55 protein-coding genes and 2 tRNA genes (1 of these 57 running past the window's edge) are annotated in these 57,671 nt (G+C 48.9%); 50 read left to right on the forward strand and 7 right to left on the reverse strand.

All coding sequences use genetic code 11. From position 1 onward, the window contains the following. Window positions 1-743 precede the first annotated feature (743 nt). From HF569_RS09390 to HF569_RS09495, 22 genes are all read left to right on the forward strand, one after another. On the forward strand, window positions 744-1,631 hold the full coding sequence (locus HF569_RS09390; protein WP_168902240.1) for a phosphate ABC transporter substrate-binding protein: 888 nt from the start codon (window positions 744-746) through the stop codon (window positions 1,629-1,631). Beyond that, window positions 1,628-2,557, forward strand: a complete 930-nt coding sequence (gene pstC, locus HF569_RS09395; RefSeq protein ID WP_168902241.1) for a phosphate ABC transporter permease subunit PstC — start codon at window positions 1,628-1,630, stop codon at window positions 2,555-2,557. The genes HF569_RS09390 and pstC overlap by 4 nt, the downstream gene beginning before the upstream one ends. A gap of 2 nt (window positions 2,558-2,559) precedes the next feature. Further along, entirely contained in the window at window positions 2,560-3,444 is an 885-nt protein-coding gene (gene pstA, locus HF569_RS09400; protein ID WP_168849245.1) for a phosphate ABC transporter permease PstA, read from the forward strand. A 48-nt stretch (window positions 3,445-3,492) separates the two neighbouring features. After that, window positions 3,493-4,281 (forward strand): phosphate ABC transporter ATP-binding protein PstB, encoded by a 789-nt coding sequence (gene pstB, locus HF569_RS09405; RefSeq protein ID WP_232842606.1) that lies wholly within the window; start codon window positions 3,493-3,495, stop codon window positions 4,279-4,281. Window positions 4,282-4,299: 18 nt separating this feature from the next. Next, a complete protein-coding gene (gene pstB / locus HF569_RS09410; RefSeq protein WP_168849197.1) occupies window positions 4,300-5,058 on the forward strand; it encodes a phosphate ABC transporter ATP-binding protein PstB in 759 nt (252 codons plus the stop codon). 11 nt (window positions 5,059-5,069) lie between these two features. Further along, entirely contained in the window at window positions 5,070-5,747 is a 678-nt protein-coding gene (gene phoU, locus HF569_RS09415; protein WP_168849198.1) for a phosphate signaling complex protein PhoU, read from the forward strand. A gap of 145 nt (window positions 5,748-5,892) precedes the next feature. After that, window positions 5,893-6,231, forward strand: a complete 339-nt coding sequence (locus HF569_RS09420) for a PspC domain-containing protein (protein ID WP_168902242.1) — start codon at window positions 5,893-5,895, stop codon at window positions 6,229-6,231. A 1-nt stretch (window position 6,232) separates the two neighbouring features. Continuing rightward, the gene (locus HF569_RS09425) at window positions 6,233-6,604 is read left to right on the forward strand and encodes a phage holin family protein (protein WP_168902243.1); all 372 of its coding nucleotides are present in this window, start codon (window positions 6,233-6,235) and stop codon (window positions 6,602-6,604) included. Window positions 6,605-6,692: 88 nt separating this feature from the next. Next, entirely contained in the window at window positions 6,693-7,628 is a 936-nt protein-coding gene (gene hprK, locus HF569_RS09430; protein ID WP_168902244.1) for an HPr(Ser) kinase/phosphatase, read from the forward strand. Between the two features lie 4 nt (window positions 7,629-7,632). Then, a complete protein-coding gene (lgt, locus tag HF569_RS09435) occupies window positions 7,633-8,496 on the forward strand; it encodes a prolipoprotein diacylglyceryl transferase (protein ID WP_168902245.1) in 864 nt (287 codons plus the stop codon). A 15-nt stretch (window positions 8,497-8,511) separates the two neighbouring features. Then, complete coding sequence (locus tag HF569_RS09440) at window positions 8,512-9,525, forward strand: NAD(P)H-dependent glycerol-3-phosphate dehydrogenase (RefSeq protein ID WP_168902246.1); 1,014 nt, start codon at window positions 8,512-8,514, stop codon at window positions 9,523-9,525. Window positions 9,526-9,557: 32 nt separating this feature from the next. After that, entirely contained in the window at window positions 9,558-10,463 is a 906-nt protein-coding gene (gene galU, locus HF569_RS09445; RefSeq protein ID WP_168849204.1) for a UTP--glucose-1-phosphate uridylyltransferase GalU, read from the forward strand. A gap of 65 nt (window positions 10,464-10,528) precedes the next feature. Next, window positions 10,529-11,470 (forward strand): thioredoxin-disulfide reductase, encoded by a 942-nt coding sequence (gene trxB / locus HF569_RS09450; RefSeq protein ID WP_168849205.1) that lies wholly within the window; start codon window positions 10,529-10,531, stop codon window positions 11,468-11,470. Window positions 11,471-11,605: 135 nt separating this feature from the next. After that, the gene (locus tag HF569_RS09455) at window positions 11,606-12,244 is read left to right on the forward strand and encodes a YfbR-like 5'-deoxynucleotidase (RefSeq protein ID WP_168849206.1); all 639 of its coding nucleotides are present in this window, start codon (window positions 11,606-11,608) and stop codon (window positions 12,242-12,244) included. A 1-nt stretch (window position 12,245) separates the two neighbouring features. Further along, window positions 12,246-12,767 carry an acetyltransferase gene (locus HF569_RS09460; RefSeq protein WP_168902247.1) on the forward strand — a complete coding sequence of 174 codons (522 nt, stop codon included), beginning with the start codon at window positions 12,246-12,248 and terminating at the stop codon, window positions 12,765-12,767. 180 nt (window positions 12,768-12,947) lie between these two features. Continuing rightward, window positions 12,948-14,954: an excinuclease ABC subunit UvrB gene (gene uvrB / locus HF569_RS09465; RefSeq protein ID WP_168902248.1), complete on the forward strand. Its 2,007-nt coding sequence runs from the start codon at window positions 12,948-12,950 to the stop codon at window positions 14,952-14,954. Window positions 14,955-14,975: 21 nt separating this feature from the next. Then, the gene (gene uvrA, locus HF569_RS09470; RefSeq protein ID WP_168849209.1) at window positions 14,976-17,825 is read left to right on the forward strand and encodes an excinuclease ABC subunit UvrA; all 2,850 of its coding nucleotides are present in this window, start codon (window positions 14,976-14,978) and stop codon (window positions 17,823-17,825) included. A 158-nt stretch (window positions 17,826-17,983) separates the two neighbouring features. Continuing rightward, window positions 17,984-18,526 carry an HdeD family acid-resistance protein gene (locus HF569_RS09475; protein ID WP_168902249.1) on the forward strand — a complete coding sequence of 181 codons (543 nt, stop codon included), beginning with the start codon at window positions 17,984-17,986 and terminating at the stop codon, window positions 18,524-18,526. A 165-nt stretch (window positions 18,527-18,691) separates the two neighbouring features. After that, window positions 18,692-19,576 carry an RNase adapter RapZ gene (gene rapZ, locus HF569_RS09480; RefSeq protein ID WP_168849211.1) on the forward strand — a complete coding sequence of 295 codons (885 nt, stop codon included), beginning with the start codon at window positions 18,692-18,694 and terminating at the stop codon, window positions 19,574-19,576. Next, window positions 19,573-20,586, forward strand: coding sequence for a gluconeogenesis factor YvcK family protein (locus tag HF569_RS09485; protein ID WP_168902250.1), 1,014 nt, complete (start codon window positions 19,573-19,575; stop codon window positions 20,584-20,586). The genes rapZ and HF569_RS09485 overlap by 4 nt, the downstream gene beginning before the upstream one ends. Window positions 20,587-20,589: 3 nt before the next feature. After that, complete coding sequence (gene whiA / locus HF569_RS09490; RefSeq protein ID WP_168849213.1) at window positions 20,590-21,528, forward strand: DNA-binding protein WhiA; 939 nt, start codon at window positions 20,590-20,592, stop codon at window positions 21,526-21,528. Between the two features lie 224 nt (window positions 21,529-21,752). Then, window positions 21,753-22,316, forward strand: a complete 564-nt coding sequence (locus HF569_RS09495) for a GNAT family N-acetyltransferase (protein ID WP_168902251.1) — start codon at window positions 21,753-21,755, stop codon at window positions 22,314-22,316. Window positions 22,317-22,556: 240 nt separating this feature from the next. Here HF569_RS09495 and clpP read toward each other — a convergent pair whose 3' ends face one another. Beyond that, the gene (gene clpP / locus HF569_RS09500) at window positions 22,557-23,153 is read right to left on the reverse strand and encodes an ATP-dependent Clp endopeptidase proteolytic subunit ClpP (RefSeq protein ID WP_168849215.1); all 597 of its coding nucleotides are present in this window, start codon (window positions 23,151-23,153) and stop codon (window positions 22,557-22,559) included. A gap of 355 nt (window positions 23,154-23,508) precedes the next feature. Between clpP and HF569_RS09505 the strand changes: the two genes are divergently transcribed. Next, complete coding sequence (locus tag HF569_RS09505; protein ID WP_168902252.1) at window positions 23,509-23,958, forward strand: LytTR family DNA-binding domain-containing protein; 450 nt, start codon at window positions 23,509-23,511, stop codon at window positions 23,956-23,958. A 4-nt stretch (window positions 23,959-23,962) separates the two neighbouring features. Next, a complete protein-coding gene (locus HF569_RS09510) occupies window positions 23,963-24,691 on the forward strand; it encodes a LiaF transmembrane domain-containing protein (protein WP_168902253.1) in 729 nt (242 codons plus the stop codon). 250 nt (window positions 24,692-24,941) lie between these two features. Here the strand turns inward: HF569_RS09510 and HF569_RS09515 are convergent. Continuing rightward, window positions 24,942-25,013, reverse strand: a tRNA-Arg gene (locus HF569_RS09515). A gap of 201 nt (window positions 25,014-25,214) precedes the next feature. Here HF569_RS09515 and HF569_RS09520 point away from each other — a divergent pair. Then, complete coding sequence (locus HF569_RS09520) at window positions 25,215-25,823, forward strand: ECF transporter S component (protein WP_168902254.1); 609 nt, start codon at window positions 25,215-25,217, stop codon at window positions 25,821-25,823. 110 nt (window positions 25,824-25,933) lie between these two features. On the opposite strand, the gene HF569_RS09525 is transcribed toward HF569_RS09520, so the two are convergent. Next, window positions 25,934-26,005, reverse strand: a tRNA-Arg gene (locus tag HF569_RS09525). Between the two features lie 255 nt (window positions 26,006-26,260). On the opposite strand from HF569_RS09525, the gene HF569_RS09530 reads away from it, so the two are divergent. The 13 genes from HF569_RS09530 (at window position 26,261) to HF569_RS09585 (ending at window position 41,236) form a co-directional block, all read left to right on the forward strand. Continuing rightward, entirely contained in the window at window positions 26,261-27,289 is a 1,029-nt protein-coding gene (locus HF569_RS09530; RefSeq protein WP_168902255.1) for a sugar-binding transcriptional regulator, read from the forward strand. A 69-nt stretch (window positions 27,290-27,358) separates the two neighbouring features. Then, a complete protein-coding gene (gap, locus tag HF569_RS09535; protein ID WP_168902256.1) occupies window positions 27,359-28,369 on the forward strand; it encodes a type I glyceraldehyde-3-phosphate dehydrogenase in 1,011 nt (336 codons plus the stop codon). A gap of 189 nt (window positions 28,370-28,558) precedes the next feature. Further along, window positions 28,559-29,761, forward strand: coding sequence for a phosphoglycerate kinase (locus HF569_RS09540; RefSeq protein ID WP_168849221.1), 1,203 nt, complete (start codon window positions 28,559-28,561; stop codon window positions 29,759-29,761). Between the two features lie 143 nt (window positions 29,762-29,904). After that, window positions 29,905-30,663 carry a triose-phosphate isomerase gene (gene tpiA / locus HF569_RS09545; RefSeq protein WP_168849222.1) on the forward strand — a complete coding sequence of 253 codons (759 nt, stop codon included), beginning with the start codon at window positions 29,905-29,907 and terminating at the stop codon, window positions 30,661-30,663. A gap of 109 nt (window positions 30,664-30,772) precedes the next feature. Beyond that, window positions 30,773-32,092 (forward strand): phosphopyruvate hydratase, encoded by a 1,320-nt coding sequence (eno, locus tag HF569_RS09550; protein WP_168849223.1) that lies wholly within the window; start codon window positions 30,773-30,775, stop codon window positions 32,090-32,092. Window positions 32,093-32,211: 119 nt separating this feature from the next. Beyond that, window positions 32,212-32,346, forward strand: coding sequence for a hypothetical protein (locus HF569_RS12530; RefSeq protein WP_269801561.1), 135 nt, complete (start codon window positions 32,212-32,214; stop codon window positions 32,344-32,346). A 117-nt stretch (window positions 32,347-32,463) separates the two neighbouring features. Continuing rightward, entirely contained in the window at window positions 32,464-33,294 is an 831-nt protein-coding gene (locus HF569_RS12605; protein ID WP_168902257.1) for an LPXTG cell wall anchor domain-containing protein, read from the forward strand. 59 nt (window positions 33,295-33,353) lie between these two features. After that, window positions 33,354-34,910 carry a ClC family H(+)/Cl(-) exchange transporter gene (locus HF569_RS09560; protein WP_168902258.1) on the forward strand — a complete coding sequence of 519 codons (1,557 nt, stop codon included), beginning with the start codon at window positions 33,354-33,356 and terminating at the stop codon, window positions 34,908-34,910. A gap of 96 nt (window positions 34,911-35,006) precedes the next feature. Next, window positions 35,007-35,243, forward strand: coding sequence for a preprotein translocase subunit SecG (gene secG, locus HF569_RS09565; RefSeq protein WP_168849226.1), 237 nt, complete (start codon window positions 35,007-35,009; stop codon window positions 35,241-35,243). 151 nt (window positions 35,244-35,394) lie between these two features. Then, window positions 35,395-36,138 carry an alpha/beta hydrolase gene (locus tag HF569_RS09570; RefSeq protein ID WP_168849227.1) on the forward strand — a complete coding sequence of 248 codons (744 nt, stop codon included), beginning with the start codon at window positions 35,395-35,397 and terminating at the stop codon, window positions 36,136-36,138. 19 nt (window positions 36,139-36,157) lie between these two features. Further along, the gene (rnr, locus tag HF569_RS09575) at window positions 36,158-38,554 is read left to right on the forward strand and encodes a ribonuclease R (protein ID WP_168849228.1); all 2,397 of its coding nucleotides are present in this window, start codon (window positions 36,158-36,160) and stop codon (window positions 38,552-38,554) included. A 15-nt stretch (window positions 38,555-38,569) separates the two neighbouring features. Then, a complete protein-coding gene (gene smpB / locus HF569_RS09580) occupies window positions 38,570-39,043 on the forward strand; it encodes an SsrA-binding protein SmpB (RefSeq protein WP_168849229.1) in 474 nt (157 codons plus the stop codon). Window positions 39,044-39,469: 426 nt separating this feature from the next. Next, the gene (locus HF569_RS09585) at window positions 39,470-41,236 is read left to right on the forward strand and encodes a DUF5776 domain-containing protein (RefSeq protein WP_168902259.1); all 1,767 of its coding nucleotides are present in this window, start codon (window positions 39,470-39,472) and stop codon (window positions 41,234-41,236) included. Between the two features lie 44 nt (window positions 41,237-41,280). Here HF569_RS09585 and HF569_RS09590 read toward each other — a convergent pair whose 3' ends face one another. Beyond that, on the reverse strand, window positions 41,281-41,835 hold the full coding sequence (locus tag HF569_RS09590) for an LURP-one-related/scramblase family protein (protein WP_168902260.1): 555 nt from the start codon (window positions 41,833-41,835) through the stop codon (window positions 41,281-41,283). A 219-nt stretch (window positions 41,836-42,054) separates the two neighbouring features. On the opposite strand from HF569_RS09590, the gene HF569_RS09595 reads away from it, so the two are divergent. From HF569_RS09595 to HF569_RS09610, 4 genes are all read left to right on the forward strand, one after another. After that, window positions 42,055-42,777, forward strand: coding sequence for a uracil-DNA glycosylase (locus tag HF569_RS09595; RefSeq protein WP_168849232.1), 723 nt, complete (start codon window positions 42,055-42,057; stop codon window positions 42,775-42,777). A gap of 43 nt (window positions 42,778-42,820) precedes the next feature. Beyond that, complete coding sequence (pta, locus tag HF569_RS09600) at window positions 42,821-43,798, forward strand: phosphate acetyltransferase (protein WP_168902261.1); 978 nt, start codon at window positions 42,821-42,823, stop codon at window positions 43,796-43,798. A gap of 154 nt (window positions 43,799-43,952) precedes the next feature. Further along, the gene (tsaE, locus tag HF569_RS09605) at window positions 43,953-44,429 is read left to right on the forward strand and encodes a tRNA (adenosine(37)-N6)-threonylcarbamoyltransferase complex ATPase subunit type 1 TsaE (RefSeq protein ID WP_168902262.1); all 477 of its coding nucleotides are present in this window, start codon (window positions 43,953-43,955) and stop codon (window positions 44,427-44,429) included. After that, window positions 44,422-44,931, forward strand: coding sequence for a GNAT family N-acetyltransferase (locus tag HF569_RS09610; protein WP_168902263.1), 510 nt, complete (start codon window positions 44,422-44,424; stop codon window positions 44,929-44,931). Before tsaE ends, HF569_RS09610 begins: the two co-directional genes overlap by 8 nt. A gap of 95 nt (window positions 44,932-45,026) precedes the next feature. On the opposite strand, the gene HF569_RS09615 is transcribed toward HF569_RS09610, so the two are convergent. Continuing rightward, window positions 45,027-45,563 carry a 3'-5' exonuclease gene (locus HF569_RS09615; RefSeq protein WP_168902264.1) on the reverse strand — a complete coding sequence of 179 codons (537 nt, stop codon included), beginning with the start codon at window positions 45,561-45,563 and terminating at the stop codon, window positions 45,027-45,029. Between the two features lie 24 nt (window positions 45,564-45,587). Next, window positions 45,588-46,352 carry an exodeoxyribonuclease III gene (locus HF569_RS09620; protein WP_168902265.1) on the reverse strand — a complete coding sequence of 255 codons (765 nt, stop codon included), beginning with the start codon at window positions 46,350-46,352 and terminating at the stop codon, window positions 45,588-45,590. A gap of 248 nt (window positions 46,353-46,600) precedes the next feature. On the opposite strand from HF569_RS09620, the gene murB reads away from it, so the two are divergent. Together murB and HF569_RS09630 are read left to right on the forward strand one after the other, a co-directional pair. Then, a complete protein-coding gene (gene murB / locus HF569_RS09625; protein WP_168902266.1) occupies window positions 46,601-47,512 on the forward strand; it encodes a UDP-N-acetylmuramate dehydrogenase in 912 nt (303 codons plus the stop codon). 21 nt (window positions 47,513-47,533) lie between these two features. After that, the gene (locus HF569_RS09630) at window positions 47,534-49,669 is read left to right on the forward strand and encodes a cation:proton antiporter (protein ID WP_168849239.1); all 2,136 of its coding nucleotides are present in this window, start codon (window positions 47,534-47,536) and stop codon (window positions 49,667-49,669) included. Window positions 49,670-50,393: 724 nt separating this feature from the next. Here the strand turns inward: HF569_RS09630 and HF569_RS09635 are convergent. Further along, a complete protein-coding gene (locus HF569_RS09635) occupies window positions 50,394-51,059 on the reverse strand; it encodes a DUF1361 domain-containing protein (RefSeq protein WP_168902267.1) in 666 nt (221 codons plus the stop codon). A 248-nt stretch (window positions 51,060-51,307) separates the two neighbouring features. On the opposite strand from HF569_RS09635, the gene cdaA reads away from it, so the two are divergent. From cdaA to HF569_RS09660, 6 genes are all read left to right on the forward strand, one after another. Continuing rightward, window positions 51,308-52,156 (forward strand): diadenylate cyclase CdaA, encoded by an 849-nt coding sequence (cdaA, locus tag HF569_RS09640; protein WP_168850290.1) that lies wholly within the window; start codon window positions 51,308-51,310, stop codon window positions 52,154-52,156. Next, on the forward strand, window positions 52,156-53,124 hold the full coding sequence (locus tag HF569_RS09645) for a CdaR family protein (RefSeq protein WP_168902268.1): 969 nt from the start codon (window positions 52,156-52,158) through the stop codon (window positions 53,122-53,124). The genes cdaA and HF569_RS09645 overlap by 1 nt, the downstream gene beginning before the upstream one ends. A gap of 32 nt (window positions 53,125-53,156) precedes the next feature. After that, the gene (gene glmM / locus HF569_RS09650) at window positions 53,157-54,512 is read left to right on the forward strand and encodes a phosphoglucosamine mutase (protein ID WP_168902269.1); all 1,356 of its coding nucleotides are present in this window, start codon (window positions 53,157-53,159) and stop codon (window positions 54,510-54,512) included. Between the two features lie 272 nt (window positions 54,513-54,784). Continuing rightward, window positions 54,785-56,602, forward strand: coding sequence for a glutamine--fructose-6-phosphate transaminase (isomerizing) (gene glmS, locus HF569_RS09655; protein WP_168902270.1), 1,818 nt, complete (start codon window positions 54,785-54,787; stop codon window positions 56,600-56,602). Between the two features lie 360 nt (window positions 56,603-56,962). Further along, a complete protein-coding gene (locus tag HF569_RS12535) occupies window positions 56,963-57,085 on the forward strand; it encodes a hypothetical protein (protein ID WP_255457891.1) in 123 nt (40 codons plus the stop codon). Between the two features lie 208 nt (window positions 57,086-57,293). Then, window positions 57,294-57,671, forward strand: partial view of a glucosamine-6-phosphate deaminase gene (locus HF569_RS09660; RefSeq protein WP_168902272.1) — the 5' portion only. 327 nt of this gene lie beyond the right edge of the window; only the first 378 of its 705 coding nucleotides appear in the window; it begins with the start codon at window positions 57,294-57,296; the stop codon falls past the right edge of the window.

The raw sequence follows: 57,671 nt of genomic DNA on the forward strand, positions 1-57,671 counted from the left end.
ACGATTCACCACGATCACTAAGATAGTCTTCGACAGCTTTAATCTTATTTTCAACTGAAACAACCATGATTTATACCCCTCTAGTTTGTTCCAACTTTTGGGGTACGGGTCAAAGCCGTGTCTTCAAAGTCGCCCGTGGTGTAAGCTGGCAAAATCGCCAGCTTACACCACTTTCACGGCCGGCTCCATCCCTGGCCTTCTATGGCTTTGGTTGTGGTTTTTACCACGAAAGCAGTTAAAAATCGTGGCTATTCAGTGTTTTCAGCTCGATAGATAACGACTATGACAATTATTATCCCGGTCGACTGCGAAAGCCACGTTAGCCGTGAGGTTGGCAGATATGGGCTCAGGCGCGTCGTTCTACTTAGTCAGTAAGTGACTTGCTTACTGGCTTAGTAGAAAACCAAGCTTGTAGACTCGGCACTTTCGAGGCTTCAAGTTGTGTTCGCACCGTTCCAGCCCATATCTGTCGACCGGTAAGGCGCAAGGGACTACCAGGTTGCCTAGTTTTAGTCCTGTTTTTATTGTCAATAAGGTTACAGTGCATGTTAACCCAATCATTCCGGGGGATAGAGAGGCCCCTGATTCATCAGAGCGTTGAGCGATTTCGTAAAAAATTCGTCAATACTGGGTAACATTTACATAACCTTTACAATACGCCTACAAGACATTTACATTGGTTCGGTATACTTATTTTCGAAAAGGTCGGGCAGTAGCACCCTGGCCATTAGGAGGTTAACGGTATGTCAATGAAACGTTGGTGGCAGGGGCTGGGCTTACTAGTCGTAGTAGGCCTGGGCCTCTTTGCTTATCAAACGCGCGAGACTAGTCATGCGGGTGAATCGATCACAGCGGTCGGCTCAACCGCCCTACAGCCCTTGGTGGAAGCAGCCGGGGAACAGTATACGGGCGAACATCTCGGAACGTTTATTAACGTTCAGGGTGGGGGAACCGGGACTGGACTGAGTCAAATCCAAGAAGGGGCCGTGCAGATTGGAAATTCTGATCTGTTTGCCGGTGAACAGAAGGGCATTAGAGCCAGCGAATTGGTTGATCATCGAGTCGCGGTGGTGGGCATTACGCCGATTGTTAATAAACAAGCTGGTGTGACGCAGTTGACGACCGCTCAACTAATCCAAGTCTTTACGGGGAAGGTTACCAACTGGCATGAAGTAGGCGGGAAGAACCAACCGATTGTGCTCGTCAACCGGGCGCAGGGGAGTGGAACTCGAGCCACGTTTGAACAATTTGGCCTGGCGGGACATCAGTCCAAAACTGCTCAGGAACAGGATTCTTCAGGAATGGTTCGCCAAATTGTGGCGACCACGCCGGGGGCTATTAGCTACGTAGCCTTCTCCTATGTCGATAAAACGGTTCAAGACGTTACACTGGATCACGTTGCGCCTACGGAGGATAACGTGATCACCAACAAGTGGAAGATCTGGTCATACGAGCACCTCTATACCAAGGGCCAGCCCACTGGTTTAACCAAGCGATTTGTACATTACATTCAATCAACCGCTATTCAAAAAACGTTGGTCCGTCAATTGGGCTACCTGTCGCCGAACCAGATGCAGGTTGAACGTGATGCGAATGGTCAAATCACGCAGTTGGGAGGCGCCAAGGAATGAAGTCAACGGAACAATTAGAGCAACAACTCAAGCGTCATTCAAAAGCCGCCAAACTTGAAATTTGGGGAAAGGTCGTCAGCTTCTCTGCACTGTTATTAATCGTGGCAGTCGTGGTCGCCATTATTGGGTTTGTGGCCTCCAAGGGGTTGGCAACCTTCTTCACCAATCACGTCAGTTTGTGGGATTTTCTTTCCGGTAAGAGCTGGAATCCCGGCGTCACGGATGCTCATGGGAAACCAGAAGTTGGCGCATTGCCAATGATTGTGGGATCCTTCCTGATTACGATTTTATCCGCGATCATTGCGACGCCATTTGCGATTGGAACCGCGGTCTTTATGAATGAGATCTCACCCAATAAAGGGGCCAAGATCTTACAACCGGTGACTGAACTCTTAGTGGGGATTCCATCCGTGGTATATGGTTTTATCGGATTATCCGTCGTCGTGCCGGTCACACGGACGCTCTTTGGTGGCAGTGGTTTTGGGATTTTGTCAGGGACCTGTGTCCTGTTCGTGATGATTCTACCCACGGTGACGTCGATGAGTGTGGATGCTTTGCGTTCCGTTCCCCGGTATTATCGGGAGGCGTCACTTGCCTTAGGGGCCACTCAATGGCAGACCATCTATAAGGTGATCCTACGCGCTGCCACACCAGGCTTGATGACCGCGGTCGTCTTTGGTATGGCTCGGGCCTTCGGTGAAGCACTGGCAGTCCAGATGGTGATTGGGAATGCCGCACTGATGCCCGGCAGTCTGGTTGATCCGGCGTCAACTTTGACCTCGGTCCTGACCACCGGAATTGGGAATACGGTCATGGGCTCGCTGCAAAACAATGCGCTGTGGTCATTAGCGCTGGTTCTGCTGCTCATGTCATTAATCTTTAACCTGATCATTCGCTTGATCGGCCGAAAGGGGCGTCTCCAGTAGTGATGAATCCAAAAACACAAAATAAAGTGGCAATTGGGTCGTTGTACGGAATTGCCGGGTTAGTTGTCTTGATTTTAATGGCCCTGCTCGGCTATATTCTGGTCAGCGGCGTTCCCCAACTAAGCTGGCACTTTTTGACGGCGCCAGCTAAGGCCTTCTTAGAGGGCGGTGGGGTTGGCGTTCAGCTATACAACTCGTTTTACCTGCTAATCTTGGCGATGCTGATTTCCTTTCCCATTGCCTTGGGGGCAGCGATTTACCTCTACGAATATGCCAAGGATAATTGGGTGACCACCACGATTCGAACGGCCATTGAAATTCTGAGTTCACTCCCGTCAGTGGTCGTCGGGCTGTTTGGTTTCTTGTTCTTCGTGGTCCGGTTGAACCTAGGGTTTTCGATCCTTTCCGGGGCGTTTGCCTTAACGTTCTTCAATCTGCCGCTGCTAACGCGTAGTATTGAGGATTCACTGCGAACCATTGATACGACGCAGCGAGAAGGGGGCTTGGCACTGGGGCTGTCACGCTGGGAGACCATTACGCGGGTTATCCTGCCAGCCGCGGTGCCTAGTATCCTGACTGGGGTAATCTTGAGTGCCGGGCGAGTCTTCGGTGAAGCCGCCGCATTGATTTATACGGCCGGGCAAAGTGCACCGGCGTTAGACTTCACGGATTGGAATCCGTTCAACATCTCTAGTCCGTTGAATCCAATGCGTCCGGCAGAAACGTTGGCGGTGCACATCTGGAAGATTAACTCTGAGGGGATTATGCCGGATGCTAAGGCCATTTCCTCCGGGTCATCAGCGGTACTGGTTCTGGCTATTCTGTTGTTCAACTTCGCCGCACGTTACCTAGGTAAGCGGCTGTACAAACGCTTAACGTCAGCGTAAAGGAGGTAGGCCATGTTTTTAAATAACGATGTCACGGCCAAGACGGCCATGTTGGAACGTCACATTGTCCAGCCAGCCGATCCGGAACATCCAACGATTTTATCCACGGAAGACCTCCACGTTTACTATGGCAAGAAGGAAGCCATTGCCGAGGGAGACTTGCGGTTTGCGAGCAATCAGATCACGGCCCTCATTGGCCCATCGGGATCGGGTAAATCAACCTTCCTGCGGTCGCTCAACCGAATGAACGACCGGATTGCCACGGTGACCGGTAAGATTATGTACCGGGGAATTGATATCAATCAACCGGACATTGATGTTTACGAGATGCGTCGCCGGGTGGGGATGGTCTTCCAACGGCCCAACCCGTTTGCCAAATCCATCTATGACAACATTGCCTTCGCTTTGCGACTACGGGGAGTAACCGATAAACATGAGTTAGATGAAATCGTGGAGACCTCGCTAAAGCAAGCAGCGCTGTGGAATCAAGTCAAAGATGAGTTGAACAAGAGTGCGCTGGCCTTGTCGGGTGGGCAGGCGCAGCGGCTATGTATTGCCCGGGCCATCGCCGTCAAACCAGATATTTTACTGCTGGATGAGCCGGCGAGTGCCCTAGATCCAGTGTCGACCAGTCAGTTAGAAGATACGTTGTTAGAGCTTAAGCAGCAGTACAGCATCATTATTGTGACGCATAACATGCAACAAGCGGGGCGGATTAGTGAGTATACGGCCTTTTTCAATCAGGGGCGCGTGTTGGAGTATGATACGACGAGCCATATCTTCACCAATCCACAGGTTCAGATCACGAGTGACTATGTTTCGGGGAACTTCGGTTAACGAGGAGGAAAATTGATAATGAGTAAGGAAATTTTAACGACGCAAGACTTGCATCTGTACTATGGCGACAAGGAAGCGTTAAAGGGGATCAACCTGAACTTCGATGCTAAAGGAATTACCGCATTGATTGGACCATCGGGTTGCGGCAAGTCAACTTATTTGCGGACGTTGAACCGGATGAATGATCTGATTCCTAACGTCACGATTACGGGGACCATTAAGTTTAAAGGGGAGAATCTCTACGCGCCCAGTGCGGACACGGTTCAGATTCGCAAAGAAATTGGCATGGTGTTCCAACAGCCGAACCCCTTCCCATTCTCAATTTACGATAATGTGATTTATGGCCTACGAATTGCTGGTGAAAAGGATAAGGAAAAGCTGGACGCAGTGGTTGAGAAATCGCTACGGCAGGCCGCGGTGTGGGATGAAGTCAAGGACCATCTCCATGAAAGTGCCTTGGCCCTGTCCGGGGGGCAACAACAACGGGTCTGTATTGCCCGCGTCTTAGCGGTATCTCCAGAAATTATTTTGTTAGATGAACCGACCAGTGCCCTTGATCCGGTATCAAGTAGCCAAATTGAAACAACGCTCTTGAATTTACGTCACGATTATACGATCATTACAGTAACCCACAATCTCCAACAGGCTTCGCGGATTGCAGACCGAACAGCCTTCTTTATGAACGGCGAGTTGGTAGAGGTGGACCAAACTAAGAATATTTTCATGAATCCCGCTGAAAAGCAGACGGAAGATTATATTAGCGGTCGATTCGGTTAAGGAGGCAAGCTATGCGTAGATTGTTTGATGATGAATTAGCAGAGTTAGACGCAGACTTCACGGAAATGGGGATGCTGGTGAGCGAAGTTGTCCAGCAAGCGGTTGATGCGTTCATGACGCGGGATGCCGTGGCTGCACAGCAGTTGATCGACCACGATCACGAGATCAACCAACGTGAAATTGCATTGGAACAGAAGACGTTTGAAATGATTGCGTTGTACCAACCGGTTACCACCGATTTACGGGAAATCGTGACCATCCTTAAGGCCGTTTCTGAATTGGAACGGGCAGCGGACCATGCTCGTAACATCGCCCACTCAGCGATCAAATTCGGCAGTAAGCAGAAAATTCCGGTATTGGAACAATTAATCGGTGAGATGAGTCAGATTACCACCAAGATGATTCGCGAAGTCCTGACCACATACGTTAATAAAGACGATCAGGCGGCGCGTGCTTTGGCCGAAGTCGATCGGCAGTTGGATCAGTTGAACCATCAGATCAGAGCGGATAGTTATCAACAGATGCGACTAGACCCAGCGTTTGAAACGGGGGCCTCCATCTATCTGAACGTCGCACAGGATCTCAGCCGTATTGGGGATTACGTCACTAACGTTTGTGAGTGGATCGTTTACCTGAAGTCCGGGCAGATTGTTGAATTGAATCCGGCTAACTCTGATAGTCCAAACTAGGGTAGTCAGCGGTCGGAAATTAAGCAAACAAAACTTAACCAAACTTGAAGATTAACGGGAACGGCCACTGGAAACTTGCTTTCAGTGGCCGCTTTCGTTATTCTTGCCATAAAAGGAATCTATTTAGAAAAGGAAGTGTCCGCTGATGGCAGAAAAAAAGCGTTTTGTTCGTTCGCGCACCAACCGATTAGTGGGTGGTGTACTGGGCGGAATTGCTGAATATTTTGGTTGGAACGCCAATCTTTTACGGGTGATCTATGTCTTAATTACCATTGCTACCCCCTTTGTCCACGGTATCTTGGGGTTGGCCGTTTACGTCATCTTATACACCTTCATGCCACTAGAAGAACGTGCTGAGGGTAGTAATCCCAGCTTACGCGATCTTTTTCGTGGGGCTGATTCGACCACTAAAGATCAGGGCCGGAAAGTCATTCATGATGTGACGGAACAGGATGTTAAGGATTCACATAAGGATGGTGACTAGCATGCGGTTTTGGCCACGAATTCTAGTCAACGCAGTCATCTTCTTAGCGTTGGCGGGGTTCTTTCAGAGTTCGTTAGCGGGCGGCTTACAGAACGCCTTCTACGTGTCGGGAGTCGGGATCGCCTTACTGGCTAGCTTTGTTTTAGCCTTGCTAAATGCGGTGGTGAAACCCATCCTGTTTGTCTTATCCCTACCGATTACGGTGTTAACCTTAGGCCTGTTCAGTGTGGTAATCAATGCGGCCATGCTGGAATTGACCTCTTGGTTTGTCGGCAGTAATTTTGCCTTTTCATCGTTTGGGATCACAATGATGGTGGCAATCATCATGTCAATTTTTAATGCAATCATCAGTGATCACTTTGCGAATAATTAAGTTGGCGGATACAGATGAATTTGGTAGGAGTCGCCCCGTTAAAGTGCTAAAATTAGAGTAGTTCACTATGCAATAAGGAGGAACTCCTATGCCAGAGAGTGTTACAGTGGCTGATCTTGTGAAAGTAAACCGGTTAGATGTCTATTCCGGTGAAGATCATCTGAATCGGCAAATTACAACCAGTGATATTTCACGTCCCGGTTTGGAATTGACCGGGTACTTTAACTATTATCCAGCAAAACGAATTCAGCTCTTGGGGATTACGGAAACGTCTTTCGCTAAGGGAATGACCCATGAAAAGATCCTCGATGTCATGCGGAAGATGTGTCAGCCGGAGACGCCGGCGTTTGTCATCTCGACGCAGCTTGATCCGCCCGAGGAACTGAAACAATCCGCTGAGGAAGCTGGAATCCCGATTCTAGGGACCAAGCTGACTACGTCGCGGGTGCTCAGTAACATGACCAACTACCTGGAAGGCAAGTTAGCCGAACGGCAGTCGGTTCACGGTGTGCTCGTTGATATCTACGGGGTTGGGGTCATGATTACCGGTGATTCTGGCGTTGGTAAAAGTGAAACCGCTTTGGAACTGGTTAAACGGGGCCACCGGCTGATCGCTGACGATCGCGTTGAAGTTTATCAGCAAGATGAACAGACCCTAGTTGGGGCGGCGCCGGCTATTTTGAGCCACCTGCTAGAAATCAGAGGGATTGGGATCATTGATGTGATGAACCTATTTGGTGCTGGGGCCGTGCGTTCCGAGACTGATATTGACCTGATTGTTCACTTACAAGCGTGGAAAGATGATAATCATTTCGACCGGTTGGGCAATAACAGTGAATCCCAGAAGTTCTTTGATGTCGTGGTCCCCAAGATCACGATTCCAGTGCGGACGGGGCGTAACTTAGCCATCATTGTTGAAGCGGCCGCCATGAACTTCCGGGCACGCTCCATGGGCTATGATGCGACAAAGGTCTTTGACGATAATTTGAATCGATTAATCAAACAAAACTCACAAAACAATTAGGGAGATGGGCGTTATTTTTTCACCAATCATGGCGGCGCTTAATCCCATCGCCATTCATTTAGGCCCCATTGCCGTGCACTGGTATGGTGTGATCATCGCCACCGGTGTCGTCATTGCCGTGATTTTAGCGGTACGCGAGGGCCGTCGTCGGGGGATTGATCCCGATGACATTTACGACATGATTCTGTGGGCACTGCCGGCGGCTTTAGTTGCTGCGCGGGCCTACTACGTGATCTTTCAATGGTCATACTATGCGAAACATCCGGCAGAGATTATTGCCATCTGGGACGGTGGCATTGCGATTTACGGTTCGCTGATCGGGGCCGGACTTGTGGTCTTTTTCTTCTGTCGGTCCCGATTTATTCCGGTGTGGTTGATGCTAGATGTGGCTGCACCAACGGTTATTCTAGGACAAGCGATTGGTCGCTGGGGTAACTTCATGAATCAAGAGGCCTTTGGGCGAATCACGAGCCTGGCCTTCTTGCAGGGACTACACCTGCCTAACTTTATCGTGAATCAGATGTTGATTAACGGTGCCTACCGTCAACCAACTTTTCTGTATGAGTCGACCTGGGACCTACTGGGTTTTGTGGTCCTCATGAGCTTACGGCATACGCCAGGACTGTTCAAACAGGGAGAAGTCTTCCTGAGTTACGTTCTGTGGTATTCATTCGGTCGCTTCTTTATCGAGGGAATGCGGACGGATAGTCTGATGCTTTTTGGTGGTTTGCGGGTGTCACAACTGCTGTCAGTCGTCCTGTTCTTGGGCGCCTTGATCATCTGGGTCTATCGGCGTCGCCAGCAGGTGCAACCAGCTGCTTATCTTGATGGCAACCCGTTTCGTGAACAATCTAAACTTTCTAAATAAGGAGAATCCATTACTATGTCAGAGAAAATTGCAGTACTTGGTGCCGGATCATGGGGGTCAATTTTAGCGAGTGTTCTGGACGAAAACGGCCATGACGTTCGTTTGTGGTCATACAACCCTAAGCAAGTCGAGGAGTTAAATACAGAGCACACAAATTCGCATTACATTAAGAATTTTAAGTTTTCTCCCTCGTTAGTGGCCTACTCTGATTTGGCGAGTGCGTTAGTGGACGTGCAGACGATTCTGTTTGTTGTGCCCACTAAGGCGGTGCGGTCCGTGGCCGGCCAAGTAGCAACGATCTTACAAAAGACGGGCAACCAACCAGCGTTGATTCATGCCAGCAAGGGGATTGAACAGAAAACCTATAAGCGGATCTCCCAAGTCTTGGCAGAAGAGATTCCAGCAGCTAACCGGCAATCCATTACGGTGCTGTCAGGGCCTAGCCATGCCGAAGATGTCGCGCGTCATGACTTGACGCTGGTTACGGCAGCTAGTGAGAACTTAGACGCCGCTAAGCATACCCAGAAGTTATTTATGACGAACTACTTCCGGGTTTACACCAACCCTGACATCATTGGCGTTGAGATTGGTGCGGCTTTGAAGAACATCATCGCGCTGGGTGCTGGTGCTTTGCACGGCCTAGGGTACGGTGACAACGCCAAGGCTGCCTTGATGACCCGGGGCTTGGCCGAAATTTCACGGTTAGGGACGTCCTTTGGCGCCGATCCGATGACCTTTATCGGGTTGTCTGGTGTGGGTGACATTATTGTGACCGCAACCAGTTCCAATTCGCGGAACTGGCGTGCTGGTGATGAGTTAGGTCGTGGTGAAGCGCTCGACGATGTGATTAACCATATGGGGATGGTGATCGAAGGGGTAGCCACGACTAAGGCCGCCTACGAATTGTCGAAGAAGCGTGGCGTATCAATGCCGATTACCGAGGCCATCTATCAGGTATTGTACGAAGGTAAAGATATTCGGACGGCTATTTCAGATCTGATGCAACGTGAAGGTCGTTCAGAATTCTAGTTGTTTAGTGGGGATACAGGAGGATATAGATTATGAGAAAAGTTAGAAAAGCAGTCATTCCAGCCGCCGGTCTGGGCACACGGTTTTTACCGGCAACGAAAGCCTTAGCTAAGGAAATGCTTCCGATTGTGGATAAGCCAACGATTCAATTTATCGTTGAAGAAGCGCGCAAGTCGGGCATCGAAGACATCGTGATCGTTGATGGTAAGTCCAAGCGGTCAATTGAAGACCACTTTGATTCTAATCCAGAGCTGGAAGCCAATTTAGCGGCTAAGCACAAGGATGAAATGCTCCGCCAAGTTCAAGAGACGACGGGGATGAATCTGTACTTCATTCGGCAACCTTATCCTCGTGGCTTGGGCGACGCCGTGTTGACGGCTAAGGCCTTTATCGGTGACGAACCCTTCGTTGTCATGTTGGGTGATGACATGACCGATAGCAAGGTGCCGTTAACGAAGCAACTGATCGATCGTTATGAGCAAACGGGGGCTTCCACGTTGGCTGTAATGCGGGTTCCCCACAAGGATACGGCTAAGTACGGGGTCATCAATCCTTCTGAAGAAACGGCACCAGGGTTGTACAACGTCACGAACTTTGTTGAAAAGCCTCAACCGGATGAAGCCCCTAGTGACCTGGCAATCATCGGTCGTTACCTCTTCACGCCAGAAATCTTTGAAGCACTTGAAAGCACGCCGGTTGGCTTGGGTAACGAGCTGCAATTGACGGATGCGATTGACAACTTAAACAAGACTCAGCGCGTCTTTGCCCACGAATACACGGGGAAGCGCTACGACGTTGGAAATAAGTTTGGTTGGATTCAAACGAACATTGAATACGGGTTACAACATCCAGAAACGAAGGATGCGTTACGCAAGTACATCGAAGAAATGGGTGCTAAGCTGTCCGCTGAGGATGAGAAAGCAACCAAGTCAAAATAGGTGACAAACTTCCTTTTTGATAGTAAAGTACACTAAAGGCTAAGAGCAGAAGGGAGCGTTTAAATTTGAAAAACTATGATGTTATTGTCATCGGTGCGGGCCCAGGTGGCATGACCGGTGCCTTGTACGCTTCACGGGCCAACCTTTCCGTCTTAATGTTAGACCGCGGAATCTATGGTGGTCAGATGAACAATACGGCGGCTATTGAGAATTATCCTGGATTTAAGTCAGTTCTGGGACCAGATTTGGCCAAGGACATGTACGAGGGATCAACTCAATTCGGCGCAGAATTTGCGTACGGCAACGTTGAAAGCATTGAAGATCATGGCGACCATAAGGTAGTCAAGACTGATGATGGTGATTACAGTGCCGGGGCCGTGCTGATTGCCTCAGGCTCTGAATACAAGAAACTAGGCGTGCCTGGTGAAAATGAATTTGGTGGCCGGGGTGTGTCTTACTGCGCGGTCTGCGACGGGGCGTTCTTCAAGAACCGGGAAGTCGTCGTTGTCGGTGGTGGTGACTCCGCTGTCGAAGAGAGTCTTTACCTAGCAGGCATCACGTCTAAGGTCACCGTAGTGGTTCGGCGTGATCAACTGCGGGCCCAGAAGATCTTACAGGATCGGGCTTTTGCCAACGATAAGATTGAATTTGTCTGGAACACCAACGTTACCGAGGTTGTGGGTGACGAGATGAAAGTCACTGGTGTTACCACGAAGAACAATCAGACGGGTGAGACCGGTGAAATTGCAGCAAGTGGGGTGTTCATCTACGTTGGGAATTTACCAATGACGGATGCCTTCACTGATCTGGGCATTACTGATGACAAGGGCTGGATCAAGACCGATGACCGGATGGCCACGGCAGTTCCCGGCGTCTTTGCTATTGGGGATGTGCGCCAGAAGACTTTACGGCAGATTACCACTGCCGTAGGGGATGGTGGGATTGCTGGCCAAGAAGCTTTCAGTTATCTGGAAACATTGAAGGCCAATGCGGCTTCCGCCAAATAAGGTGATATCTAGCGGAAACAACCTCAGGCGAGGTGGTTTCCGCTTTTTGTAAAGAATTAAGGGGTCAATGACTAGTGCTGGGACGATTGCGCCCGGCGATTACATAAAGATAGAATGATCGAGGAGTGAGCAAGCATGGGGATGAATCAATTTTTACAAAGTTTAAGCGATTTGGAAACGATTGATCGGGCACCAGGATACTTCAAATTTGAACAACATTCGGTGGCCGCGCATTCATTCAAGGTGGCGGAAGTGGCCCAATTCCTAGGTGACGTGGAAGAGGGCGCCGGGAATCAAGTGAACTGGCGGTTGCTCTATGAAAAATCGTTGAATCACGATTATACAGAACGGTTTATTGGCGATATTAAGACGCCCGTTAAGTATGCCACGCCACAGTTGCGGCAAATGTTAGCGGATGTTGAAGATTCGTTGACGGCTAACTTCATCAAAAATGAAATTCCTGAGCAGTTTCAGGCGGCCTATACGCGGCGATTGGGTGAAGGCAAAGATGATACCTTAGAAGGACAGATTCTTTCGGTAGCCGATAAGGTGGACCTACTGTATGAATCCTTCGGTGAAATCCAAAAGGGCAATCCAGAACCGGTCTTCACGGAAATCTATCGGGAGAGTTTGACGACCATTTTGAAGTTTAAGCAAATGGCCTGTGTCCAGTATTTCTTAGCGGAAGTGCTGCCGGAGATGTTAGCTGCCGACTTCAGTGATCGGCAGAAGTTGGCAACGTTAACTGATAATTTATTGAAACAAGGAGATTAGCATGAAATTAGCTGAAGTTTGGAACCAGACCATGGTTGGGGCCACGGTTAGACCCTTAACCCACGCGGATGATGACTTGATTTATAAGTTTCAAGCGGCTCATCCGGCATATTTTAACCATTTTCAGGACCATCCCGTGACCCGCAATGAAGCGATTCAAGACGTGACCGACGTTCCCATGAACGCCATGCCTGATCAAAAGGCCTATTTGGGAATTTTCCACGATGATCAGTTAGTGGTGTTGGTAGACCTGATTATTGACTATCCATTGCCCAGTCTGGTGTGGCTAGGAATGTGGATGACGGATTCGGAGTTACCAGCTGAACAAGCGGCCGATTATTATCATAGTTTGGTCGCCACGCTGCGGGCTGCTGGGGCGGTCCAATTACAACTGAGTGTCTTTATGGGTGACCGGCAGATGAAACAATTCTGGGAACAGCAACAGCTCCAGCCGATTCAGACGACAACGGTGGTGCGCGGTGACCGGACGGCGAATGTGACCATCTATCAGGATAAGTTCTAGTCGTAAGACACCAAACTGGCGAAAGTATGTTCGGTATGGTAAAATATTTGAGCACGATGGGAAGCAGTTTGTTTCCCATTTTTCTGATGAATGAAATGGTAACCAGCACTGGACGCTGGTGGTAAAGCGGTACCCATGAAACCGCAAATAACGAGATGATTTTTGTAGGGAGGTTATGCCATGATTGATCGTCAATCAGACCGTAAATTTGACTTGGTTTCCAATTATCAACCCACGGGGGATCAGCCTGAGGCCATTGCGAAATTGACCCAGGGAATTCAGGACCACGAGAAGGCCCAGATCCTACTGGGTGCTACGGGGACCGGGAAAACGTTCACAATTTCTAATGTGATTAAGAATGTGAATAAGCCCACGCTGGTGTTGTCACATAACAAAACGTTGGCTGGGCAGTTATACGGGGAATTCAAAGAGTTCTTTCCGAATAACGCGGTTGAGTACTTTGTGAGTTACTATGACTATTACCAGCCCGAGGCCTACGTTCCATCAAGTGATACGTACATTGAAAAGGACTCCTCGATTAATGATGAAATTGATAAGCTACGGCACTCAGCGACCAGCTCCCTGCTGGAACGCAATGACGTTATCGTGGTGGCTTCGGTATCCTCGATCTTTGGGTTAGGGGATCCGACTGAGTACAAGAATCACGTCGTCTCGTTACGCGTCGGTCAGGAGATTGAACGGGATGCACTGCTACGTAAATTAGTAAATATTCAATTTGAACGCAACGACTATGACTTTCAACGGGGCCGGTTCCGGGTTCATGGCGACGTTGTCGAAATCTTCCCAGCGTCGAGAGATGACCGGGCCTTGCGAGTTGAGTTCTTTGGCGATGAGATTGACCGGATTCGCGAAGTGGACTCACTGACGGGTGAAATTGTGGGCGATCGGGAGCACGTGGCCATCTTCCCGGCGACGCACTTTATGACCAACGATGATATTATGGCCAAGGCAACCGCTGGTATCGAAGGTGAAATGAAGGATCGCGTGGCTGAATTAGAAAGTCAAAGTAAGTTGCTGGAAGCCCAACGACTCAAGCAACGGACGACTTACGACCTGGAAATGATGCGTGAAATGGGTTATACGAGCGGTATTGAAAACTATTCACGCTGGATGGATGGCCGCCAAGCCGGTGAGCCACCTTACACGTTACTGGACTTCTTCCCGAAGGACTTTTTGCTGGTCGTCGATGAATCCCACGTGACCATGCCGCAAGTGAGGGGAATGTATAACGGTGACCAAGCGCGTAAGCAACAACTGGTTGACTACGGTTTCCGGTTGCCTAGCGCGCTGGATAACCGGCCGCTGAAGCTGTCAGAATTTGAGCAGCACGTCAACCAAGTCATCTATATGTCGGCGACTCCCGGGCCTTACGAACATGAACAAACGGATCGCGTGGTTCAACAGATTATTCGGCCAACGGGGCTCCTTGATCCGACGATTGAGGTACGACCGATCATGGGCCAGATGGATGATCTGGTAGGCGAGATCAATACGCGCGTGGAAGCCAACGAGCGGACCTTTGTGACGACCTTAACTAAAAAGATGGCTGAAGACTTGACGGACTATCTGAAGGACTTAGGCATCAAAGTGGCCTATCTGCATTCAGATATTAAGACCCTAGAACGGACGCAGATTATGCGTGATCTGCGGTTGGGCAAGTACGACGTCCTCGTGGGGATCAACCTGTTGCGGGAAGGAATCGATATTCCAGAAGTGTCACTCGTGGCGATTCTCGATGCCGACAAGGAAGGCTTCTTGCGAAATGAACGCTCGTTGATCCAAACGATTGGTCGGGCGGCCCGAAACTCGCACGGGGCAGTGATTATGTATGCAGATTCCGTGACCGAATCGATGCAAGCCGCCATTGATGAAACGGCACGGCGGCGGAAGGTCCAGATGGCCTACAATAAGGAACATGGGATTACGCCAAAGACCATCATTAAGCCAATCCGTGATCTGATTGCGGTCACGAAGAAGAACGATCATGAGGGTGAAAAGGATGATTTCGTCTCGACTGATTTTGAAGATATGTCGAAGGACGATCAACGGAAATTAATTGCCCGACTGGAAGATGAAATGCGTGCCGCGGCGAAGAAGTTAGACTTTGAACAGGCGGCTTCTTTGCGGGATACCGTTATGGACATGAAGACCGAGATCGGGGATTAGGTCGAGTAAGGAGAATATGAATTGTTAAACGATAAAATCGTGATTCACGGTGCCAGAGCGCACAATTTAAAGGATATTGACGTTACTATTCCTAAGAACAAGCTCGTTGTCATCAGTGGTCTGTCGGGTTCTGGTAAGAGCTCGCTGGCTTTTGACACTCTTTATGCGGAAGGCCAACGACGCTACGTGGAAAGTCTGTCGTCGTACGCCCGGCAATTTCTCGGGCAGATGGATAAGCCCGATGTCGATTCGATTGATGGGTTGAGTCCCGCTATTTCGATCGATCAGAAAACCACGTCAAAGAACCCCCGGTCAACGGTAGGGACGGTCACCGAAATTAATGACTACTTCCGGTTATTGTGGGCCAGAGTCGGTACGCCCATCTGTCCCAATGATGGCACTAAGATTACGAGTCAGAGCGTCGAACAGATGGTTAATCAAGTTCTGGCATTACCAGAGCGGACTAAATTACAAGTTTTGTCGCCCATCGTCCGAGCTAAGAAGGGGCAACATAAGAAGATCTTCGACAAGATTCGACGGGAAGGATTTGTGCGGGTCCGGGTCGACGGTGAAATTATGGATATCGACGATGTGCCGGAACTCGATAAGAATAAAAATCATGATATTGCCATTGTGATTGACCGGATTGTGGTTAAGGATGGCATTCGCTCAAGGTTGTTCGATTCCTTTGAAGCGGCCTTACGCTTGAGCGGTGGTTACGCTATCGCTGACTTGATTGATGGCGAGCCCATGATTTTCTCAGAACACTATGCTTGTCCAGTCTGTGGCTTCACGGTGGGTGAGCTAGAACCACGGTTGTTCTCCTTCAACGCCCCCTTTGGCGCTTGTCCCGACTGTGATGGCTTGGGCGTTAAGCTCGAGGTCGACTTGGATCTGGTCGTTCCGGACAAGTCCAAGACCCTGCGTGAAGGGGCCTTAGCACCTTGGAATCCCATCAGTTCACAGTACTACCCCGCCTTGTTGGAACAAGCAGCGGCGGCTTTTAAGGTCGATATGGATGTGCCATTTAAGGACCTTCCTAAAGCGGCTCAAGATCTCGTGTTGTACGGGTCTAAGGGCAAGGAATTCCACTTCCACTATGAAAATGACTTCGGTGGTGTCCGCGACGTCGATGTTGCCTTTGAAGGTGTAGTACCTAACGTTGAACGGCGTTACAAAGAAACCAACAGTGATTTTACGCGTGACGTGATGCGTAAGTACATGGCCGAATTGACTTGTCAGACCTGTCACGGGTATCGGTTGAATCGGCAAGCCCTCAGTGTTCAGATCAACCATCAACACATTGGGGTCGTCTCTGATATGCCGGTCGATAAGGAATTGGCTTTCTTTCAAGATCTCAGCTTCGGTGAACAGGATCAGGTCATTGCCCAGCCAATCCTGAAAGAGATTCGGGATCGACTCACCTTCTTACGGAACGTGGGCTTGGATTATCTGACGCTGAGTCGTTCCGCACGGACTCTGTCCGGAGGGGAAGCACAACGGATTCGGTTAGCCACGCAAATTGGGTCGAACCTTTCTGGGGTGCTGTACATCTTGGATGAGCCTTCCATTGGTCTACACCAACGCGACAACGATCGGTTGATCAAGTCGTTAAAACAAATGCGGGACTTAGGTAACACGCTAATTGTGGTGGAACATGACGAGGATACGATGCGAGCAGCCGATTACATCGTTGATATTGGTCCGGGGGCCGGTGAAAATGGCGGTCACGTCATGGCCGCTGGGACCCCCAAGCAAGTGATGCGATCACGGAAATCCTTGACGGGGCAGTATCTCTCCGGTAAACGTTATATCCCGGTACCTTTAACACGTCGTTCCGGTAACGGCAAGAGCATTCGGGTGACTGGTGCAGCTGAAAACAACTTGAAGGACATCACGGTTGATTTTCCATTAGGCGAATTCGTGGTGGTCACGGGAGTTTCTGGCTCAGGGAAGTCGACCTTGGTCAACACGATCCTGAAGCGAGCACTGGCCCAAAAGCTGAACCGTAACTCGGAAAAACCAGGGAAATATAAGAGCATCGCTGGGGTCAAGAACATTGAACGGTTGGTGGACATTGACCAGAGTCCAATTGGGCGGACCCCCCGGAGTAACCCGGCAACTTACACGGGCGTTTTCGACGATGTCCGGGCGCTATTTGCCCAGACCAACGATGCCAAGCTCCGTGGTTATCAAAAGGGACGGTTTAGCTTTAATACCAAGGGTGGCCGGTGTGAAGCCTGCCACGGGGATGGTATTTTGAAGATTGAAATGAACTTCTTGCCCGACGTGTATGTTCCCTGTGAGGTTTGTCACGGCACTCGCTACAACTCGGAAACACTAGAAGTAGAATATAAGGGGAAGAATATCGCTGACGTGCTTGATATGACGGTGAGCGAAGCCTTGACTTTCTTCGAAGCCATTCCGAAGATCACCCGGAAATTGCAAACGATTCAGGATGTCGGCTTAGGCTACGTGAAGCTGGGACAACCAGCAACGACCTTATCCGGTGGGGAAGCGCAACGAATGAAGTTAGCTTCAGAATTGCACAAGCAACAAAATGGGAAGAACTTCTACATTTTGGATGAACCGACCACCGGTTTGCACAGCGATGACATTAAACGATTGCTGACGGTGCTGCACCGCCTGGTTGATAAGGGCAATACGGTGCTGGTGATCGAACACAACCTGGATGTCATCAAGACGGCGGATCATCTGATTGACCTGGGGCCAGAAGGTGGCGAGGCCGGTGGTAACATTGTGGCTACCGGAACGCCTGAGGAGCTGGCGCAAGTTAAGAATAGCTATACCGGTCAGTACCTCAAGCCCGTTTTGGAACGGGATAAGGCGCGGACTGAGGAAGATGCCTAGTGTCAGTGTCATAGAAATGTAACGAAGAGCGGTGAGACTGCCAGTTGGCGGGTCACACCGCTCTTTTTAGTTAGGTGAACTTGTTTACCATGCGGAAAACCAGTACAATAGTTGGAAACCGGTCAACACTTGGCCGGAGTTGTGAGGAGATGCAGACAATGTTTAATATGAATCGAACCCGTTGGGGCTTTGATTGGAGCGAATTTATTCTCGGTATTTTATTTTTAGTGGCCGCGTACGGCCTTTTCCGTTCGCCCAAGATTGGTTTGACGGGCTTAGCCATTATTTTTGCGATTATGGCGCTGTTGAGTGGTTTAACGACAATTGCGGGTTACCGCAAGCTGCACGAAGCCACCGGGTTACGGGCCAACTTTGCCTTAGCTTTAGGGATCTTGGATATTCTGATTGCTGTGGTCTTTTTCTTCGATATGAATAGTGCCATTGTTACCTTGGGCTACTTATTTGCCATCTGGTTTATCGTTGATTCCCTGGAACGTTTACTGGTTGCTAGTCACCTGCGGAGTTTCGGTGGCGGCTACTTCTGGCTGTCAATCATCTTTGATGTCTTGGCGCTGGTAATCGGTGTGATGTTGTTCGTTCATCCGGTGGTAGCGGCCTTATCACTGAACGGTCTAGTGGCAATCTTCTTTGCCATCTTTGGCCTCAACGCCATTTTTATTTCGGTGGCGCGCAGTCGTTAATCATCAAATGAAGCTATTTGTGGCCAATTGGCCGCAGATAGCTTTTTTTACTGAGTAAGGCGGAAACTGCTAGTTTTCTAGGAATTTGAGGGAAACATTAGTAAAAGACACGCCCGGTGTGTTATACTGCATAAAGACGTTTTTTAAAGAAGCTGGAGGAGAGCCATGACAAATGAAATCCATTTAGTCATCATAACTGGGATGAGTGGTGCCGGGAAGACCGTCGCCATGCAGAGCTTTGAAGATTTGGGGTATTTCTGTATTGATAATATGCCGCCTTCGTTACTCCCCAAGTTTTGGGATTTGGTCCGCGAATCCGGCAAGTTGTCAAAGATTGCGTTAGTGATTGATTTACGATCACGGGCCTTTTACGATGAAATCGTGCGGATGCTAAATGACGTTGCCGTTCACGGGACCATGAACGCTCAGGTTCTGTTCCTGGACGCTTCGGACGAAGAATTAGTGTCTCGTTATAAGGAAACCCGACGGTCCCATCCACTGGCGCGTAACGGCCGTGTGATGGAAGGCATTCAACGAGAACGGCGCCTACTGGAACCGATTCGGCAAGCGGCACAGTTGGTCATTGATACGACGTCATTGAGTCCACGTAAACTACGAGAAGAGATTTTTCATAACTACGAGACCGAGGCGGCTCAGGTCTTCCACATTGAGGTCATGTCATTTGGCTTCAAATATGGTCTACCAATTGATGCCGACATTGTGATGGACGTGCGTTTCTTGCCGAATCCATACTACATTCCAGCGTTGCGCGATCAGACTGGAAAGGACCAGGACGTTTATGATTACGTCATGGCTCAACCACAGACTGAGGAATTTTATCAACAGTTTATTCAGCTCCTCACGACGATCGTGCCGGGCTATAAGAAAGAGGGTAAGGCGAGCCTTACCATTGCTATAGGTTGTACGGGCGGACAACATCGTTCCGTGGCCTTAGCTACGCGTATCGGTCAGGCACTAGGCAACACTTACCCAGTCCACGTGACCCATCGCGATATTGAGAAGCGAAAGGAGTCCGCTAACCGCTCATGAGAGATCCATTGCGTACCCGCCGGCCCAAGATTGTGGTCATTGGCGGGGGGACTGGCTTGCCGGTCATCTTAAGCAACCTACGTGATCGCGACGTTGATATTACCGCCGTGGTGACGGTTGCTGATGACGGCGGTTCTTCGGGGATTATTCGACACTACGTTAACGTGGTGCCGCCTGGAGATATCCGTAACGTCATGGTGGCCCTGGCTGAAGTGCCGTCCATTTATAAAGATTTATTTCAGTACCGATTTGAAACGACAGATGATTTCTTTGCTGGCCACGCCATTGGGAACTTGATCATTGCCGCCTTGTCGGAGATGAAGGGCGGTATTTTTGATGCTGTCCAAGAACTTTCTCAGTTGATGCGGGTCAATGGACACATTTACCCAGCAGCTAACGAGCCGTTAGAGTTACACGCCCAATTTGCCGACGGGAGTACCCTGAGTGGTGAATCGGAGATTACGGCGGCCCACAAGCTGATTAAACGGGTGTGGGTGGAAACGAGTAACCATCACGACGCGCCGCATGCGGTACACCAGGTGATCGATGCCATTATGGCGGCTGATCAGATTGTACTGGGCCCTGGGAGTTTGTTTACCAGCATCTTGCCCAACTTAATGATTGATAGTGTTGGACAGGCTGTTAAGGAAAGTCCAGCTGAGGTGGTCTACATCTGCAATATCATGACGCAGAAGGGTGAAACTGAAAACTTCACCGATGCGGATCACGTGCGCGTCTTAAATCAACATTTAGGTGAAAACTTTATCGACACGGTGCTGGTGAATTCTCACGCGGTGCCAGATCAATATATTGATTATCAGCGCTGGGACGAGATGTCTCAGCCAGTGCGGCATGATTTCCGGGGGCTCCGTGATCAGGGTTGCCGTGTTATCTCGACAGATTTTCTACAATTACGCGATAATGGGGCTTTCCACAATGGTCAAGAAGTTGTTAATGAACTCTTGAATCTCATTGGCCAGCCACGCTATCGGATGAAACGGAGGCTTTAACGCATGTCATATGCCAGTGAAGTAAAGAAAGAATTGACGACGCTTGAGGTTCATCGGGACAACGCCAAAGCCGAGCTGGTAGCGTTGATCCGGATGAATGGGGCCTTGGGCTTAGCGAATCATCATTTTGTGTTGAACGTACAGACGGAAAATCCGGCGATTGCTCGGCGGATGTATCAATTGCTAAAACAGTTCTATGATTTGGAAAGTGAACTGTTGGTGCGCCGCAAGATGAAATTAAAGAAGAACAACCTCTATATCGTGCGGGTCAAGACGGGTGTAACGGAAGTACTGTCTGACCTGGGAATTTTTGACGGGATGCAACTGCTCGAATCGGTTCCTGCCGAAATTCTCGATTCCGATATGTCGGTGCGGTCATATTTGCGAGGGGCCTTTCTAGCGGGGGGTTCGGTGAACAATCCGGAAACCAGTCGTTATCATTTGGAGATCTATTCACTATACGAAGAACATAATCAGATGATTGCGGAAATGATGAACCGGTACAATCTGAATGCACGAACGATCGTCCGGCGTAGCGGGTACATTACCTACTTGAAGAGTGCCGAAGAAATTGCCGACTTCTTATCTTTGATTGGGGCAACGACGTCGATGCTTAAATTCGAGGATATCCGGATCATGCGGGATATGCGGAATTCAGTGAACCGATTGGTAAACTGTGAGAATGCTAACCTCGACAAAGTCGCGAATGCGTCGACTCGGCAAATTGATAATATTCAATTTATCGATGCCACGGTTGGCTTGGGACAGCTGCCAGTTAAGCTACGGGAAGTTGCCGAGACACGGTTAGCGCATAAGGAAGTGAGTCTAAAGGAATTAGGTGATCTGGTTCCTGGCGGCCCTATTTCTAAATCGGGAATCAACCACCGGTTACGGAAGATTAACGACTATGCAAAGCAATTACGCGAAGAAGCCACGGCTTAGTCAGGTTGTGGTTTGAAGATTAACCAAAAGGGATCGGGATGATTAGTCTCGGTCCCTTTGGTGTCCCTGAATAGTGCTGTTGGGAAACAACTAGAAATTTGACGCTAGTCGGGGCGTCTGCTAAGGTGATTGATAGATTACCTGGTTGACCTGCTAACGGTTTAGACAGTCACCAGTTGTTGCTAATTATCAATAGATGACCACCCTAGGAGGCTGATTAGGACATGCAAATTCGACAAGCTCACCCACAGGATAGCGCGCAGATAGCGCCGCTGATTGCGATGATCTATCGTGATATGGAGATGCCCGTACTGCAGAATGTTTCGGAGTCGGCATTACTGTCGATGTTGACGGAACTATACGCTATGCCAGAAAATCTGAATGGTATAGCTCAGACTTGGGTTGCGGACGACGACGGTCGAGTACTGGGCGTGGCTTTCGGTCATCCAGCTGAAAATGAGATTGCAGTCAATCAAATTTTGAAGCAAGTTTCTGGTGAGCATCCGGGCTTCTCGGCACCGCTAGAATTAGGCGGTGAGAGTCGGCCTGGCGAGTGGTATTTGAGCATGTTGGCAGTGGCACCGCAAGCTCAGGGACAAGGAATTGGTAGCCAGCTGTTAAAGGCCTTGCCGCGACTGGTTGAAAAATTTGGTCAAAGCAAGATCAGTTTGAATGTTGACGATGGGAACCCAGGTGCGGCTAAGCTTTACCGGCGCCAGGGATTTAAGCCTGACGGTCGGTTAATGATTGGCGTTCATCCGTACCAACACATGGGATTAATCGTATAAGAATAGTTAGGCTCAGAGTCTGGGATAAAACATCCAGACTCTTTTTGTGCTCCGAACGTATCTGGCCGAAACGTGGAACTAAAGGCAGTCAACTCCGCTTAACCCCGATAGACAAAAAATCCAAGCCCGGGATTATTTGTCTATCGACGTTAATGCTCATTGACTAACCGCAATGCTTTTGTTCCACTCTCATTTGGGCATAAAAAAAGCATCGACCTGTTGGCCGGTGCTTTTTATAAATTACTTAGTTTGTTCACTACTGTTGGTCATGATGTGGTCGATTAACCCGTAATCAACGGCTTCTTGAGCACTCAAGTAGTTGTCCCGTTCAGTGTCTTGGTTCAGACGTTCAACGGGTTGACCGGAATTGTCAGCCAAAATTTGGTTGATCAATTGCCGCGTCTTCAAGATTTCGCGAGCAGCAATTTCAATTTCAGTTTGTTGCCCTTGGGCACCACCAGATGGTTGGTGAATCATGACTTGGGCGTGAGGTAATGCGAACCGCTTACCCTTGGTTCCGGATGATGCCAAGACGCTGGCCATGGAAGCAGCCATCCCTAACGTAATTGTTTGTACGTCGGATTGGATGAAGTTCATGGTATCGTAAATGGCTAAGCCGGAGGAAACCACACCACCAGGTGAGTTGATGTAAAGTGAGATATCCTTAGTGGAATCTTGGGCGTCCAAGAAGAGTAATTGTGCGATAATGGCGTTGGCCATGTCATCTTCAATTGGGCCGGAAAGCATGATGATCCGGTCTTTTAATAGTCGTGAATAGATATCATAGGCCCGTTCGCCACGGGATGATTGTTCAATAACTGTAGGTACTAAATTCATGACAAGATAGCCTCCCTTATTTATTTAACGTAGAAATGGCTAGCGTTCTGCTAACATGTTGCTAGTGTACCGCTATGGTCAAAGTAGGTCAAACAATATGACTTTATTCTGGCTGATTACGCTGAATTGTTAAGCAACCCTGATGAAGTCAAGGGTTGGGTTACTTTAGTCCAGCAGTATTGCTGACGATTGACAACCATTTGACTAGAACTATCATACCAGAAATTGACTAAACGTCACGTATTCTATCATCGAAACTGACCAGTTACGTTCTGAAATTGACCGCTTACGGGCTGGCTATTTATTTTTAGTTTTTCCTATGGTTAACTTAGTAAAGACGAAAGGGGGTGGCAACTTGAAGATTCACGTTGAAGTCGATCCAGACTTAACTGAACCCGAGGTGACAGTGCACGTGCCCGCCAAGACACCGGAAGTTGATGAATTGGTGGCAGCGATTCAAGCGGCGGATATGACGCAGCAGCGGCTGACCTTTAGCTGGCGTGGTGAAAACTACCAGGTGAGTTTGGCGGATGTCTTATTTTTTGAAGCACGGGACCATCAAGTGACGGTTCACACAGCGACGGCGATGTACACAACTAGCCAACGACTTTACGAATTGGCTGAATGTCTGCCAGCACAGTTCATCCAGGTTTCCAGGTCCGCCATCCTCAATCGGACGCAGGTCTTCTCACTGACGCGGTCGGTGACGGGAAATCTGGTGAAATTTCAAAATTCACACAAGCAACTCTACGTTTCACGCCGGTACTATCAAGCGTTAAAACGAGCATTAGAGGAAAAGGGGTAAGGATATGCGTAAACAAGCGAATTGGTTTTGGGGCGTCTTCTTGGTACTGGGCGCCGTTGTTTTAATTACGAGCCAGCTGGGAATTTTTAGCTATCACATTGGACTTTGGCCGTTGCTATTGGCCGTCTTCCTGGTGGCCGCCTTTGTTGAAAGTCTCATGCACCTTGCTGTCTGGGGGATGGTCTTCTCATTGGCCTTTTTGGCAATCATTTTTGCCAAACCTCTGGGGATTGCGGCTTTAGCACCGTGGACCATTCTGATTGCAGCGGTGTTGCTGTCACTGGGATTATCCCTGATTATTCGGCCCAAGCGTTGGTATCGTTATAAGTGGACGAACGGGGGCCATCACCATCATCGAGACTGGTCCGACTACCATGAAGATGATGTTGCCACCCTTAAAGATCCCGACATTACGGTTAATGTCAATATGGGCAATAGCATTCGCTATCTGCAATCGACCGATTTCCGGCGAGCAGACGTCCAGGTTTCCATGGGCAATGCCAAGTTGTATTTTGATGATGTGACCTTGAGTGAGCAGGGAGCAGTGATCAATATAGATGCGCACTTGGGCGGTGTACAATTATACGTGCCAAGCTCTTGGAACGTGCAAACGGATATGGACGCTGATCTGGGCGTTGTTGAAACGACTGGCGCACCGACTGCGCCAACTGGACCAATGGTTATGGTCACCGGTCGTGTTTCACTCGGAGGATTAGGCATTATTTATGTTTAGAGGATTTGAAGAGAGTGGGACAAAAGGCGGTTAGCTGGCGAACATTAAGGCTGATAACCGAATAATCCTGGGTCTGGATTGTTTGGTTATCAGTTTTAAGCGGAACCAGCTGCCTTTTGGCGCACGTTTCGACAATGTGAATTCGGATATGCAAATGGGTCTGGGGCTTTGGTCCCAGACTCTTTTTCTAATTATCGGAAATAAAAAGGCCACATTCGCGAGGAATGTGACCTAACTGACTTGGTAGTGATGCGCCCGGAGGGAATCGAACCCCCATTTCAAGAACCGGAATCTTACGTGCGATCCATTACACTACGGGCGCATATTGATTAACAACACCTTAACTACTATAACGGATTTTGGATAAAAATACAAGTTAGTTTCTGGTGAGAAAATATTAGCAGTCCTGAGAATCGGGGAGGGCGACATTTGATAGAAAATATCGAGGTAAGGAGCTGAGGGTTTTCCACCTGATGAAAAATCATGCTATAATATCGGCATTAACTGTTCAGTGGAGGAAAAAATGACGCGACATAAAACATTCCGCCTCGTGGTGGATGCGTTATTAATGGCAATTGTATTGCTACAGAATATTTTACCGTTTTTAGGCTACATTCCGTTGGGACCGTTTAGCATGACCCTAATTGGGCTGACGGTCATTGTAGCGGGAACAGCCTTGGGACCGAAGGATGGCATGCTGATCGGTGGCTTCTGGGGGCTGATCACCTTCGTGCGGGCGTTTACTTGGCCCTCAAGTCCAGTGGCACCACTGGTATTTACAAACCCGTTAGTCTCGGTCGTTCCGCGATTACTAATGGGCTTAGGCGCTGGTCTCGTCTATCTGTGGGGCCGGCAACGTCAATGGTCCATGCGCCGATCGATGAGTGTTGCCGCGGGTGTTGCCGCATTAATCAATACGGTTTTGGTGCTAGGGCTGGTCTTTTTCTTCTATCAAACACCAGCCGTGGCGACGGCCTTCGGGGCCAAGGGGAATCAAACGTTAGGGTACGTTCTCATGGTTTCGTTGATCACTAATGCTGTTCCGGAATTGATTTTGGACGTTTTAGTGGCGCCGTTAATTGCCATACCGTTACGCAAACGGTGGGATCGCATCAATTACGTCATGAAGTAAAATTAGGGGGTCAGAGACAAATGTCTCCGGCCCCCTTTGGCATACGTTAAAATGGAACACAAAAAAGGTCCCAATTCACGAGGAATGAGACCTAGTCGCTTTGCCATTCATGCGCCCGGAGGGAATCGAACCCCCATTTCAAGAACCGGAATCTTACGTGCGATCCATTACACTACGGGCGCAATATGCGTTGTGCTTTTTGAGCACCTAACTACTATAACCGAAGCTGAATATAAATTCAAGGGGTCGTTTAAATATTTTTATTTTTAGTGGCAAATGTCTCCCAAATCTACGGGAGTGTTGGCTTGCAAAGTTATAGTTGGGGGCTTATACTTACAAACGTAAGGTTAGCTCTGGTTGACCCGAATTTTTTTGACCAGGGTGGGCGTTTATCAGCCACCGCTGGTCGTTAACCGTCCCACTAGGAGGTAAGTTGAATGCGTGAAGATTGGCAATGGGTTGAAGCAATCATGCCTCAAATGGTGACGAAATTAACCAGCCGGTTTCGCGTTTTACAAGGTATTGCCAGTACGCAACCGGTTGGTCGGCGGACGTTGGCAGCCAATCTCAATTCTTCCGAGCGGACGATTCGGACTACCACGGACGCGTTAGCCGAATTAGGCTTCATTCGGATGTCGGTGAAGGGCATGCAGATTACGGGGGCCGGCCAACAGCTCTTGCGTGGTTTGACCCCGGTGATGAATGATTTATCGGGGTGGCAACAGCGTGAGCAGCTGCTAGCGGATAAACTCCACATTGCCCACTGTACGATTGTTCCTGGTGATAGTACCGCACCGACTGGGTCACTATTGGCCATGGCGCAAGCGGCCCGTCAAGTTTTGGCGGATCAATTGCCGGTGGGAAAGAGTATCGTTGCGGTCATGGGCGGTCATACGATGGCCACCGTTGCCGCGGCGCTGACACCAGCGTTGTCGGTGAACCGGCAGTTGTTGTTTGTTCCTGCCCGTGGTGGCGTTGGTGAGTCACCAGCTATTCAGGCTAACGCGGTCAGTGCACAGATGGCCCAGCAGACGAACGGTCAATTTCGTTCCTTGTTTGTGCCTGAACAGCTGACCACAGCCACTTACAAGCCGCTATTTGCAGAGCCAGCGATTCATGAAGTTCTACAATTGATTGCCCAGAGTAATGTGGTGATTCACGGCATTGGTCAAGCCTTTGTGATGGCACAACGCCGTAACATGGCGCCCCACGTGATAGCCGATTTAACGGCAGCTCACGCGGTGGGTGAAGCCTTTGGCTATTTCTTTGACGCCGAGGGCCACGTGGTTAGTAAGTTCCCCCGAATCGGGGTGGAAATTGCTGACTTAGCCGCTAAAGAATTGGTGGTTGCGGTTGCCGGTGGTGCCGAAAAGGGCGCTGCCATCGCGGCTTACATGCATTTAGCGCCAGCTTCAACTTGGTTAATAACCGATGAAGGAGCTGCTGACTTTGTTTTAAAAAAGTGATACACTTAACACGTACTGCTTTTTAAAAAAATTATTCTTTATTTGCTTCCTGAAGGAGGAAATCACAGTATGACTGTAAAGATTGGTATTAATGGTTTCGGACGTATCGGCCGTTTGGCTTTCAAGCGGATTCACGAACTCCACTCAAGTGACATCGAAGTTGTTGCCATCAACGATTTGACGACACCTTCAATGTTAGCTTACTTGTTGAAGTATGATTCAACTCATGGCCGTTTCCCTGGTGAAGTTTCATCAACGGAAAAGGGTATCGTGGTTGATGGTAAGGAATACCCTGTATATGCTGAACCAAAGGCTCAAGATATTCCTTGGGTTAAGAACGACGGTGTTGACTTCGTCCTTGAATGTACCGGTTTCTACACTTCAAAAGAAAAGTCACAAGCTCACCTTGACGCAGGTGTTAAGCGTGTTCTGATCTCTGCTCCTGCTGGCCCTGTTACGACTGTTGTTCCAGGCGTTAACTTGGACGTATTGAGCAAGGATGACGTTATCGTTTCTGCTGGTTCTTGCACGACCAACTGCTTGGCCCCAATGGCATACTTCTTAAACGAAGAATTTGGCATTAAGGCTGGGACTATGACGACGATCCACGCCTTCACTTCTACGCAAATGATCTTAGACGGCCCTCGTGGCAAGAAGATGCGTAACAACCGTACCGCAAGCATCAACACCATTCCTCACTCTACTGGTGCTGCTAAGGCTATCGGTTTGGTTATCCCTGACTTGAACGGTAAGTTACAAGGCCATGCACAACGTGTTGGTGTTGTTGACGGTTCTTTGACTGAATTAGTTACTGTTCTGGACAAGAAGGTTACTGCTGACGAAATCAACGAAGCAATCAAGAAGCACACTGAAGGTAACGATGCCTTTGGTTACAACGGTGACGAAATTGTTTCTACTGATATCATCGATGACAACCATGGTTCCGTATTTGACCCAACTCAAACGGAAGTTACGACTGCCGGCGACACTCAATTAGTTAAGACTGTTGCTTGGTACGACAACGAATGGGGCTTCACTTGCAACATGGTTCGTACCTTATTGCACTTCGCTACGCTTTAATTAGCTGGCGGCGCAAGTCGGTTTAAAATGAACAGTTAATGAATCAAACGCGGCGGAGGAGGGCATTCTCCGACGCGTTTTTCATTAGTTTTATAAATTAACACAAGTCCTTTGAAATCTCAGGATAAGTGCTGTATATTGTGAAAGTAATCTTTTATTTTGATAAGCAATCAAGGAGGGTTCTCTAAATTGGCTAAATTAACAGTTTCTGATTTAGATTTAAAGGGCAAAAAAGTCCTAATGCGGGTCGATTTTAACGTCCCAATCAAAGACGGCGTGATCGGTAACGATAACCGGATCGTTGCAGCTTTACCAACGATTAAGTACGTCAGTGAACACGGTGGCAAGGCCATCCTCTTATCCCACTTAGGTCGGATCAAGAAGGAAGAAGACAAGCCAGGTCTGTCCATGCGTCCGGTTGCTGAACGGCTCTCAAACTTGTTAAACAAGCCAGTTACTTTCGTCCCAACGACTGAAGGTAAGCAGCTTGAAGATGCCATTGATGGTCTGAGCGACGGTGATGTTTTGGTTATGGAAAACACCCGTTACGAAGATGTTAAGGATGGCGAATACGTTAAGCGTGAATCCGGTAACGACCCTGAATTGGGCAAGTACTGGGCTTCACTTGGTGATGTCTTCGTTAACGATGCCTTTGGGACGGCTCACCGTTCACACGCATCCAACGTGGGTATCGCATCTAACATGGGCCAAACGGCTGCTGGTTTCTTGATGGAAAAGGAAATCAAGTTTATCGGTGGCGCCGTTGATAATCCAGAACACCCATTTGTTGCCATCTTAGGTGGTGCTAAGGTTTCTGATAAGATCGGCGTAATCGACAACTTGTTAGCTAAGGCTGACAAGATCCTCATCGGTGGTGGGATGACTTACACGTTCTACGCCGCTAAGGGCATGAAGATTGGGAACTCTCTGGTTGAAAAGGACAAGATTGACTTAGCTAAGGAAATCTTGGACAAGGCTGGCGACAAGCTGGTTCTGCCTACGGATTCCGTTGTTGCTGAAAAGTTTGACAACGATGCTGCTCACAAGACGGTTGAAGGTGACATTCCTGACGGCTACATGGCCTTAGATATTGGACCTAAGTCTGTTGCTGAATTCGAAGATGTTTTGAAGTCAGCTAAGACGGTGGTTTGGAACGGGCCAATGGGTGTCTTCGAAATGAGTAATTATGCAGAAGGTACCTTGGAAATTGGTAAGTTCTTAGGAACTTTGACCGAAGCCAAGACCATCGTTGGTGGTGGGGACTCCACTGCTGCTGTTCAACAACTCGGTGTTGCTGACAAGTTGTCCCACATTTCTACTGGTGGTGGCGCTTCTCTGGAATACCTTGAAGGTAAGACATTACCAGGAATTGCGGCAATTTCTGACAAGTAAATTTTTAAAAAGCCGTGGTGCCAGTCATCATGGCTTTTTATTGTGACGACCGCTGATTTTGGAGACACTTCACTGGCTAATTAGCAGTGAGTTCGGTAAGATGATGAGCGTAGTCAATTTATTTTAAGAAAGGGTGGATTAGGTTGCGGATACCCCTGATTGCAGGTAACTGGAAAATGAACAAGTCAGTCACAGAAGCGCGCAGTTTCATTGAAGCTGTTCAGGGCAAGCTACCGGCTGCGGATGTCGTGGAAACGGCAATTGCGGCGCCAGCACTGTTCTTACAAACCATGTTAGACGCTAATCGTGACCAAGTGCTACGAGTCGCAGCGGAGACGTGTTATTACGAGGACGAAGGCGCCTATACCGGTGAGACGAGTCCTAAGGCATTGCACGAGATGGGCATTCCTTATACGATCGTGGGTCACTCAGAACGTCGGCGTTACTTTAACGAGACGGATGACGTGATCAACCGTAAAGTTCTGGCCGTCTTACGTAATGGCATGACGCCGATTGTGTGTTGTGACGAAACGATGGGTCGTCGCGAATCTGGCGAAAAGATCCATTGGGTCGTTAACCAGGTTTCTGCCGCGCTTAAGGGCGTGAGTCTCGAAGATGCCGCTAAGATCGTGGTTGCCTATGAGCCTAGCTGGGCCATTGGCAGTGGGACTTCAGCGTCATCCGATCAGGCGGAAGAGGGCTGTTACCTGATTCGCCAAACCCTGGCCGACATCTATTCGGATGAAGTGGCCAACGGGGTTCGGGTTTTATATGGCGGAAGTGTTAAACCTGATAATATTGCAGGTTTAATGAAGCGGGATAACGTAGATGGTGTACTGGCCGGGGGTTCCAGCCTCGATGAGCACTCATTTATCCAACTCGCAAACTACCAAAATTTGTAAAACGGTAAAATTGTGATTGAAAGTTCAAAGTTAAACTTATAGAATAATACATGGGATGGTTGTCTTGTTCCCGTGAAGCCAAACTTTCATAAGGAGAGAATACAAAAAAATGTCTATTATTTCTGATATTTACGCACGCGAAGTCTTAGATTCTCGTGGTAACCCAACTGTTGAAGTTGAACTCTACACTGAAGCCGGTGCTATGGGCCGGGGGATCGTTCCTTCTGGTGCCTCAACTGGTGAACACGAAGCCGTTGAACTTCGTGATGGCGACAAGAGTCGTTTCATGGGTAAGGGTGTTACTAAGGCCGTTGACAACGTTAACAACCTGATTGCCAAGGAAATCGTTGGTTACGATGTCACTGATCAACGTGCCATTGACCAAGCTATGATCGACTTGGATGGTACGCCAAACAAGGGTAAGTTAGGTGCTAACGCCATCTTAGGTGTTTCTTTAGCTGCTGCCCGTGCTGCTGCTGACGAATTAGGCCAACCTCTGTACAACTACTTAGGCGGGTTCAATGGTCACGTATTGCCTACGCCAATGATGAACGTTATCAACGGTGGGAAGCACGCTAACAACAAGGTTGATTTCCAAGAATTCATGATCATGCCTGTTGGTGCCAAGACTGTTAAGGAAGCTATCCGGATGGGTTCCGAAACATTCCACAACTTGAAGAACTTGTTGAACGAAAAGGGCTACTCAACGGCCGTTGGTGACGAAGGTGGTTTTGCACCTGACTTGAAGAACAACGAAGAACCATTCGAAATCTTAGTTGAAGCTATCAAGAACGCCGGCTACGTACCTGGTAAGGACGTTGCTATCGCCTTTGACTGTGCCTCATCAGAATTCTACAATGCTGACACCAAGAAGTACGAACTTAAGGGTGACGGTAAGGAATACACTGCTGAAGAATTCGTTACCTTACTTGAAGGTATCGTTGACAAGTACCCAGTTGTTTCCATCGAAGATCCTTTGGATGAAAACGAATGGGAAGACTGGCAAATGGCTACTAAGCGCTTAGGCAAGAAGGTCCAAATCGTTGGTGACGACTTATTCGTTACGAACACGGACTACTTGGCTAAGGGGATCAAGATGGGTGTTGGTAACTCTATCCTGATCAAGCTGAACCAAATCGGGACTTTGACTGAAACTGTTGAAGCCGTTGAAATGGCTAAGCAAGCTGGCTACACGGCCGTTATCTCTCACCGTTCTGGTGAAACTGAAGATACGACTATCGCCGACTTAGTTGTTGCTTTGAACGCTGGTCAAATCAAGACTGGTTCTATGAGCCGTGGCGAACGGATCGCTAAGTACAACCAATTAATGCGGATCGAAGACCAATTAGGTAAGACTTCCGAATACAAGGGGATTCACTCCTTCTACAACTTGGACGAAGACGCACGTTTGGCCATCGTTAACAAGTAATTCAAAAGTTTAAATTAGAGACGACCTTTACCCATTCGCTGGGTGAAGGCCGTTTTTTTATGTGAGATTAAAACAACCGTCCTCTTTTTACGGAGTTAAGCAGTATAAGGGGGCATGTGATGATGATATTGAAGTGGCACCACGGGGTGATGGTAAGTTTATTTATTGGGGGACTACTCATTGGCAGCGGTGGGATTAGTGGACGCGCCGATGACGGTAAGCCATTTACGGTTGAGATTACTGATATGATCTAGGCAATTGATGACGGTGAGACTGAGCCTACGTCGTGGGTATTTGCGACTAGGAAACAAGTCGTTAAGGCCGGTGAGGAACTGACCAAAAATCCTAAGTTAAATTCATACTGGGGATCAGTGAGCCACTATGCCATACCAGGCCAAGAATCGGTTACTTGGAAGTATGATCGCAGTAAACAGTCGGCGCAGGTGACGATTAAATACGTTGATGCGCAGAGAAAACAGGTGGGGGAACAGCGGTCATCAGGGAAATTTAGTCAAGGTGGTCGGATGAATATGAAAGCCCCTGCCGGCTATTGTTTGAAGAATCCGAGTGATACGCAGCGAATGGCGATTACTAGTAGACCCGATGTTTGGGAGATTGCCGTTGAGCCGGTAGCACCGGATCAGTCCGGCACAAATGGTGGCACAACAACGATTGTCCCGAAACCAGACGAGACCAAGCCGCTAACGCCAGTGCCGCCAACTGATGAAGGCAAGCACCCGGATCAGGGAACAAATAAACCAGATAACGGAGACAATCAGCAACCGAATAAGACACCGGGAAACGAGCCTAAGCCGCAAGTCCCCCGTCCCCGACCAATCAGGCCTAGTGGGGTGCCATCGCGCCGTCCCGAACTGGTTGTTCCCGTTGAGCCCCAGCCGTTAGCTGTGCCCAAACCACAGATGCCATATCCGACCCACGAATTGGATCACGTGTCAGAGTTGGCGGAACATCCCGTAACCGTCATTGGAGAAGAACCGGTCACTTCAACGCCTAACCGGCAGAAACGACCGCTTAAGCCCCGAGTCAGCAGAAAGCGATCGCAGGCGATTGGGGTGCTACAAGCGGCGACATCAGCAAGGAAGTTACCGCAAACCGGGGAACAGCCAACGTGGTTACGAATTCTAGGTGTGATGGCGCTTACAGGAACCGGAGTTCTTCGATTTCATCGTTTCAGGCACTAATTTAGCTACAAACTGTGATAAACTAATGCTTGAACGATAAAAAATGGAGGAATTAAAATATGCATGAGAGACGACCAATTCAACCGGATTTAACGCGCCTAAAAGCCATCTTCTTGGGGGCAATTGTTGGATTATTTGCCGGTGCGGTCGTCAGTGTCTTTCGGCTATTGATCGAGCACATGCTGATTTTGGTTCAGGGAATCTATGGCTGGCTGGGCCACCACCCACTGTGGTTGATCCTGTGGGCGTTACTATTGATTGCACTGGCTGTCCTCATTGGCCACTGGGTAAAACAAACGCCGATGATTAAGGGATCAGGAATTCCACAAATTGAGGGCCAGCTTGCTGGAGAATTGGACTATGCGTGGTGGCCCGTCCTTTGGAAAAAGTTTGTCAGTGGTGTGTTGGGGATCGGCTCAGGATTATTTCTGGGGCGTGAGGGACCGTCAATTCAACTCGGAGGTACCGTGGCGCAAGGAATTGCCTACCGATTGGGATTTTCTGGCACCCAACGACGGCTGGTGATTGCTGGTGGTGCGGCGGCTGGGCTCTCGGCAGCTTTCAATGCGCCGATTGCCTCAACACTATTTATTTTGGAAGAAGTCTATCATAGTTTTTCAACGTTGGTATGGTTAACGGCCTTGACCAGCGCGGTCGTCGCAAATTTTGTCTCAAATGGCATTTTTGGTCTGACGCCCGTATTACATATTAATTACCAACAAGCGTTGCCCTTAAAGTATTATGGACTGCTGTTAGTGTTAGGGATTGGCTTAGGCTTGCTGGGCTACGGCTATCAGTGGGTGACCTTACGCGTAGGCAATTGGTATGCGCGTCTCAAATGGCTGCCACGACATTTAGATGGTGTGGTTCCATTTCTACTAGTCATTCCAATTGGGTTGATGTGGCCGATCGCCTTGGGTGGCGGTAATCAGATGATTGTGACCTTCGCCAAAAATACACCGTTGTTATTGCCTTTAATCGGCTACTTCGTCCTGCGGTTTTGCTTCTCAACGATTAGTTACGGGGCAGGCCTCCCCGGGGGGATTTTCCTCCCAATTCTGGCGTTGGGTGCGTTACTGGGCGCAATTGGGGCCCGGGCTTTTGTATTGCTAGGGTGGCTCCCGTCAATCTTCGTGGCTAACTTCATCATTTATGCCATGGCGGGCTACTTTGCGGGGATTTCTAAAGCCCCGTTTACCGCGATCCTGTTGATTACTGAGATGGTGGGAACGTTACATCACTTGATGCCATTAGCGGTGGTCGCCATTGTCGCCTACATTACGGTTGATGTTTTGGGCGGCGCGCCGATTTACGAGGCAATGCTACGACAACTAGTGAAGCCAGCGGAGGCCAATCGTGAGGGCGTGGCTGATCGGGTCGAGTATCCGGTGGGAGAAAATTCCGGCTTCGACAGTCAGCAGGTGCGGGATTTGACTTGGCCGGATGGCTCACTTCTAGTGGCGGTTCGTCGGGGCGAGCGTGAGGTGATCCCTAACGGTGATACGATCATTAAATCTGGCGATACCCTAATTCTTTTCACGTACCGTCACAACCGGGCTTATGTCCGTCAGCGGCTGGCTCAGCTGAATAATTCCCCGCATCGCTTGCTGGATTAAGTGAGCGCGGGACTGGTAAAACAGCCCCGACTATGATAAATTAGGAAGAGTATAGTTAGACCTATTAGACCTATTCGATAGGTAGGAGGCAAATTTGTGTATAATTTTTTAATGACTTGTATTTTAATTGTCAGTGTTTTGATCATTATCGCGGTAATGATGCAGCCTGCTAAGACCAATGATGCTTTGTCTGCTTTATCCGGTGGTGCGGATGACTTGTTTGCCAAGTCTAAGCCACGGGGATTTGAAGCTTTCATGCAGAAAGTTACGGTTGTCTTAGGAGCCATCTTCTTTGGACTGGCATTGGCTTTAGTTTATCTATCTTCACACTAGAGATTTGAGCCTCCTGTTTGTAACTGGTACAGGAGGCTTTTTTACAGCTAGTGAGGGCTGAGAACCAGCCTAAGGTGTGATGCCTTGAATCGTGAGTTCTCACGACGTTCACGGAGACTATCTCAGCAATAGCGGAAAGTGGTGGTTTTACATGATTCGAAAACCAACCCCGCTCTTCTTTGAGCAGGGGCCTCATGCAGTTATTTTACTGCACGCCTATTCGGGTAGTTCTAACGATATGCGCTTGCTAGCACGACGGCTAGAAAGCGAAAATTACACGGTGCTTGCGCCGATTTTTACCGGGCATGCAACGGGCGATCCTGCCGATATTTTACGCGACGGGTCGCCACAGAAATGGTGGCAAGATACTCGTGATGCCATTGCGACTCTGCGGCACCACGGTTACCAGCAAATTGCGATTTTTGGACTGTCACTCGGTGGGTTATTTGCCACGCGAGCGTTACAGACTGATCCCCAGTTGCTGGGTGGGGGCACGATCGCGTCTCCCGTCGTCTTTCGCGGGCAGACGAATGTGCCGACAGCATTTATTAAGATGGCCCGGGCGGCTTATCAACAGCAACAGTTAGACGCCCCTGACATCGCGAATCGAATGGTATGGATTCAGGAACATCTCTCCGCACAATTGACAGCAATTCAAGCTTTTGCCGATACCACGGCGACTCATCTGGATCAGGTGAAGCAGCCAGTGTTCATTGCGCAGGGGGATGCCGATCAGATGATTGATCCACGCTCTGGCCAGTGGTTGGCTGAGGCCTATTCTAGTCAAAAAGTGGATTTTCACGAGTATGCTGGTGCTGACCACGTGTTAACGGTCAACTCAGCGCACCACGCCCTAGAGGCGGATATATTGACGTATTTACACACAATCTTTTAAAAATAACGAGGAATCGATAGTGCAAGATAATTTAAAGAGTGATTTAACAGCGTTCTTCCGAGCTCACTCGGACCAGGACTACACAGTAGAAGATATTTCAGATGCGTTGCATTACCACGGCTCTGCAGCTTTTAAGCTAATTGTTCAAGAGCTAGCGCAACTGGAACGGGACGGCTTAGTTCAAGTAACCGAACGCGGCCATTTTCGGCTCGATCCAAGTCAGCAAACTCTGACGGGGATCTTTCATGGTAACGACAAGGGCTTTGGTTTTGTCGCTTATGATGAAAATAAGGTCGAACCGGATGCCTACATTGCACCCAACAACACGTTGCGGGCTTTGAACGGTGATACGGTTAAGATTGAAATCGTTCGTGCGGGTGATCCCCGGAACGGTAAGGGTCCCGAAGGTAAGGTTACCGAAATTGTAGAACACCACTATGAACAAGTTGTCGGTGAGTTCTTACAAACGGATGATGACGCCGGCTATTTAGGCCAAGTACGTCTGACTGATAAGAAGGTCATGAAGTACAAGTTCTACGTCACTAACGTGGGGTTGAAGCCAACGCCAGGTGAAGTTGTGACGGCCGAGATTACGGAATACCCTAACGATGCCCATCCAGATGCCATGGTCGGGATTGCCAAACAGGTTATTGGGAGTGTCGATGATCCAGGAATTGATATCCTGCAAATCGTCTACCAACACAATATCCCATCAGAATTCCCTGAAGAAGTCATGCAGGCAGCTGATGAGATTCCAGATCACGTGTTACCTGAAGAACTAAAGGGCCGTGAGGATATTACGAAGCAGAACTTGGTGACCATTGATGGCGAGTCCTCTAAAGACTTGGATGATGCCGTTACGGTTTGGAAACTGGACAATGGGAATTACCATTTAGGGGTGCACATTGCCGATGTTTCCCACTACGTTAAGGAAGATTCCATTCTGGATAAGGAAGCCTACAAGCGTGGTACCAGTGTCTATTTAACTGACCGGGTAATTCCAATGTTGCCACGGCGCCTATCTAACGGCATTTGTTCGCTGAACGAAGGTGAACTGCGGTTATGTATGAGTTGTGACATGGAAATTAATCCTGAAGGTCACGTCGTTAAGCATCGGATTCATCCTTCCGTGATGCGTTCGAAGGCACGGATGACGTACACGGCTGTGAACAAGATTCTGGAATCTCAGGATCAAGTGACGATGGATCGTTACAAGGAACTCGTCCCAATGTTTGAACAAATGGGCGAATTACACAAGATCTTGGTTAAGCAACGGAAGCGTCGTGGGGCCATTGACTTTGACGATCGTGAAGCAGAAATCATCGTGGATGACAAAGGTCACGCTATCGATGTTAAGTTACGGACTCGTGGGGTAGCTGAACGCATGATCGAATCCTTCATGTTGGCAGCTAACGAAACGGTGGCAGAACATTATTTCCGTGCTAAGGCACCGTTCTTATACCGGGTTCACGAAACGCCAGATGGTGACCGGGTTCGGAGTTTCTTCGAATTCTTGACGGCCTTTGGGATCAACGTTAAGGGTGATCCTAATCATTTACGCCCTAAGATGTTACAAGGCATCTTAAAGCAGGTTGCCGGTAAGCCCGAAGAAGCCATGGTATCTGTGATGATGTTGCGGAGCTTGAAGCAGGCGCGTTACGCAGATCAATCCTTGGGGCACTTTGGATTGGGTGCGGAATTCTACACGCACTTCACGTCACCAATTCGTCGTTATCCAGATACGATGGTTCACCGGATGATCCACTACTATGAAGATCACGGAATCAATGACGCCAGCAAGGAAAAATTTGCTCCAATTTTGGAAGAAATTGGTGTGCATACGTCCGAAGCCGAACGGCGGGCAATTGATGCTGAACGGGATACGAACGACATGAAGATGGCTGAATACATGGCTGACCACGTCGGTGAAGAATTTGATGCCGTCGTTAGTTCCGTCATGAAATTTGGGATGTTCGTTGAACTGCCAAATACCATCGAAGGGTTGATTCATATCAGCCGGATGCAAGACGATTACTACGAATACGTTGAAAAGTATCTGGCCTTAGTTGGTCGGAATACGCGCCGGACGTACAAGATTGGTCAACAGATTCGGGTTAAAGTTGTGCATGTGGATAAGGAACAAAGTGAAATTGACTTTGATCTTTTGAACCCTGAAGATGCGCCTGTCAGTGACTTGCTGCCAAAGCGTGAGCACCGTTCTCGTGGTGGCCGCAATGGCAACTTCCATGGCCGGAATAACAACCACAACAATAATAGTAATCAACACGGTGGTAACCGCAATGGTAACCATCGTAATGGGAATCAACGATCAACCAATCAGCGGAGCAATGGCAATGGTCATCGGAACAATAATAATGGTGGCCAACACCGTAACTCACAGGGTGATCGGCACTAAGCGAGGTGACAGCACTTGGCTAAGAAGAAGTCGAAGAAGACGCCAGATAACGTATTGGCTCAGAACCGCAAGGCCCGGCACGATTATTTCGTGACCGAGACCGTTGAGGCGGGGCTAGTGTTGACCGGAACCGAGATTAAATCGATTCGGGAACGGCGCATTAATTTGCAAGACGGGTTTGCTCAGGTTCGGAATAATGAAGCGTGGTTAATGAATGTACACATTAACGAGTACATTCAAGGGAACCGGTTCAATCACGATCCGTTACGGAATCGCAAACTACTCTTGCACAAGAAACAAATTCATCGGCTCGGTATCGCAGCTCAGGATAAAGGGGTGACCCTGATTCCGCTCAAAGTTTACCTAAAGCATGGTTTTGCTAAGGTACTCATTGGCGTTGCGCACGGAAAACGAGAATTTGATAAGCGAGAAACAATCAAACGACGCGAACAGGACCGGCAGATTGCGCGGGTCATGAAGCGTTACTAATCGAGGAGTACCAGCTGGACCGGTGATGGTTTGGCTGGTACTTTTTTAGTTACGCCAATTTTAGTCATCAAAGTGGACAATTTTGTTAGTTGAGAGGACGGTCAGGATGTGACTATACTCACGAATACTTAATCTGTAACGATAAATGGAAACTAAGAATGAGGAGATGGCGGTATGCTGAAATGGTGTCAGCTTAGGTAGTCTCAGATAAAATATAGCGGATGAACATTTGTATGGATTGATATATCAGCGCTTATAGTGGTTAATCTCTCGTTACCAGTTAAAGGTAATCTTAGCGGATAAAATTGTTTGAATAACCAAGCAATCGTGTTATCATGTGATTGGTAGAATGGTTGAAACAATAAATGATTTACAATAACGCAATAAGCGGGTTGTTTATCTATTCGTTAGAGAGGGGGAACCGTCGTGAAGAAAACAGCAGGTCTATTATTGGCGGGACTGGCCTTAGGACTGATCCAGCCAATCGGTGAAATCGTTTCACCAGAAGCGTGGTCGCAATCGGTGGCTCAAGCAGCCGTAGTCAAGGCAACACCTGTCACCGGACGGTATGGCACCGTCACGTGGCGATTGACCGCCGATGGCACCCTTCATTTGGGGGCTGGACAATTAGGGGAGCCAACCAATCTAATTGCGAATACAGGCCAGCTAGCGACTCAAATTGTCCTGGCACAAGGCGGAACACCCACGGCCGCAACCACACAGGCCGCCGCCGATCAGGTTACCAGCGTGGTCTTGGATGGGCCAGTTAAGGCGCCCGAAGATGCGACGGGACTGTTTGCACAACTGAGAAATGTTACCGCCTACAAGAACCTGGCGCAGTTAGATACCAGTGAGACAACCACGATGAAAACCATGTTCTTAGTCAATGATTTTGACGGTTCCCCCACGTCACTCGACGTCAGTCACTTTGATACGTCGAAGGTGACTAATATGGACTTCATGTTTTACGGTCTATCTCAACTCACGCAACTCGATGTGAGTCACTGGGACACGGGAAATGTGACGAGTCTCATGTCCACGTTTAGAGGCGATGAGTCGCTAACAACACTCGACTTTGCAGCCGGGACGTTTGCAAGTCTCAGTAACGTGATGTACGCGTTTGGTGGTGCCGGCGTCCAAACCATTCGTTTGCCAAAATTTGCACCACCAAGTAATTTTTCTGGATTTTACATGTTTACTAATGCGAGTGAACTGTCGACGTTGACGCTGGGACCCGCTACCATTCTTGGCGCGTCGACGGGATTAACGACGCCTAAAGCTAATGACACGTACACCGGTTCTTGGCAGGCTGTGGGGGATGGCACGGCACAGAATCCCCTGGGTGAAAAATTCGCAACCGGGTCAGCCGTGGCGGCGCAGTATAATCAGGCAGATAAGCCCAGCGCGGTTGAAACATACGTCTGGGAGCCGGTTGATCGGGCAATTGAGCCGCCAGTCGTCGAGCCACCCGTGGTCACACCGCCAGACAACACGGCGGCACCCGTGAGTGTTCGGTACGTAGATGACAAGCAACAAACGCTGACAAGTGATCGAACGTTGACCGGTCAGTTAGGGGACACGTACACTGCAGAACAGCTTACTTTTGATGGCTATCATCTCGCTAAGATCGAGGGGGCTAAGACCGGGACGTTCTCCAAGTCAGCTCAAACCGTGACGTTCCATTACGCCCCAGATTTAGCGACTGGCGGTGACGGTGCGACGGTGGTTCCCGTTAACGGCGTGGTTTACGCGACTAAAAAGATTGGCTTGTATCGAACGAAGACGTTTACGAAACAATCACGCCAATTTTTCTACGCTAAACAGTCCCGGACACAACGGCCCATGTTTGTCGTGACCGGCTACGCAACCTCCAAGAATGGCCATCGCCGCTATCGGGTCAGAGACGTCAATCATCATAGCAAGATGGCCGGTAAGACGGGCTATATTACCGCCAACAAGGCTTATGTGAGCTCCGCCTACTATGCAAAACGCCAGGCTAAGATTAAGGTGATCAACGCACAGGGAATTAATAGTTATCGTCAGGTTGCCCTTAAGAGAAAGGTTAAACATTATCGCAAAGGGCAGGCACTCAAGGTTAAGAAGATTGTGAACTACCGTAAAACGACACGCTTTGTCCTGACGAATGGGCAATATGTAACCGCCAATAAAAAATTGGTAATAGCAGCAGAATAGACGAAAATGCGGCCGGGACAATTGTCTCGGCCGCATTGGGTTGTTTATTCTTTTTTGGAGATGGGGGTCACCCCATTAGATGGCAGCGCGTGAGGCGACCAGAGCGGTCGTACTGTGAGCGCAGACCCTTGGGATTTCTTACCCCAGCGGTCGAGGATGGAGGCTAAGCAAATCACGAGTGCCTCGTGGTCGGGTTGATCGACCGTTAATTCGATGGTGCCCCCGCCAGACTGACTCACACGATCAATGCTGGCAATGCTTTCTCGGCCATGGGTGATGCTGAAGTGGCCGCTATTAATATTCCCCATGATGACCCAGTTCAGCCCCCGGACGAATAGGACTTCGCGGATGACGCCGAAGGTCTTGCTGACGTGGCCCACCGTTTGGCGATGATAGATCAAGCGAAATTTAGGCAGAAGGCCCAGCGTCTCTTGTTTGATCTCGCCCTCTAGTGCACCGTCGATCGTATAGACCGATAGGACATCGGCACGTAAGCCCCATTTGCCCACGAGGAGGTAGCGTGAGTCGTTATTGGCATCACGAATGACAGTCGTTGCTTTGGCCGACAAGGCGGCTTGATTAAGATACAGTTTACGCATGAAGCCCCTCCTTTGGACATTTTGTGAGTCATTACAATGAGAGATGATGGTTGTAGGGTAACACCCAAACCAGCCGATGTTAACTAATTACCCAATGCTTTCGTCATTTGAGCAGAGCTTAGTTAATGATTATTTTCATTCTAACATGTTTTGCAGTTTACGTTCGACAATATCATTTGCAGCTTGGTTATGATAGAATAAAAACGTGAGGTGTTGGGAATGAAACCGTTTATTCATAATGATTGGTGGCCGGTCTTAGAGCCGGAATTTGAGCAAGATTATTATCAACAATTGCGCCGCTTCTTGGTGTCGGAGTACCAGCATTACGAGATTTATCCGGATATGTATCATATCTTTACGGCTTTTGAATGGACGCCGTTTAGTCAGGTTAAGGTGGTCATCTTAGGCCAAGATCCTTACCACAATCCGGGTCAAGCCCATGGGTGTAGTTTCTCGGTATTGCCGGGGACACCACTGCCACCGTCGTTACAGAATATCTACAAGGAATTGCAAGACGATCTGGGGATTCAGCCAGTGAGCCATGGCTATCTGGAAAAGTGGGCCAAGCAAGGTGTTCTGCTATTGAACTCCGTGTTGACCGTACGCTATGGCAAAGCTTTTTCCCATCAGGGCCACGGTTGGGAGCGTCTAACGGACGTTGCGATTTCTAAGTTGTCGGAGCGACCGGAGCCGGTAGTCTTCATTCTGTGGGGTGCTGCTGCTCGCTCAAAGATCAAGTTGATCGATACCAAGACCAACATTGTCTTGCAGGCACCGCATCCGAGCCCGTTATCGGCTTACCGCGGATTCTTCGGTTCCAAGCCGTTTTCAAAAACCAACATCGCATTAACATCATTGGGTGAAACGCCCATCGATTGGCAGCTGCCAGAACACGTGACTGTTGATGATGGACCTGACACCACAACCAACCAACAAGCATAGGCACAGAATTGATTCGTGGGATATTTTATGGAGGTCATCATTTATGGAACTTTTTGATAGTCTTAAACAAAAGATCAACGGACAAAATAAAACCATCGTCTTCCCAGAAGGTACCGACGTACGGGTACTGGGAGCAGCTAGTCGTTTAGCAGCCGATGGGTTAATTCACGCCATCGTTTTAGGCAAACAAAGTGACATTAAGAAAACGGCGATTAATAACGCGATTGATCTGGAACCATTAACTATCTTGGATCCAGCAACGATGCCAGCAGAACAACATCAAGCGATGTTGGATGCGCTCGTTGAACGGCGGAAGGGTAAGAATACGCCGGAACAGGCGGCCAAGATGCTGGAAGATCCTAACTACATTGGGACCATGATGGTGTACATGGGTCAGGCTGATGGGATGGTCTCTGGCGCAATCCACGCAACCGGTGATACGGTGCGGCCAGCGCTACAAATCATTAAGACGAAGCCCGGCGTGCGGCGGATCAGTGGTGCCTTCATCATGCAAAAGGGCGATGAACGTTACGTCTTCGCCGACTGTGCGATTAATATTGAATTGGACGCAGCGGGGATGGCCGAAGTTGCCGTTGAAAGCGCCCAGACTGCTAAGATCTTTGATATTGATCCTAAGGTCGCCTTACTTAGCTTCTCGACCAAAGGCTCAGCCAAGGGTGACATGGTAACCAAAGTTCAAGAAGCCACTAAGTTAGCCCATGAGGCAGCACCGGAGCTTGCCGTTGATGGGGAACTGCAATTTGATGCGGCCTTTGTTCAAAGTGTGGCTGCTCAAAAAGCCCCAGATTCAAAGGTTGCCGGCCAAGCTAACGTCTTTGTCTTCCCAGAATTGCAATCTGGCAATATCGGCTATAAGATTGCACAACGCTTCGGTGGGTTTGAAGCGATTGGACCAATCTTACAGGGACTCAACAAACCGGTATCTGATCTGTCACGGGGCTGCAATGAAGAGGATGTTTACAAGGTCGCCATTATTACCGCGGCACAGTCTGTAAACTAAATTAAATGATAGATCATTAATTATCTGATAGACCAATGATCAAGTGCCCGGATTGCTATTTGTTAGCAGTCCGGGTATTATTTGTGAGGGCAAGTTTTGACTAAACCATGTGTGAATTAAGACTAATTATTTAGAAGTAAAGGGGAAAGAGACAATGTTTGAAGTAACAGTCAAGAGTCCAGAAGCCACGATGGCGCTGGGACAACGGCTAGCACCGAGCCTTCAGCCGCGAGATGTGATCTTGCTTGATGGCGACCTTGGCGCTGGCAAGACGACCTTTACCAAAGGACTGGCGCAAGGCTTAGGGATTACCCGCAACGTCAAGAGTCCAACGTTTACGATTATTCGTGAATATCAGGGGGGAAGAATTCCGCTGTACCATATGGACGTTTACCGCCTGGAAGAGGGCGGTGGCGATGAGCTAGGCCTCGATGAATACTTCAATGGCGACGGGGTCAACGTGGTCGAGTGGTCGACCTTTATCGCAGATGAACTACCAGCGAACTACCTGCGGATTGTGTTCAAACGCGATGATGCTGCTGGTGAGAATCAACGCACGCTCCGCTTCGAACCCCAAGGCGCTCACTTTGAAAAGCTCGTTCAACATTTGGAGGATGCTTCTCATGAGTGAAGATGTGACCATTCGTTTACCGGGTGCGGCAGATGCTGTGGCCTTACTGGCGCTACTGGAGCGGTTGCAGCAGGAAAGCGATACGTTTAGCTTAGCGGATGCGGATGATCCAATCAGCGCCGCACAAGAGGCGGAACAACTTGAGCAAATCAAGCAGAGCTCCAAGCATTTGCTGTTGGTCGCCTGTCTAGGTCGCCAGTTGCTAGGCGTGTTGTCAATCTCGCCAACCCCACAGGGAAATGTCGGTGAATTAGGGATTGCAGTGGAAAAGACCTACTGGCATTTGGGCATTGGCACCGCACTCGTCGATGAGGCGTTGTACTGGGCGGATACGGCTAGCAGTCTGCAAGCTGTGGGCCTCATCGTGCAAACGCGAAACGTTGCGGCAGTGAAATTGTATGAAAAGATGGGATTTGTGCGCACGCCGACACCACCCGAAATGGTGACTGATGACGATGGCGAACAGGTCAAGGCAGTGGAAATGGTTTACCGACTCGATTAGCGAGAGTGGTCAGCTGCAACCCTTTGTTTAAGAGTTGGGAAATCAAAAAGCACGAAACCTCAATTTGGTTTCGTGCCTTTTTGGCCTTGGTACAGTTAAGCGTTAACGGTAACAAAGTTTTTAAGCGGTTGTGTACCGAAGTGATTGGCTTCGTATAGCAGAATATTGGCACACGCCAGACTGTCATCGAGGGCGTTATGGTGATGATGAAGATCAATGCCTAGTTCATCGCATACGGTATTTAATTTGTGATTCGGAAATTCGGGGAAAAACTTGCGACTCGTCTTGACGGTGTCGAGGGTTAAGTAGCGTGCCGTTGGCAAATTATAGTGCTCTAGGGTGCTACGTAGGACGCCGTTATCAAAGGACGCATTGTGCGCAATGACGAGCCGGTCCCGTTGGAAGAAGGGGGCAACGTGATCCCACAACTCCGGAAAGGTTGGGGCATTGGCGACATCTCGTTCATGAATCCCGTGAATTTGAACATTCCGCCAGAAAAAATCAGTGTCAGGTTTGATCAATGAGTAAAACTCATCGACCACTTGACTGTTACGGACGATGGTGAGGGCTAGGGAACACGCGCTGTAACGCTTACCGCTAGCTGTTTCAAAGTCCATGGCAACGAAATTCAAAAATGATCATCCCTTCAAAATGGTTTAGACGGTCAACCCGTCAACATCGAGCTCGACCGGACAATGGTCGGAGCCCATGATTTGGTCTAATATTTTAGCGTCTTTTAAGTGATCTTGCAAGCGTTGGCTCGTGACGAAATAGTCGATGCGCCAGCCAGCGTTGTTGTCTCTGGCATGGAAGCGGTAGCTCCACCAAGAGTAGCGTTCCGTTGCATCCGGATTGAAATAACGGAAGGTGTCGGTATATCCCGCAGCGAGTAGCGCGCTGAATTTCTCACGTTCCTCGTCGGTGAACCCGGCGTTCTTATGGTTAGTCTTGGGGTTCTTGAGGTCAATTTCAGTGTGGGCGACGTTGAGGTCCCCGCAGAAGATCACGGGTTTCTTAGCGTTAAGCTCCTGAATGAAGGCCAGAAAGGCGGTTTCCCATCCCATGCGAAAGTCCAGCCGTTTCAGACCACTCCCCGAGTTCGGCGTGTAGCAGGTTAACACGTAAAAATCAGGATACTCCAAGGTGATTGCCCGGCCCTCGTGGTCGAAATCAGGCGCATTGATACCATAAATCACGTTTAACGGCTTGTGTTTGGTAAATAACGCCGTTCCAGAATAGCCCTTACGTTCGGCGTAATTCCAGTATTGATAGTAGCCTGGCAAGTCAAGGTCAATCTGGCCCGCTTGCAGCTTAGTCTCTTGCACGCCGAAGAAGTCAGCGTCCAACGACTTAAATGTTTCCATAAAGTTCTTTTTGACAATCGCTCGAAGCCCATTAACATTCCAAGAAATAAATTTCATGACCGCACCTCCAACTGTTACCTCTTAGTATACCAGAAGTTGCGGTCGAGTTAGGGGCGTTAGCCTACTAGCCTGGAGGTGAGCGCTAATGAGCGTAGGATTAGCAAAAAATAGCGTTTTTCTTATGAATCAATGCGCGGGACGTGCGGTAGTGGGGGAATCCATGGTAAAATAGCCCTATGACTGTTGTTTGGTGAGCTTATGTAGCGTTTTACTGAATAGCAACTTTTGAGAAACGAAGGGAAATAATGATGATGGAAGAGATTACGGCAGCATTTCCAGCGATTGAAATTTTACGAAACGAACCCTTGGCGCATTACACGCATACGTTGACCGGGGGGCCAGCTGACTATCTGGCCTTTCCGACCAATATCCAAGAGACTAAATCGCTGTTGGCCTATGCTAATCAAGAAAAGTTACCCGTTACGGTGATTGGTAATGCCAGCAATCTCATTGTTCGGGACGGTGGTATTCGCGGCCTGGTCATGATTTTGACCAAGATGAACACGATCACTGCTGACGGAAATACTGTGACAGCAGAAGCCGGTGCAGCCATGATTAAGACCACTCAGGTGGCCCAGGCGCATGCATTAAGCGGCGTTGAATTTGCCGCCGGAATCCCCGGTAGTGTCGGGGGCGCCGTTTTCATGAACGCCGGGGCTTATGGGGGTGAAATCAGTGAAGCGGTCACCGCTGCGGAAGTGTTAACGCCTGAAGGTGAGATTCGAACGCTCAACGCTGAAGAATTAGACTTTGGCTACCGGCACAGTTCCGTTCAGGATTATCACGATATTATTTTAACGGCGACCTTTTCACTCAAACCCGGTGATGGGCAAGCTATTCAAGCGCAGATGGACGATCTGAACGCCCGTCGCGCTGCTAAACAACCCTTGGACTTGCCATCTTGTGGGAGTGTCTTTAAGCGACCTACTGGGCATTACACGGGCCAACTCATTCAAGAAGCGGGGTTGCAAGGCAAGCAGTTAGGTGGCGCTCAAGTATCAACGAAACACGCGGGCTTTATTGTGAATATTGACCATGCGACCGCAACGGACTATCTGAATTTAATTCACCACATTCAAGAGGTCATCTGGCAAGAAGACCAAGTTCACCTAGAAACCGAAGTTCGGATTATCGGTGAAGAACCAACTTCAAAATAAGAGAAAAAGGGGGGACCCTATGTGCCTATAGTTGAAGCAGTGATTTTGTTAATTGTTCTGGTCCTATTTTCTAATATTATCAGTCACTACCTCACGTTTATTCCAGTCAGTTTGATTCAAATTGCACTGGGGCTAGTCGTCGCTTTAGTTTGGCAGTTCGAAGTGCCACTAGAGACCGATTGGTTTTTATTATTGTTCATTGCACCATTACTGTATAATGATGGTCGCCGTTTTCCCAAACGCGAATTGTGGCGGTTGCGGGGGCCCATCTTTGGAAATGCGATCTGGCTGGTCTTCTTGACGACCTTACTGGGTGGCTTTCTGATCTACGAATTGATCCCGAAGATGCCGCTGACAGTGGCCTTCGCTTTGGCGGCGATCTTGTCGCCAACCGACCCGGTCGCCGTTCAGTCGATTTCTAAGCAAGTGAAGCTCCCCGCCAGTCTCATGCACTTGGTGAGTGGGGAAAGCCTCATTAACGATGCGAGTGGCCTGATTGCCTTTAAATATGCGATTGCGGCGACAGTCACTGGGGCCTTCTCGATAGGCACTGCGGTGGGTGACTTTGTCTATATCAGTATCGTTGGGTTGCTGTCGGGATTGATCTTCATGACGGCCATCCAGTTGCTGATGGACATTCTCCGCCGGCAGGGCATTGACGATGTGATTTTTAACACCGTTTTACAGATTGCGACACCATTTGTCATTTACTTAGTAACGGAAGAAATTACCCACGCTTCCGGCGTGATCGCGGTGGTGACAGCTGGCGTCTTGTTCCACGCACGGGAAAGTCGAATTGTAGAGGACTCACCGGAGTTAAAGCTGGTAACCGAAAAAGTCTGGGATATTATTATCTATTCATTGAACGGTATCGTGTTTGTCATTTTGGGAATCGAGTTACCGGTTGCCACGTCGCAGGTCATCAAGGGTGGTCAGTTCAACACGGGCCAGGCCCTGTTCTTTGCCCTGATGGCGTGGGTCGTCTTGGTCGTTATTCGGACGTTGTGGACGTATGGCTACATTCTCTTCCAACGGCTGACCCACAATCATAGCGATGAACGACCGGGGTTTCGGACGGCGGTGTTGTCAGGCCTCTCCGGTGTACGGGGGGCCGTTACCATGGCTGGGGTGCTGTCAGTGCCAACGGTAATTGCCAGTGGTGCTGACTTTCCAGCGCGGGCATTGATGTTATTCGTCGCTTCTGGGGTCATTATTATCAGTTTAGTGGCAGCGACCATTATGCTGCCGTTAATTTCCACGGATAAACAACCCTTACAGACGCGGGCGAGTGCCAGTGATGACATTGCTAATGATATTAACTTAGACGATGACGTCGAAGAATTTCCAGAGGAGCCGGTTCGTCAGATCAGCGAAGAAGAAGCGCGGGCTTACATTATGCGGCTGGCAATTTCTAAGATTGAAGAATTGCGGCGGCCCAAGAATCAACGGGCAGCCTACGACTTGATTCTAGACTACCAATTCATTATTCGGCGATTGGAAATGAGCTATCGGGCCGATACGGTGATGCAAAAGGTTTTGGACGATGAGATTAAGTTACGTCAGGTGGCAATTGATGGCGAACGGGCGACCCTAAAGGAACTCCGTCAGGGAGAAAAGATTACGCAGACCAGTTACGTTGGGGCACTGCGGCGAATTGAAAACTTAGAGGGACGGTTGACCCAAGTCTCGGGGCATACCATGCCGGGCATGATCAATTATTGGCGCCGATTCTTCAAGCATTTATGGCGGGATGCGGCGTATTGGTTACACTCTGAGGATACCGATCGCTTACACGCTGAAAACAACCTAATTGAACGTGAGACTGCCAAGACGGCGATCAAGGCGTTATCGGAGTATCTGGCGCGGACGGACATTGATGAGACGCAGTTCGATAACCAAGCCGTTTATCACTTGTTGGTTCAATACCGTAATCGGATTGAGCGGGCCAAGGCGGCCACGGCGCCACATCATAATGATGACTATCAACATCAGATTAATAAATTACGGGTGCGGGCGCTAGGTGCGGAACGGACTGGGATTCAGACGCTGTTAGAGGCGGGGAATATTACGTGGATCCAGGCTACCCATTTACGTCAGTACGTGAACTATGCTGAAAATGTACTGGTGATGTCGTTGACGGATGAAGAGGGCGAATAGCTTCCTCAGGTCGGCATTCAGTGCCATCAGTGCAACTAATAAAACTGTGTTCAGGCTGTTCCTAAAGCGGACGGCTGAACACAGTTTTTTATTTATACTGAAAGATGAAATAATCTAACTTATCTTAACGTCATGAATAATTTGTTTTATTAAACCTATCGCGCTCTGGCTGCCAGAAACTGCCGCCTTACCGTTCGCCAAATTTGAGCTGGAGCGCTGTGGGGAGGACGGCTCGAGCCATAGAGCGGTCTCGAACCTCGCTTTGAGCCGAGAATCACGTCTCAAAGGCGCCATTTACCAAGAGAACCCACTTGGTAAATCCCACGGCTGAGCTCAAATTTGACTCACTCACGGCTACGTTGAGGTTGTCAATTATCCTTGGTTGAATACGAACACATCGTTTTTTAAGCAATTTTCTATTCAACGACTACTGTAACCGGAGGAGGGCAGAGATGGAGCCAGCTGTGTCGACGGTGTAAGCCGATCCTCGGCTTACAGCGTGGGACGCGTTTGGAAACTGACGGTCTTAGTCAGGTTTCAAACCGAGCCGGAGGACCGCTTCCCAGGCCGCAGGCGTTCCCCACAGCAGGCGGAATCTCTGCCAGCCGCAGGTGACTGGTTCGGACTACTTTTTTCTAGATTATTTAAGCTTTAACGACGACTTTCGTTCTAAATTTACGGCACAAAAAAGGACGCCGGCTTGAAAAGTCGTCGCCCAAGATGTTTAATCGGGTAATTCACTTTGTTGATGGTTGTGCATGATTAGGTAGAGAATCCAGTAACAGAAGAGCTGGATGAAGGTCAGCAGGCCCACGAAGATCCACATATTACTGGTCCACATATTCATGATTGGCCGGACAAACTGTTCCGGATTGATGAAGAGGTAAACGGTGTGAATTCGCAAGAAGCGGCCGATGTATAAGCCCACGGACGTTAGGAAGGTGAGCAAGACAACCACTAACACACGAATAAGGCCGTTTCCGCGGGCGATACGCGCGGTCACTGTTTGACTCACATAGTTCAGACTCCAGAAGCCTAGTAGAGTACAACTCATCGCGCTGATAATCATGTACGTGAAGTAGATCCACAGGTGCGGCGTCACACGTAGTAAGCCGCTGAGCGCATAGGGTTGTAGCAGGGACAAGTGGAAGAGGTCCGTTAATAAGTAAGGCGCATTCGGGTAAAATAACAGCCAGACGATCAGCAATGGCCAGAATAGCCAGGCACTCTTAGGCTTGTTAGCTCCCAGGTGAAAACTCAGCTCAATGGGGATGTACCCCAGGAAAGTGTTGAGGATGAGAAATGAGAAGGGGTCTTTGGCCCGGAAATACAGGAAGACTAGCCAGACAACAAAGAATATTCTGATTTCCCACCGGGCCCGCCGATTCATTAGTCATCACCCTTCCCTTCCACGAATACTTAACTTTATTTTACAGCCTTTTGGTCAAAAATGACCGGAATATGACTTCTAGTTTACCAGAATCCTTTTAAGAAAATACTGATTTAAGTTGAGCTTAATCTTTCCGTAAAATTTACGCCAGTGACGCGGCGATTTACCAGGGGATTCTGCGGATTCGGGGCGAAATGTCAGCGGCCCCGTGCTATAATGAAATTTGAATTCAATTTGGAGGGAAAGTCATGAACCTGGATTGGGGCAATCTCCTTACAATAGGGAATCTAGTCAATCTGCTCGATATTTTAGTCGTGTGGTTTGTCATTTATGAATTGATCGTGATGTTACGGGGAACTAAGGCCATCCAGCTCTTCCGTGGGGTCATTTTGATCTTATTGGTAAAGTTCGTCAGTTCTTATCTGGGGCTTAACACGGTATCGTGGTTAGTCGACCAGGTGATCAACTGGGGGGTTATTGCCATCATTATTATCTTCCAGCCGGAAATTCGGCGGGGCCTGGAACACTTGGGCCGCGGATCATTGTTCGTGCGGATTCGTCATGAAAACGAAGCGGCTAATCGGATGATTGAGGGCCTGGATAAGGCCATTCAGTACATGTCGAAGCGCCGAATCGGAGCGTTAATGACGATTCAACGGGATACTGGATTGGAAGACTACATTGAAACGGGAATTGATCTGGATGCGGAACTGACCGGGGAATTGTTGATTAACATTTTCATTCCCAACACGCCTTTGCATGATGGAGCGGTCATCATTCGGGATAACCGGATCGCAGTGGCGGCGGCCTATCTGCCACTATCCGAGAGTAATTTAATTCCTAAGGAGTTGGGGACGCGTCACCGGGCAGCCGTCGGGATTTCCGAAGTAACGGATGCGTTGACGATCGTCATTTCTGAAGAGACCGGCGAAGTGTCAATCACCAAGAACAACGAACTCTTGCGGGGATTGACGCAGGCCGATTATCTGAAATTCTTGCGGGATGAATTAGTTAATGAAGAAGCGGCTAACAGTGGTAACGTCCTGGTTAAGGCCCTAGATTGGTTTGATCAACGCTTTAGAGGGGGGCGGCGCTAATGAAAAATGAGCGTTATACAACATGGCTGTATCGAATCTTAGCCCTCATCTTAGCGATTCTGTTGTTTTTCTACGTGAATAGCACGAAGTCTTCCACCAGTACGCAATCGACGAGCTCGACGAATAACACGTCGTTGACGGCTACGAAGACGATGACCGTATCAGTCCCTTTACAACTCAACGTCAACAGCAATAAGTACTTCGTGACGGGGTACCCACAGAAGGTGAAAGTGACCTTGCGTGGGCCGCTGGCGTTAGTCACTACTACGGCAAATACGCAAAATTTTAAAGTTTACGCGGCTTTGAGTGATCTGGGCGTGGGCAAACACAGAGTGACCCTACACCAAGAGGGTTTGAACCATGAGATTGAGTCGAAGATTTCTCCGGCTAAGATTACGGTGGATATTGAACCACGAAAGACGGTCTCCTTCCCCGTCAAGGTACGGTACAATAGTCAAAATATCGCTGCCGGTTACTCACCGGGCAAGGCAACTTCTGACGTGACGAGCGTGAAGGCTACCGGAGCAGCTAACGAAATCTCCCGGATTAAACAGGTGATTGCTCAGCTGACGGTGCCACAGAACTCGAAGAAGACTGTAAATAGCCAAGCGGTGATCGAAGCCTTGGACAGTCACGGCAATACGGTCAACGTGATCTTAACGCCATCAACGACGACGGCCAATCTGCCGATTACGTCGGATGGTGAGAGCAAAAAGGTCGGGTTAGACCTGAACGCGAAGAATGGCTCGTCCGGAACGACGTATAAACTAACCAGTAACGTATCCAAAGTGACGGCGTATGGTAGTGCGTCGCAACTGAAGGATCTGGATAGCGTCGCCGTGGACGTCGATGTCAGCGATGTGAAGAACAATACGACGAAGACGGTCACCCTCGACACGAGTGACAATGACGTGACGGCATTTGACCCGTCAACGATTAAAGTGACGATCAAGGCCACAACAAATTAACGAAAATTGTTTGAGAAATGAGGAAAATGACGATGAAGTATTTTGGAACTGATGGCGTCCGTGGGGTTGCCAATCAAGAATTGACGCCCGAGTTAGCATTTAAGGTTGGCCGTTTTGGCGGCTACGTGTTGACGCAACACGCTGATAGCGAGAACAAGCACCCCCAAGTTTTAGTTGCGCGGGATACGCGGATTTCTGGTCAATTGCTGGAAAATGCGTTAGTTGCTGGTCTCCTATCGGTCGGGATTGAAGTGCTCCGGTTAGGCGTCATCTCAACGCCAGCCGTGGCCTACTTGGTACGGACGCAAGGTGCCGCTGCCGGGGTAATGATTACGGCCTCACATAATCCGGTAGAATACAATGGGATCAAGTATTTTGGGAACGATGGCTACAAGCTTTCTGACGAAATGGAAGAAGAAATTGAAGCACTGTTGGATGGCACTAGCGATGAATTGCCACGGCCAGCCACGGAAGGCTTGGGGACCGTTGAGGATTACTCTGAAGGTAGTCAAAAGTACATTCAATTCCTGGAACAAACGATCGCGGATGATCTTGAAGGCCTGCACATTGCCGTAGATTCTGCCAATGGTGCTACCAGTGGCTTAGTTTCACGGTTATACGCCGACTTGAATCTGGACTTTGACACGATCGCTACGACGCCCAATGGGTTGAATATCAACGACCAAGTGGGGTCAACGCACCCCGAACAATTACAAAAGTTTGTGGTCGAACAAGGTGCCCAAGTGGGCTTGGCCTTTGATGGTGATGGTGACCGGTGTATTGCGGTGGATGAGCAAGGTCACATCGTTGATGGTGATAAGATCATGTACATCTGTGGGAAATACATGGCGGAACATGGCCGGTTAAAGAAAGATACGATTGTGACGACGGTGATGAGTAACCTGGGGATGTACAAGGCCATGGCCGCTCACGGGTTACAATCAGTCAAGACTAAGGTTGGGGACCGTTACGTGGTTGAAGAAATGCGTAAGTCTGGTTACAACCTGGGTGGCGAACAGTCTGGTCACGTGGTCTTCTTGGACTTTAATACGACCGGTGATGGCTTATTGACTAGTTTACAATTACTCCACATTTTGAAGGTAACGGGGAAGAAGCTGTCTGAATTAGCAGCGGACGTCACCACGTACCCTCAAAAGTTAGTGAACATCAAGGTAGCAGACAAGCAGGCGGCCCAGGACAATCCGAAAGTGCAAGCGATGATTGCCACGGTTGAAAAAGAAATGGCCGGCGACGGTCGGGTCTTGGTTCGGCCTTCTGGGACAGAACCCTTACTGCGGGTAATGGCGGAAGCACCAACTGAAGAATCAGTGGCCGCATACGTTGAACGAATCGCTGAAGTAGTTCGGGCAGAAGCCGGGATTGACTAGTTAGTTAATTTGGAAAAAGAGTGAAAAGAAGGGACTTGCCACTGGTGCAAGCCTCTTTTTTTCATGAAAATCCGTTATAAATATTGTGATAGACCAGTTTGATATTTTTTGATTGACAACCCCTGCTAAACGCTGTAAAGTAAAGTCATTCAGAAATGTTTTTCAAAATGTTTCAGTCTATACCAATTTATAAGAAAACAGATACATTTCTCAATTAATCTACCGACCCTCCTGTGTTTCTGGGACTGGCGTCGAGAAAAGGAAGATAACTTATGTGTGGAATTGTTGGGGTTACTGGTAATGACAATGCCGTTAAAATCTTATTAAATGGTCTCGAAAAGTTGGAATACCGGGGCTATGACTCAGCTGGTATTTATGTAAATGATCAAAAGGGTCAGGACTACTTGGTTAAGACTAAGGGGCGGATCTCAGAATTGCGCTCTAAGGTGACGCCAGACGTTCATGGGTCAACCGGGATTGGCCACACGCGTTGGGCAACCCATGGTGTTGTGAGTGTCGACAATGCTCACCCACATTTTTCAAATGATGATCGCTTCTACTTGGTTCACAACGGTGTGATCGACAACTTCCAAGAACTAAAGGCTAAGTACTTAAGCGACGTTCCTTTTAGAAGCCAAACGGATACTGAAGTCGTGGTTCAACTGATTGACAAGTTTGCCATTGAAGATAATTTGGACGCCAAGGCTGCTTTCCTCAAGACTTTAGGCCTGCTCAAAGGGTCATCTTACGCTTTCTTGATGATGGATCGGGAACAACCAGACACGTTGTTCGTTGCTAAGAACAAGAGCCCACTGTTAATTGGTGTCGGCGACGGGTTTAACGTGGTCTGCTCCGATGCTTTGGCCATGCTGAAGGAAACGCATGAGTTCTTGGAGCTCATGGATGGTGAAGTGGTAACCATTACACCAGATAAGGTAGCTATTCAGGATGCTGTGGGGAACCCCGTAGAACGCAAGCCATTCCACGTTGACATGAACGCGGATGCTGCTGATAAGGGAACCTACCCATTCTACATGCTGAAAGAAGTCGACGAACAACCTAACGTGATGCGGAAATTAGCACAGACGTACCTGTCAGAACACGGTGTGCCACAGATTGACCACAAGCTGTTGGACGCCATGGAAGCTGCCGACCGGTTGTACATTGTGGGTGCCGGAACGAGTTACCATGCTGGTTTGGTCGGCAAGCGCCTCTTTGAAAAGTTGGCCCACATCCCAACGGAAGTTCACGTTTCTTCCGAGTTCGCGTACGAACAACCGATGCTGTCCGAGAAGCCTTTCTTTATCTTCTTGACCCAGTCTGGTGAAACTGCGGATAGTCGAGAAGTCTTGGTTAACGTGAACGATGCCGGCTACCCTAGCTTGACGATCACGAACGTTCAGAACTCGACGTTATCGCGTGAAGCGACGTACACGTTGCTCCTGCACGCCGGTCCAGAAATTGCCGTGGCCTCTACCAAGGCGTACACGGCGCAGATTGCTCTGGAAGCAATCCTGGCTAAGGCCTTAGGCGAAGCGACTGGGCAAATTGTGGCCCAAGATTTCAACGTGCGGCAACAGCTAGGCCTGGTGGCAACCGGGATGCAGGCGATCGTTGACGAAAAGGATACGTTGGAAAAGATGTCCAACGACTATCTGATGAAGTCCAACCGGGCGTTCTACATTGGCCGGGGCATTGACCACGCTGTTTCGTTGGAAGCTGCTCTGAAGTTGAAAGAAATTTCATACGTTCAGGCTGAAGGTTTTGCTTCCGGTGAATTGAAGCATGGGACCATTGCGTTGATTGAAAAGGACACGCCAGTTATTGGCTTCATTACCCAGGCGAAGACTGCTGGTTTGACGCGGAGCAATCTGCAAGAAACCATGGCACGTGGGGCGAAGACGATGACGATTGTTCGGGAAAGCTTAGCTATTGACGGCGATGATCTGGTCTTACCAGACGTTGACGAAATGTTGATGCCACTGTTAAGTGTGGTACCGGCTCAACTACTGGCTTACTACACGAGCTTGAACAAGGGTCTGGACGTGGATAAGCCACGTAACTTGGCCAAGAGTGTGACGGTTGAGTAATTTTAAATAACTTAAGTTTCGTGAGAGCTGCTCGGTTTTGCCGAGCGGCTCTTTTTTTACCTTTCAAAGGTTAAAGGTTGAAACTTAAAAAATTCTGTAAGGGCCGTGGCATCACGCTTGAATGATTGAAAAATAGACAACATAGATGATTTCTGTCGCCTTACCGTTCGCCAACTTTGAGCTGGAACGCTGTGGGGAGGACGGTTCTCAAGCCCCACAGCAGGCGGAAGCTTTGACAGCCGCAGGTGATGTGCGACCGGCTTAATAGATTTTTCCAAGAAAATGGCTTTTTCTTGCGTCGCTTCGGCTTTCGTTGTATAGTACATTCATGAAAACATTGAAAAATCGAGGTGACATTTAATGAAATATACGAAACGAGTCGATGCTCATAAAAATCAAAAACAACGCGACGCGACCTTTGAGAAGTTCAAGAAGCAGCAGAATGCTTTGAGTGCCAATCGACGGGGGATTCGCCGGAAATAGGATGGTCACTGTTAAAAGCAGTGGACATCCTTTTTGTTTGCCGATTAAACTGATTAGGGACTGATGAAAAGACTAGCGGTTAAGTGGTGCGAATTTTCAAAAAAGCAAAAAAGTTGAGCTGTTTACTTGAAAAATTGGTATAGAGCATTTATAATCGGACTATACCATTAGGAGAGGGAGACTGAATGAAATGAAGCAATTAACCAACATGAACGTTCAAATCGTCAGTGACAAGCAGGCTGGCGGCCAAGCCGGATTCAAGATTTTCCAACAAGCGATTAACCAAGGAGCCAAGGTCCTAGGACTGGCAACGGGGAGCACGCCTGTGACGATTTATGACCAACTCGTGGCCAGTGATCTGGACTTCAGCCAGTTGACGTCCGTTAATCTTGACGAATATGTCGGGTTAGCTGCGGATCATCCGCAGAGTTACCATTACTTCATGCAACATCATTTATTTGACCGCAAACCATTTGCACAATCATATGTTCCAGATGGTTCTAATTTGGACGCTACGGCAGCCACGCAACAGTATGACCAAATTATTGCTGACCATCCGATTGATCTGCAACTTCTAGGATTAGGC

Origin of the sequence: Levilactobacillus tujiorum, assembly GCF_012641185.1 — a bacterium.
In the GTDB taxonomy this organism is placed as follows: Bacteria; Bacillota; Bacilli; order Lactobacillales; family Lactobacillaceae; genus Levilactobacillus; species Levilactobacillus tujiorum.

Excerpts from the sequence above, each read along its gene's own strand:
- HF569_RS12530 (WP_269801561.1), top strand. The coding sequence starts at position 32,212 with ATGATGATATTGAAGTGGCACCACGGGGTGATGGTAAGTTTATTTATT.
- HF569_RS09610 (WP_168902263.1), top strand. The coding sequence starts at position 44,422 with ATGAGTGAAGATGTGACCATTCGTTTACCGGGTGCGGCAGATGCTGTG.
- HF569_RS09590 (WP_168902260.1), bottom strand. The coding sequence starts at position 41,835 with ATGCGTAAACTGTATCTTAATCAAGCCGCCTTGTCGGCCAAAGCAACG.
- HF569_RS09520 (WP_168902254.1), top strand. The coding sequence starts at position 25,215 with ATGACGCGACATAAAACATTCCGCCTCGTGGTGGATGCGTTATTAATG.
- HF569_RS09440 (WP_168902246.1), top strand. The coding sequence starts at position 8,512 with ATGTCAGAGAAAATTGCAGTACTTGGTGCCGGATCATGGGGGTCAATT.
- galU (WP_168849204.1), top strand. The coding sequence starts at position 9,558 with ATGAGAAAAGTTAGAAAAGCAGTCATTCCAGCCGCCGGTCTGGGCACA.
- hprK (WP_168902244.1), top strand. The coding sequence starts at position 6,693 with ATGCCAGAGAGTGTTACAGTGGCTGATCTTGTGAAAGTAAACCGGTTA.
- cdaA (WP_168850290.1), top strand. The coding sequence starts at position 51,308 with ATGAACCTGGATTGGGGCAATCTCCTTACAATAGGGAATCTAGTCAAT.
- HF569_RS09560 (WP_168902258.1), top strand. The coding sequence starts at position 33,354 with ATGCATGAGAGACGACCAATTCAACCGGATTTAACGCGCCTAAAAGCC.
- HF569_RS09485 (WP_168902250.1), top strand. The coding sequence starts at position 19,573 with ATGAGAGATCCATTGCGTACCCGCCGGCCCAAGATTGTGGTCATTGGC.
- pta (WP_168902261.1), top strand. The coding sequence starts at position 42,821 with ATGGAACTTTTTGATAGTCTTAAACAAAAGATCAACGGACAAAATAAA.
- pstC (WP_168902241.1), top strand. The coding sequence starts at position 1,628 with ATGAAGTCAACGGAACAATTAGAGCAACAACTCAAGCGTCATTCAAAA.
- gap (WP_168902256.1), top strand. The coding sequence starts at position 27,359 with ATGACTGTAAAGATTGGTATTAATGGTTTCGGACGTATCGGCCGTTTG.
- lgt (WP_168902245.1), top strand. The coding sequence starts at position 7,633 with ATGGGCGTTATTTTTTCACCAATCATGGCGGCGCTTAATCCCATCGCC.
- murB (WP_168902266.1), top strand. The coding sequence starts at position 46,601 with ATGATGATGGAAGAGATTACGGCAGCATTTCCAGCGATTGAAATTTTA.
- glmS (WP_168902270.1), top strand. The coding sequence starts at position 54,785 with ATGTGTGGAATTGTTGGGGTTACTGGTAATGACAATGCCGTTAAAATC.
- pstA (WP_168849245.1), top strand. The coding sequence starts at position 2,560 with ATGAATCCAAAAACACAAAATAAAGTGGCAATTGGGTCGTTGTACGGA.
- HF569_RS09425 (WP_168902243.1), top strand. The coding sequence starts at position 6,233 with ATGCGGTTTTGGCCACGAATTCTAGTCAACGCAGTCATCTTCTTAGCG.
- clpP (WP_168849215.1), bottom strand. The coding sequence starts at position 23,153 with ATGAATTTAGTACCTACAGTTATTGAACAATCATCCCGTGGCGAACGG.
- HF569_RS09635 (WP_168902267.1), bottom strand. The coding sequence starts at position 51,059 with ATGAATCGGCGGGCCCGGTGGGAAATCAGAATATTCTTTGTTGTCTGG.
- HF569_RS09390 (WP_168902240.1), top strand. The coding sequence starts at position 744 with ATGTCAATGAAACGTTGGTGGCAGGGGCTGGGCTTACTAGTCGTAGTA.
- phoU (WP_168849198.1), top strand. The coding sequence starts at position 5,070 with ATGCGTAGATTGTTTGATGATGAATTAGCAGAGTTAGACGCAGACTTC.
- whiA (WP_168849213.1), top strand. The coding sequence starts at position 20,590 with ATGTCATATGCCAGTGAAGTAAAGAAAGAATTGACGACGCTTGAGGTT.
- pstB (WP_168849197.1), top strand. The coding sequence starts at position 4,300 with ATGAGTAAGGAAATTTTAACGACGCAAGACTTGCATCTGTACTATGGC.
- HF569_RS09495 (WP_168902251.1), top strand. The coding sequence starts at position 21,753 with ATGCAAATTCGACAAGCTCACCCACAGGATAGCGCGCAGATAGCGCCG.
- HF569_RS09460 (WP_168902247.1), top strand. The coding sequence starts at position 12,246 with ATGAAATTAGCTGAAGTTTGGAACCAGACCATGGTTGGGGCCACGGTT.
- HF569_RS09570 (WP_168849227.1), top strand. The coding sequence starts at position 35,395 with ATGATTCGAAAACCAACCCCGCTCTTCTTTGAGCAGGGGCCTCATGCA.
- rapZ (WP_168849211.1), top strand. The coding sequence starts at position 18,692 with ATGACAAATGAAATCCATTTAGTCATCATAACTGGGATGAGTGGTGCC.
- uvrB (WP_168902248.1), top strand. The coding sequence starts at position 12,948 with ATGATTGATCGTCAATCAGACCGTAAATTTGACTTGGTTTCCAATTAT.
- HF569_RS09510 (WP_168902253.1), top strand. The coding sequence starts at position 23,963 with ATGCGTAAACAAGCGAATTGGTTTTGGGGCGTCTTCTTGGTACTGGGC.
- glmM (WP_168902269.1), top strand. The coding sequence starts at position 53,157 with ATGAAGTATTTTGGAACTGATGGCGTCCGTGGGGTTGCCAATCAAGAA.
- HF569_RS09620 (WP_168902265.1), bottom strand. The coding sequence starts at position 46,352 with ATGAAATTTATTTCTTGGAATGTTAATGGGCTTCGAGCGATTGTCAAA.
- HF569_RS09645 (WP_168902268.1), top strand. The coding sequence starts at position 52,156 with ATGAAAAATGAGCGTTATACAACATGGCTGTATCGAATCTTAGCCCTC.
- HF569_RS12535 (WP_255457891.1), top strand. The coding sequence starts at position 56,963 with ATGAAATATACGAAACGAGTCGATGCTCATAAAAATCAAAAACAACGC.
- HF569_RS09595 (WP_168849232.1), top strand. The coding sequence starts at position 42,055 with ATGAAACCGTTTATTCATAATGATTGGTGGCCGGTCTTAGAGCCGGAA.
- tsaE (WP_168902262.1), top strand. The coding sequence starts at position 43,953 with ATGTTTGAAGTAACAGTCAAGAGTCCAGAAGCCACGATGGCGCTGGGA.
- HF569_RS09475 (WP_168902249.1), top strand. The coding sequence starts at position 17,984 with ATGTTTAATATGAATCGAACCCGTTGGGGCTTTGATTGGAGCGAATTT.
- HF569_RS09530 (WP_168902255.1), top strand. The coding sequence starts at position 26,261 with ATGCGTGAAGATTGGCAATGGGTTGAAGCAATCATGCCTCAAATGGTG.
- eno (WP_168849223.1), top strand. The coding sequence starts at position 30,773 with ATGTCTATTATTTCTGATATTTACGCACGCGAAGTCTTAGATTCTCGT.
- pstB (WP_232842606.1), top strand. The coding sequence starts at position 3,493 with ATGTTGGAACGTCACATTGTCCAGCCAGCCGATCCGGAACATCCAACG.
- HF569_RS09420 (WP_168902242.1), top strand. The coding sequence starts at position 5,893 with ATGGCAGAAAAAAAGCGTTTTGTTCGTTCGCGCACCAACCGATTAGTG.
- HF569_RS09455 (WP_168849206.1), top strand. The coding sequence starts at position 11,606 with ATGGGGATGAATCAATTTTTACAAAGTTTAAGCGATTTGGAAACGATT.